Annotated in this window: 42 protein-coding genes, 1 tRNA gene and 3 pseudogenes (1 of these 46 only partly in view); 36 read left to right on the plus strand and 10 right to left on the minus strand. The window is 68.7% G+C overall.

The features are described from left to right. The 3 genes in view from AC06FP_RS15615 to AC06FP_RS15625 are tightly spaced (at most 48 nt apart) and all read left to right on the plus strand, a layout consistent with a single transcriptional unit that may run on beyond the window. Window positions 1-525 carry the 3' end of a putative porin gene (locus AC06FP_RS15615; protein WP_478076158.1) on the plus strand. The gene continues 807 nt to the left of window position 1, outside the view, so 525 of the gene's 1,332 nt are visible here — the last part of the coding sequence; its start codon lies off the left edge, out of view; it ends in the stop codon at window positions 523-525. A gap of 48 nt (window positions 526-573) precedes the next feature. Then, window positions 574-1,698 (plus strand): efflux RND transporter periplasmic adaptor subunit, encoded by a 1,125-nt coding sequence (locus AC06FP_RS15620; protein ID WP_478076159.1) that lies wholly within the window; start codon window positions 574-576, stop codon window positions 1,696-1,698. Continuing rightward, the gene (locus tag AC06FP_RS15625) at window positions 1,695-4,769 is read left to right on the plus strand and encodes an efflux RND transporter permease subunit (protein WP_478076160.1); all 3,075 of its coding nucleotides are present in this window, start codon (window positions 1,695-1,697) and stop codon (window positions 4,767-4,769) included. Before AC06FP_RS15620 ends, AC06FP_RS15625 begins: the two co-directional genes overlap by 4 nt. Before the next feature lie 233 nt (window positions 4,770-5,002). Here the strand turns inward: AC06FP_RS15625 and AC06FP_RS15630 are convergent, their stop codons facing one another. Continuing rightward, window positions 5,003-5,422, minus strand: coding sequence for a PepSY domain-containing protein (locus AC06FP_RS15630; protein ID WP_478076161.1), 420 nt, complete (start codon window positions 5,420-5,422; stop codon window positions 5,003-5,005). Between AC06FP_RS15630 and AC06FP_RS15635 the strand changes: the two genes are divergently transcribed. The 10 genes from AC06FP_RS15635 to AC06FP_RS15680 all read left to right on the plus strand — a co-directional run bounded on the left by AC06FP_RS15635 (window position 5,397) and on the right by AC06FP_RS15680 (window position 13,545). Next, window positions 5,397-5,738 carry a PepSY domain-containing protein gene (locus AC06FP_RS15635; protein WP_478076162.1) on the plus strand — a complete coding sequence of 114 codons (342 nt, stop codon included), beginning with the start codon at window positions 5,397-5,399 and terminating at the stop codon, window positions 5,736-5,738. The two genes, AC06FP_RS15630 and AC06FP_RS15635, sit on opposite strands and share 26 nt — an antisense overlap. Further along, complete coding sequence (locus AC06FP_RS15640) at window positions 5,738-6,400, plus strand: response regulator transcription factor (protein WP_478076163.1); 663 nt, start codon at window positions 5,738-5,740, stop codon at window positions 6,398-6,400. Before AC06FP_RS15635 ends, AC06FP_RS15640 begins: the two co-directional genes overlap by 1 nt. A gap of 13 nt (window positions 6,401-6,413) precedes the next feature. Continuing rightward, window positions 6,414-7,763 (plus strand): ATP-binding protein, encoded by a 1,350-nt coding sequence (locus AC06FP_RS15645; RefSeq protein ID WP_478076164.1) that lies wholly within the window; start codon window positions 6,414-6,416, stop codon window positions 7,761-7,763. 83 nt (window positions 7,764-7,846) lie between these two features. Beyond that, the gene (locus AC06FP_RS15650; RefSeq protein WP_478076165.1) at window positions 7,847-8,617 is read left to right on the plus strand and encodes a hypothetical protein; all 771 of its coding nucleotides are present in this window, start codon (window positions 7,847-7,849) and stop codon (window positions 8,615-8,617) included. Between the two features lie 70 nt (window positions 8,618-8,687). Continuing rightward, window positions 8,688-9,257 carry a cytochrome b gene (locus tag AC06FP_RS15655; RefSeq protein WP_478076166.1) on the plus strand — a complete coding sequence of 190 codons (570 nt, stop codon included), beginning with the start codon at window positions 8,688-8,690 and terminating at the stop codon, window positions 9,255-9,257. Beyond that, the gene (locus tag AC06FP_RS15660) at window positions 9,250-9,954 is read left to right on the plus strand and encodes a hypothetical protein (RefSeq protein WP_478076167.1); all 705 of its coding nucleotides are present in this window, start codon (window positions 9,250-9,252) and stop codon (window positions 9,952-9,954) included. Before AC06FP_RS15655 ends, AC06FP_RS15660 begins: the two co-directional genes overlap by 8 nt. Further along, window positions 9,942-10,325, plus strand: a complete 384-nt coding sequence (locus tag AC06FP_RS15665) for a PstS family phosphate ABC transporter substrate-binding protein (protein WP_478076168.1) — start codon at window positions 9,942-9,944, stop codon at window positions 10,323-10,325. Before AC06FP_RS15660 ends, AC06FP_RS15665 begins: the two co-directional genes overlap by 13 nt. Window positions 10,326-10,748: 423 nt before the next feature. Beyond that, window positions 10,749-11,249 (plus strand): DUF1611 domain-containing protein, encoded by a 501-nt coding sequence (locus AC06FP_RS15670; protein WP_478076169.1) that lies wholly within the window; start codon window positions 10,749-10,751, stop codon window positions 11,247-11,249. A 231-nt stretch (window positions 11,250-11,480) separates the two neighbouring features. Beyond that, window positions 11,481-12,863 carry a serine hydrolase domain-containing protein gene (locus tag AC06FP_RS15675; protein WP_478076170.1) on the plus strand — a complete coding sequence of 461 codons (1,383 nt, stop codon included), beginning with the start codon at window positions 11,481-11,483 and terminating at the stop codon, window positions 12,861-12,863. Between the two features lie 367 nt (window positions 12,864-13,230). After that, on the plus strand, window positions 13,231-13,545 hold the full coding sequence (locus AC06FP_RS15680) for a hypothetical protein (RefSeq protein WP_478076171.1): 315 nt from the start codon (window positions 13,231-13,233) through the stop codon (window positions 13,543-13,545). 208 nt (window positions 13,546-13,753) lie between these two features. Here the strand turns inward: AC06FP_RS15680 and AC06FP_RS15685 are convergent. Next, window positions 13,754-13,830 (minus strand) — tRNA-Arg (locus tag AC06FP_RS15685). Between the two features lie 150 nt (window positions 13,831-13,980). On the opposite strand from AC06FP_RS15685, the gene ubiA reads away from it, so the two are divergent. Further along, entirely contained in the window at window positions 13,981-14,874 is an 894-nt protein-coding gene (gene ubiA, locus AC06FP_RS15690) for a 4-hydroxybenzoate octaprenyltransferase (protein ID WP_478076172.1), read from the plus strand. Between the two features lie 52 nt (window positions 14,875-14,926). Here the strand turns inward: ubiA and AC06FP_RS15695 are convergent, their stop codons facing one another. Continuing rightward, entirely contained in the window at window positions 14,927-15,502 is a 576-nt protein-coding gene (locus AC06FP_RS15695; RefSeq protein ID WP_456117807.1) for an HdeD family acid-resistance protein, read from the minus strand. A 77-nt stretch (window positions 15,503-15,579) separates the two neighbouring features. After that, window positions 15,580-16,308, minus strand: a complete 729-nt coding sequence (locus AC06FP_RS15700; RefSeq protein WP_478076173.1) for a double zinc ribbon domain-containing protein — start codon at window positions 16,306-16,308, stop codon at window positions 15,580-15,582. Window positions 16,309-16,357: 49 nt separating this feature from the next. On the opposite strand from AC06FP_RS15700, the gene bioB reads away from it, so the two are divergent. From bioB to bioC, 5 genes are all read left to right on the plus strand, one after another. Beyond that, window positions 16,358-17,386, plus strand: coding sequence for a biotin synthase BioB (bioB, locus tag AC06FP_RS15705; RefSeq protein WP_478076174.1), 1,029 nt, complete (start codon window positions 16,358-16,360; stop codon window positions 17,384-17,386). A gap of 79 nt (window positions 17,387-17,465) precedes the next feature. After that, a complete protein-coding gene (bioF, locus tag AC06FP_RS15710; protein ID WP_478076175.1) occupies window positions 17,466-18,677 on the plus strand; it encodes an 8-amino-7-oxononanoate synthase in 1,212 nt (403 codons plus the stop codon). 16 nt (window positions 18,678-18,693) lie between these two features. Continuing rightward, a complete protein-coding gene (gene bioH, locus AC06FP_RS15715; protein WP_478076176.1) occupies window positions 18,694-19,461 on the plus strand; it encodes a pimeloyl-ACP methyl ester esterase BioH in 768 nt (255 codons plus the stop codon). Window positions 19,462-19,521: 60 nt separating this feature from the next. Further along, window positions 19,522-20,304: an SDR family oxidoreductase gene (locus tag AC06FP_RS15720; protein ID WP_478076177.1), complete on the plus strand. Its 783-nt coding sequence runs from the start codon at window positions 19,522-19,524 to the stop codon at window positions 20,302-20,304. 23 nt (window positions 20,305-20,327) lie between these two features. Next, window positions 20,328-21,215, plus strand: coding sequence for a malonyl-ACP O-methyltransferase BioC (gene bioC, locus AC06FP_RS15725; protein ID WP_478076178.1), 888 nt, complete (start codon window positions 20,328-20,330; stop codon window positions 21,213-21,215). Window positions 21,216-21,286: 71 nt separating this feature from the next. Here the strand turns inward: bioC and AC06FP_RS15730 are convergent, their stop codons facing one another. Genes AC06FP_RS15730 through AC06FP_RS15740 form a run of 3 tightly spaced genes read right to left on the minus strand, consistent with a single transcriptional unit; the run spans window position 21,287 to window position 23,308 of the window. After that, window positions 21,287-21,715: a ketosteroid isomerase-related protein gene (locus AC06FP_RS15730; RefSeq protein WP_478076179.1), complete on the minus strand. Its 429-nt coding sequence runs from the start codon at window positions 21,713-21,715 to the stop codon at window positions 21,287-21,289. 31 nt (window positions 21,716-21,746) lie between these two features. Then, a complete protein-coding gene (locus AC06FP_RS15735) occupies window positions 21,747-22,349 on the minus strand; it encodes a YdcF family protein (protein ID WP_456117799.1) in 603 nt (200 codons plus the stop codon). Continuing rightward, window positions 22,346-23,308, minus strand: coding sequence for a pyridoxal-phosphate dependent enzyme (locus AC06FP_RS15740; protein WP_478076180.1), 963 nt, complete (start codon window positions 23,306-23,308; stop codon window positions 22,346-22,348). Before AC06FP_RS15740 ends, AC06FP_RS15735 begins: the two co-directional genes overlap by 4 nt. Before the next feature lie 139 nt (window positions 23,309-23,447). On the opposite strand from AC06FP_RS15740, the gene AC06FP_RS15745 reads away from it, so the two are divergent. Next, window positions 23,448-24,017 (plus strand): hypothetical protein, encoded by a 570-nt coding sequence (locus AC06FP_RS15745; protein ID WP_456117797.1) that lies wholly within the window; start codon window positions 23,448-23,450, stop codon window positions 24,015-24,017. Window positions 24,018-24,578: 561 nt separating this feature from the next. Beyond that, complete coding sequence (gene mnmG, locus AC06FP_RS15750) at window positions 24,579-26,468, plus strand: tRNA uridine-5-carboxymethylaminomethyl(34) synthesis enzyme MnmG (RefSeq protein WP_478076181.1); 1,890 nt, start codon at window positions 24,579-24,581, stop codon at window positions 26,466-26,468. Window positions 26,469-26,638: 170 nt separating this feature from the next. On the opposite strand, the pseudogene AC06FP_RS15755 reads toward mnmG, so the two are convergent. Further along, window positions 26,639-26,860, minus strand: a pseudogene (locus AC06FP_RS15755) (site-specific integrase); the annotation flags it as partial. Between the two features lie 55 nt (window positions 26,861-26,915). Between AC06FP_RS15755 and AC06FP_RS15760 the strand changes: the two are divergent. The 3 genes and pseudogenes from AC06FP_RS15760 to AC06FP_RS15770 all read left to right on the plus strand — a co-directional run. Next, window positions 26,916-27,568: pseudogene (locus AC06FP_RS15760) on the plus strand (phage portal protein); the annotation flags it as partial. A 24-nt stretch (window positions 27,569-27,592) separates the two neighbouring features. Beyond that, complete coding sequence (locus AC06FP_RS15765) at window positions 27,593-27,844, plus strand: Com family DNA-binding transcriptional regulator (protein ID WP_478076182.1); 252 nt, start codon at window positions 27,593-27,595, stop codon at window positions 27,842-27,844. Beyond that, window positions 27,762-28,465: pseudogene (locus tag AC06FP_RS15770) on the plus strand (DNA-methyltransferase). Before AC06FP_RS15765 ends, AC06FP_RS15770 begins: the two are co-directional and overlap by 83 nt. Window positions 28,466-28,517: 52 nt before the next feature. Here the strand turns inward: AC06FP_RS15770 and AC06FP_RS15775 are convergent. Beyond that, the gene (locus tag AC06FP_RS15775; protein WP_478076183.1) at window positions 28,518-30,830 is read right to left on the minus strand and encodes a hypothetical protein; all 2,313 of its coding nucleotides are present in this window, start codon (window positions 30,828-30,830) and stop codon (window positions 28,518-28,520) included. Window positions 30,831-31,688: 858 nt separating this feature from the next. Here AC06FP_RS15775 and AC06FP_RS15780 point away from each other — a divergent pair. Together AC06FP_RS15780 and AC06FP_RS15785 are read left to right on the plus strand one after the other, a co-directional pair. Beyond that, window positions 31,689-31,940, plus strand: a complete 252-nt coding sequence (locus AC06FP_RS15780) for a hypothetical protein (protein WP_478076184.1) — start codon at window positions 31,689-31,691, stop codon at window positions 31,938-31,940. A 5-nt stretch (window positions 31,941-31,945) separates the two neighbouring features. Then, window positions 31,946-32,176, plus strand: coding sequence for a hypothetical protein (locus AC06FP_RS15785; protein WP_478076185.1), 231 nt, complete (start codon window positions 31,946-31,948; stop codon window positions 32,174-32,176). A gap of 180 nt (window positions 32,177-32,356) precedes the next feature. Here AC06FP_RS15785 and AC06FP_RS15790 read toward each other — a convergent pair whose 3' ends face one another. Beyond that, on the minus strand, window positions 32,357-32,713 hold the full coding sequence (locus tag AC06FP_RS15790; protein WP_478076186.1) for a SymE family type I addiction module toxin: 357 nt from the start codon (window positions 32,711-32,713) through the stop codon (window positions 32,357-32,359). 587 nt (window positions 32,714-33,300) lie between these two features. On the opposite strand from AC06FP_RS15790, the gene AC06FP_RS15795 reads away from it, so the two are divergent. The 10 genes from AC06FP_RS15795 (at window position 33,301) to AC06FP_RS15840 (ending at window position 42,881) form a co-directional block, all read left to right on the plus strand. Beyond that, a complete protein-coding gene (locus tag AC06FP_RS15795) occupies window positions 33,301-34,113 on the plus strand; it encodes a TIR domain-containing protein (protein ID WP_478076187.1) in 813 nt (270 codons plus the stop codon). 196 nt (window positions 34,114-34,309) lie between these two features. Next, the gene (locus AC06FP_RS15800; protein WP_478076188.1) at window positions 34,310-35,125 is read left to right on the plus strand and encodes a hypothetical protein; all 816 of its coding nucleotides are present in this window, start codon (window positions 34,310-34,312) and stop codon (window positions 35,123-35,125) included. Window positions 35,126-35,215: 90 nt separating this feature from the next. After that, a complete protein-coding gene (locus AC06FP_RS15805) occupies window positions 35,216-35,767 on the plus strand; it encodes a gamma carbonic anhydrase family protein (RefSeq protein WP_478076189.1) in 552 nt (183 codons plus the stop codon). Continuing rightward, window positions 35,764-36,264, plus strand: coding sequence for a hypothetical protein (locus AC06FP_RS15810; protein ID WP_478076190.1), 501 nt, complete (start codon window positions 35,764-35,766; stop codon window positions 36,262-36,264). The genes AC06FP_RS15805 and AC06FP_RS15810 overlap by 4 nt, the downstream gene beginning before the upstream one ends. A 140-nt stretch (window positions 36,265-36,404) precedes the next feature. Next, a complete protein-coding gene (locus AC06FP_RS15815; RefSeq protein WP_478076191.1) occupies window positions 36,405-37,301 on the plus strand; it encodes a DUF2167 domain-containing protein in 897 nt (298 codons plus the stop codon). A 191-nt stretch (window positions 37,302-37,492) separates the two neighbouring features. Further along, window positions 37,493-38,170, plus strand: coding sequence for an RDD family protein (locus tag AC06FP_RS15820; protein WP_456117787.1), 678 nt, complete (start codon window positions 37,493-37,495; stop codon window positions 38,168-38,170). Then, window positions 38,167-39,159 carry a stage II sporulation protein M gene (locus AC06FP_RS15825; RefSeq protein WP_478076192.1) on the plus strand — a complete coding sequence of 331 codons (993 nt, stop codon included), beginning with the start codon at window positions 38,167-38,169 and terminating at the stop codon, window positions 39,157-39,159. Before AC06FP_RS15820 ends, AC06FP_RS15825 begins: the two co-directional genes overlap by 4 nt. Beyond that, window positions 39,149-40,723: a DUF4129 domain-containing protein gene (locus AC06FP_RS15830; RefSeq protein WP_478076193.1), complete on the plus strand. Its 1,575-nt coding sequence runs from the start codon at window positions 39,149-39,151 to the stop codon at window positions 40,721-40,723. Before AC06FP_RS15825 ends, AC06FP_RS15830 begins: the two co-directional genes overlap by 11 nt. Beyond that, on the plus strand, window positions 40,720-41,865 hold the full coding sequence (locus AC06FP_RS15835; protein WP_478076194.1) for a DUF4350 domain-containing protein: 1,146 nt from the start codon (window positions 40,720-40,722) through the stop codon (window positions 41,863-41,865). The genes AC06FP_RS15830 and AC06FP_RS15835 overlap by 4 nt, the downstream gene beginning before the upstream one ends. Further along, on the plus strand, window positions 41,862-42,881 hold the full coding sequence (locus AC06FP_RS15840) for an AAA family ATPase (protein WP_433853262.1): 1,020 nt from the start codon (window positions 41,862-41,864) through the stop codon (window positions 42,879-42,881). Before AC06FP_RS15835 ends, AC06FP_RS15840 begins: the two co-directional genes overlap by 4 nt. Window positions 42,882-43,304 lie beyond the last annotated feature (423 nt).

A 43,304-nucleotide genomic window follows, 5' to 3' on the forward strand; every position in this document is an offset into this window, starting at 1 on the left:
TACGACGCGTCCGCCGCGTACTACCGCTACAGCCTGGGCAACATGGTCAACGCCGACAGCGGCGACTGGCGCACCAACCGGCTGCGGCCCGACGGCAGTTACCTGTCCGATTACGAGCTGGTGGACGTGCTGGTCGGCGGCACCTGGCAGGGGGCCAACGAGCGCTGGCCGCTGCGCGTGACCGGCGACTACGTGAAGAACCTCGGCGCGGTCGACAACCAGGACACCGGCTTCGGCGTGGATGTCAGCCTCGGTCGCGCCAGCAGGCCGGGCGACTGGCGCTTCACCTACGGCTACGCGCAGACCGACGTGGATGCGGTGATGGCGGCGTTCTCGCAGGACAACATCGGCATCGCCACCAACTACAAACTGCATTCGCTGACGGTGGACTACACGCCGATGCCCAAGACCATGGTCAGCGCCATCTGGTACCACTACAAGCCCAACGACCCGGCCTATGCCGGCGCCAATCAGCCGGGCGACTGGCTGGACCGCCTGCGCCTGTTCTTCCTCGTCAACTTCTGAGCCGGCGGTGGCGGCCCCGCGCCGCCACCGCGCATACGGAACCCGCGCATGGCAATCAAAGCAAAAGCACTGGCCGCCGGGCTCGTGGTGCTGGCCGCGGTCGTGGCCGTCGGTTTCTACAAGGGCGGCAGCAAGGGCGCCGCCAAGCCCAAGGCGGCGCCACTGGTCAGCGTCACCCGCGCGCAGGCGGTCGATCTGCCGGTGCGCATCGACAGCCAGGGCCACCTGGTGCCGCTGAAGCAGGTCGATGTACGCGCGCAGATCAGCGCGCGCCTGCGCACGGTCCACTTCCGAGAGGGCGACGACGTGCGCGCCGGGCAACTGCTGTTCACCCTGGACGACGCCGAACTGGCGGCGCAGCTCGAGCGCACCCGCGCGCAGGCGACCCAGGTCAAGGCGCAGCTGGAGGACGCGCAGCGCGCACTCGCGCGCGGACGCGAACTGGTCGGTACCGGCTACATCTCCTCCAGCGCGCTGGACACGCTGGCGGCCAACGTCAAGACGCTCGAGGCGCAACGCCGCGCGGCGCAGGCCGAGATCGAGGCGGCGCGGGTGCAGCTGGCGCATGCGCGCATCACCTCGCCGATGGACGGCAAGGCCGGCGCGCTGGTGCTGCACGAAGGCAGCCTGGTACAGGCCGGCGACAGCACGCCGCTCGTGAGCGTGCTGCAGTTCGATCCGATCGCCGCCGAGTTCACCCTGCCGGAACACTACCTGGACGCGCTGCTCGCCGCGCGCGCGCGCGGCCAGGTCCGCGTGCGGGTGCAGGCGCCGGAGGGCGGCATGCGCGACGGCGAGCTTTTCTTCATCGACAACCGGGTCAATCCGGCCACCGGCACGCTGCAGCTGAAGGCGCGCTTCCCCAACCCCGGGCATGCGCTGTGGCCCGGCGCCTACGCGCGGGTGGAACTGCTGGCCGGCAACGACGCTGGCGTCATCGTGCTGCCGCCGCAGGCGATCCTGGAAGGGCCGGAAGGCCACTTCGTCTACCGCATCGGCGACGACCGCAGGGTGCAGGCGCAGCCGGTGACGCTGCTGCGCATCCAGGAACAGCACGCGGTGGTGACCGGCGTGGCCAGCGGCGACCAGGTGGTGGTGGAAGGCAACCAGAACCTGCGCGACGGCGCCGCCGTGCAGGTCGTGGAGGCCTCCGACCCCGGCGGCGCGCCATGAATATCTCCGGGCTGTGCCTGCAGCGCCCGGTCGCCACGCTGCTGATGTGGATCAGCGTGATCGTCGCCGGCATCGTCGCCTGGTTCCACCTGCCGATCGCCGCGCTGCCGCGCTACGAGACGCCGGTGATCGAGGTCAAGGCCAAGTTGCCCGGCGCCAGCCCGGAAAACATGGCCGCTTCGGTAGCGACACCGCTGGAGAAGGAGTTCTCCGCCATCCCCGGCCTGGTCGGCAGCAGCTCGGAGAACATCCAGGGCGAGAGCGTGATCCTGCTGGAGTTCTCCGCGCGCCGCGACATCGACGCCGCCGCGGCCGACGTGCAGGCGGCACTGTTCCGGGTCAGCCGTTCGCTGCCCACGGAAATGAGCACGCCGCCGTCCTACAGCAAGGTCAACCCGGGCGATGCGCCAATCCTCAAGCTCGGCATCAGTTCGCCGACCATGCCGCTGTCCGAGCTCAACGCCTACATCGACGAGCTGGTGATCCCGGCGCTGTCCACGGTCGATGGCGTGGCCCAGGTCGTCGCCAAGGGGCGCAAGCGCTACGCGGTGCGCGTGCAGGCCGACCCGGCGCGGCTGGCGGCGCTGGACCTGACCCTGCTGGACGTAGCCAGCGCGCTGAAGACCGCCAACGCCAACACCGCGCTCGGCCAGCTGGACAGCAGCCGGCAGATGATGATGGTGCAGATGCCGGGCGAACTGATGCTGGCGCGCGACTTCGCCCAGGTGATCGTCGCCACCCGCAACGGCCAGGGCATCCGCCTGGCGGACATCGCCCAGGTCCGCGACAGCACCGAGGAAGTGCAGAACGTCAGCGAGGTCAACGGCGTCAACTCGGTGCTGCTGGACATCAAGCGCCAGCCAGGCGCCAACACCGTGCGCACGGTGGACCGCATCATGGCGCTGTTGCCGCGGCTGCAGGCGCAGATGCCCGGTTCGGTGCGCATCGTCACCCTCGGCGACCGCTCGACCTCCATCCGCGAGGCGATCCACGACGTCAACCTGACCCTGCTGCTGACCATCGCCCTGGTCATCCTGGTGATCCTGCTGTTCCTGCGCAGGCTCACTTCCGCGGCGATCCCGTCGATCAGCCTGCCGATCTCGCTGCTGGGCACCTTCGCGCTGATGTACGCCATGGGCCTGTCGCTGAACAACATTTCGCTGATGGGCATCACCATCGCCGTCGGCCTGGTGGTGGACGACGCCATCGTGGTGCTGGAGAACGTGATGCGCCATATCGAGCAGGGCATGGCGCCGCGCGACGCCGCGCTGCGTGGCGCGCGCGAGGTCGGCTTCACCGTCGTCTCGATCTCGGTGTCGCTGGTGGCCGTGTTCATCCCGATCTTCTTCATGCCAGGCACCGCCGGCCTGCTGTTCCACGAGTTCGCCATCGTCGTCACCCTGGCCATCCTGGTGTCGGCCGCGGTGGCGCTGACCCTGATCCCGGTGCTGGTGCCGATGCTGGTGCGCAGCGCGCCAACGCACGGTCACGACGCGGCGCCGGGCTGGAACCGCGGCTTCGAGCACGTGTTCGAACGCACGCTGGCGCTGTACCGGCACGGACTGGACTGGTCGCTCGCGCACCCGCGCACGGTGCTGGCGGTCGGCGCCGGGACGCTGGCGCTGACCGCGCTGCTGTACGTCGCCTCGCCACGTTCGTTCTTCCCCGAGGAGGACATCGGCCAGGTCTCGGTGAAGGTCAGGACGCCGCCGGAGATGTCCTTCGAGGGCCGGTTGGCGGTGCTGCGGCGCATCCAGGACGTGCTGCTGGAGGACGACGCCATCCTGGCCTCGGCCTCGAAGGTGGACCACGACAGTACCAAGTTCGACCTGGACCTGAAGCCACGCGGGCAACGCCCGCCGATGGACGAGGTGCTGGCGCGGATGCGCGCCAACACCAGCTTCATGCCGGGGGTGAAGGTGAATTTCAGCCCGGTGCAGAACCTGAAGATCGGTGCCAGTTCGTCCAGCAGCACTTACCAGTACACTCTGCAGTCGGTGGGCAGCGAGCAGCTCGACGCCTGGTCGGAGAAGCTGCTGGCCGCGCTGCGCGGCTCGGACGTGTTCGTCGGCCTGGATACCGACTTCGAGAAGAGCGGCCTGCAGGCGGAAATCCACCTGGACCGCGACAAGATGGCCCTGCTCGGGGCGGACATGGCCGACCTGCGCACCAGCCTGCACGCCGCGTTCGGCGGCCGCGAGGTGTCCTCGATCCACGCGCCGCAGGCCACCTACAAGGTCATCATGGAGCTGGAGGACCGCTACCGCCGCGACGAGACCGACCTGTCGCGCATGCACGTGCGCAGCCAGCAGGGCGGCATGGTGCCGCTGAGCGCGTTCGCCACGCTCTCGCGCGGCACCGGCACGATGACGGTGCTGCACAAGTCGCAGCTGCCGGCGATCACCTTCTCCTTCGAACTGGCGCCGGGCAGGTCATTGTCCGACGCGACCGCGGCCATCGACCGCGCCAAGCGCGAGATCGGCCTGCCGGCCACGGTGTTCGGCAGCTTCGATGGGCAGGCGGCGGTGTTCGAGCAGTCGCAGACCTCGCAGCTGTGGCTGATCGTGGTCGCCATCGCCGTGATCTACGTGATCCTGGGCGTGCTCTACGAGAGCTGGATCCACCCGGTCACGATCCTGATGGGCATCCCGTCGGCGGCGGTGGGCGCGTTCCTGGCGCTGCGCCTGACCGGGCTGGACATCAGCTTCATCGCCATGATCGGCGTGCTGCTGCTGATCGGCATCGTCAAGAAGAACGCGATCATGATGATCGACTTCGCGCTGGACGCGCAGCGGCGGCACGGCGCCGCCGCGCGCGAGGCCATCCACCAGGCCTGCCTGCTGCGCTTCCGCCCGATCATGATGACCACGCTGTGCGCGATGATGGGCGCCATGCCGATCGCGCTGGGCCTGGGCGCCGGCGCCGAGCTGCGCCAGCCGATGGGCGTGGTGATCGTCGGCGGGCTGCTATTCTCGCAGGTCATCACGCTGTTCATCACGCCGGTGGTCTACCTGTGGTTCGACCGCCTCTCGCGGCGTTTCGATGACCGCGCAGCGCTCGCCAGCGGCTGATCCGCCATCTGCACCACGATCCCCCGTAGGAGCGGCTTCAGCCGCGATGAAGCCTTCCCATCGAATTTCCGCGAACGGCTGATGCGCGGTCCGGTACGGAACGATCTGCATGAAGTTCCCGTCGCGGCCTCCCGGAAACGACCCTGCCCGGTCGCAGTGCCTGGGAAGGCAGCCACGGCCGGGCAGGAGGGAGACGGAAGACGGCGCCGCCGCGCGAGGCGGCGGCATGGCCATCAGAGGCGGCGCGGCTTGACCTTGCGCTCGAGCACTTCGCCGGTCTTGCGGTCGATCACCAGCTCCACCTTGCGCGACTGCGCGTCGTAGCCTTCGACCTCGGCCAGGCGCTCCTTGGCCTCGATCTCGGTGACGGTCAGGCCTTCGCCGGTGGCGCGCCGCTCCAGCTCGGCGATGCCCAGCAAGCCGGTGTTGGCGGCCGGCGCTGCGCCGGCCGTGCAGGCGGCGAGCGAGAGCAGCGCGGAGGCCAGGAGGCTGGTCGTGATGTTCTTCATCTGCAATCCTTCATCGAAGCGGCCATTATTGGCAGCCCCGTTGTAAGTGCCGCGCGCTGACAGGCGCCCCGCCGCGACCGTCAGGTGGATATCAGCAACCGGCAGGAGAATCCGGCCCATGACCAGATCCCGTTTCTTCTTCATGATGTTGTCCTGCCTGGTGCTGGCCACGCCCGTGTCGCTGATGGCCGGCGACGCGCCGCCCGGCTCCAAGGAAGCCCGCAAGGCCGCCAAGCGCCAGGCCCAGCAGGAAGCCTTGGACGCCATGCGCCGTGGCGAGATCCTGCCGCTGGTACGGATCCTCGCCATCGCCCAACAGCACGCGCCGGGCGACGTGATCGAAGTCGAGTACAAGGCCGGCCCGCAGTACGAGGTCAAGACCCTGGCCAGCGACGGGCGCATCCGCGAGGTCAAGCTCGACGCGCGCACCGGCGCCCTGCTGAAGATCGAGGACGACTGATGCGCGCGCTGCTGGTCGAGGACGATCCGGATGTCTGCGCCGACGTCGGCATCGCCCTGCGCGCGGGCGGCTTCATCGTCGAAACCGCCGGCGACGGCGAGGACGCGTGGTTCAAGGGCGACACCGAGGACTACGACGTCTGCGTGCTCGACCTGGGCCTGCCCCGGCTCGATGGCCTGTCGGTGCTGCGCCGCTGGCGGGCTGCCGGACGCGCCTTCCCGGTACTGATCCTGTCGGCCCGCGACAACTGGACCGAGAAGGTGGAGGGCATCGAGAGCGGCGCCGACGACTATCTGGCCAAGCCGTTCGAGGTGGGCGAACTGGTGGCGCGCGTGCGCGCCCTGGTGCGCCGCGCCGCCGGCCACGTTTCGCCGCTGCTGGATTGCGGGCGGCTGGTGCTGGACACGCGCCGGCTGTCGGTGGCGCTGGACGGGCGGCCGGTGCGGCTGTCGCCGCTGGAGTACCGGCTGATCGACTACCTGGCCCACCACGACGACCGCGCCATCTCGGCCGGCGAACTGGCCGATCATCTCTACGGCGCGGCCGAATCGGGCGACACCAACGCGGTCGAGGCGCTGGTGCTGCGGCTGCGGCGCAAGCTGGGCGCCGAACTGATCGAGACCCGGCGCGGCTTCGGTTACCTGCTGGGCGGGCGCGGGTGACCGCGTTGCGGCGATGAAGCCCAATTCGCTGCGGCTGCGGCTGCTGGCCGTGGCGGCCACCGCCATCCTGCTGGCCATGGTCGTGGCCGGGCTGGTGATGGGCCTGATCTTCTCGCGCCACCTGGAGCAGGGACTGTCGCGCGAACTGACCCGCGAAGCGCTGCAGCTGGTGGCCGGCCTGCACGTGGACGCCGGCAACCGGCTGGTGCTCGACGCCACGCTGGCCGATCCGCGCTTCGACCTGCCCGGCAGCGGGCGCTACTGGCAGTTTTCCGGCGACGGCCAGCAGGAGCGTTCGCGCTCGTTGTGGGACGAATCGCTGCCGCAGGATCGCCAGGCCGCCGCCACGCAGTGGACCACGCGCAAGATCGCCGGCCCGTTCGGGCAGCGGCTGCTGGTGGTCGAGCGTGTCGTGCGGGCCGAGGACGGCCAGCGCCTGGTGCATGTGCAGGTGGCGCAGGACCTGGCCGAACTGGATGGCGCGCGCCGCGAGTTCCGTACCGAGATGGCGCTGTTCCTCGGCCTGCTGTGGCTGGCGCTGGTCGCCGCCACCTGGGTCCAGGTGGACCTGGGCCTGCGCCCGCTGCGGCGCGTGCGCGAGGAGCTGGAAGGCATGCGGCGCAGCCCCGCCGCCCGTCTTGGCGAGGGACATCCACGCGAGGTCATGCCGCTGGTGGCGGCGATCAACCAGCTGGCCGAAACCCGCGAGAGCGACCTGGCGCGCGCGCGCAGGCGCGCCGCCGACCTGGCGCATTCGCTGAAGACGCCGCTGGCCGCGTTGGGCGCGCAGAACCGGCGCGCGCGCGAGACCGGCGCCGCCGACGCGGCCGATGGCATGGACCGCGCCATCGCCGCCGTCGCCGCGGCGGTGGAGGCCGAACTGGCGCGTTCGCGCGCCGCCGCCATCCGCGGTCGCCACCAGTCCACCCGCTCCCGCCCGTGCGAACTGGCCGAGCGCGTGTTCGGCGTCATCGAGCGCACCGAACGCGGCGCGCGCATGGTGTTCGAGAACGAGGTCGATCCCGCGCTCGAACTGCCGGTGGCCGAGGAAGACCTGATGGAAATGCTCGGCGCGCTGCTGGAGAACGCGGTGCGCTTCGCCCGGCGTCGCGTGCGCATCCGCAGCGTCCAGGCCGGGGACGACACCGCGCTGCTCATCGAGGACGACGGCGAAGGCCTGGACATCTGCGCCGAGCAGGCGCTGATGCGCGGCGGACGGCTGGACGAAGCCAGCCATGCGCACCACGGCCTGGGGCTGGCCATCGTGCGCGACCTGGTCGAGGCCACGCAGGGCGTCATCGCGCTGGAACGTTCGGCGCTGGGCGGCCTGGAAGTGCGGTTGGGGTGGCGTCAGGTTTCCTGATCCGGCCGCCCGCCGCCATGTCAGCGGCATGTCAGCACGGCCTGCCTATAACGCCAGTCAACCTTGGGGTTGAAGGCGGCACGATGACGAAGACGGTGTCCCACGCGTCCTGTATCCCGGCATCGCCGGCGCGCCGTGGCGGGTGCTGGGCGCTGGCCCTGATGGCCGGCACGCTGGCCGGACAGGCCACCGCCAGCGCTTACGACATTGGCGACACCGGCGTGGGCAGCGGCTTCAAGGTCAAGGCGCAGTCCATCCGCTCCAGCATCGGCCACCAGGTGCACTGGACCCGCCCCGCGCTCGAGGTCGGCTGGGGATTCGCGCCCGGCCTGGAAGCGACGCTGGGCAGCGGCTACGGCATGGCCGATGGTTACGGCGGGCACCGCCGGCATGGCAGCCACGACATGAAGCTGGCGCTGAAATGGCAGCTCCCCGGCGTCCTGCCCGCCGCGCTCGTGTGGGCGGTCGAACCGGAAATCCTGCTGCCCACGGGCAGTCGCGCGGCCGGGATGGGCGGCGCGGGAACGGGCGCGTCCCTGCCCCTGCGCGCGAGCCGGGCGCAGGGGCGCATGCTCGCGACCGGGCAGCTGGCGTGGGTGAAACCGCCAGGGGAAGACGCGGGCTGGAGCGCGGGCGCGCTGCTCGAGTACGAGGCGGCGCCGGCGCTGTGGCTGGGCGTGGAGATGCTGCACGACGCACCGGGCACGACGCCGGCGTTCCAGCGCGCAAGCCTCGGCTTCCGCTGGGAACGTTCGACGCGCCTGCTCGTGTTCGGCGCGCTCGGCCGCAGCTGGCGCACGCCGGCGGACGCGGAGCGTTCCGTGCGTATCGGCGTCGAGTACGCCTTCGAATAGACCTTTCAACCGGCAGCGCGGGCCGCTTGGCCCCCTGCCGGATAGTGCAACTCCACCGGAGCCGGAATCCATGAAACACGCGACATACAACCGCTGGTCGATTTCCCTGCATTGGCTGATGCTGCTGCTGTTCGTCCTGGCCTATGCGCTCATCGAACTGCGTGTCCTGTTCGACAAGGGCACTCCTCAGCGCGACCTTATGAAGAGCCTGCATTTCTCGGTCGGCCTGGCGATCTTCGTGCTGGTCTGGCTGCGGTTGATCGCCAGGACCCTGACGCCGGCCCCTGCCATCGTCCCCGCGCCGCCGGCCTGGCAGCGCGCGGCGGCGGCGCTGGTCCACCTGCTGCTGTATGCCTTCATGATCGGCCAGCCGCTGCTGGGCTGGCTGGTGCTCAGCGCCGCCGGAAAACCGGTGCCCTTCTTCGGCCTGACCCTGCCGCCGCTGGTGGCGATGGACAAACCGTTCGCCGGCACGCTGGAAGAACTGCACCAGACCATCGGCACCTTCGGTTACGGCCTGATCGGCGTGCATGCGCTGGCCGCGCTGGTGCACCACTACGTGCAGAAGGACAACACGCTGCGGCGGATGCTGCCCTCCGGCCGGGGACGCGGCGCGCCTTCCGACGCGCACGGTGCGTAGCGCGCGCTCCGGGCGGGCGCGGACGTGGCTGGCGCTGCTGGCCGCGCTCCTGCCCGGCGCGGCCGCGGCCGACTGCGCGCCCGTCACCGCGGCGCCGCCGCAGGTGCGATGCGGAAGCGTGCCGGTCGTGCTCGGCCCGCTGGCCGGGGCCTGGCGCGACGGCTACGCGACGGAACAAGCCGAAGCCCGCGTTGCCTTCCCGCAGCCCTACGGGCCACCGCAGGGGCGGCTGGACCCGCAGCTGGCCCGGTTCCTGGAAGGCGGGCTGGACTTCGCCTTCCTCACCCGCGACCTCGCCGAGGCCGACCTCGCCACGTTCCGCCGCCATCACGGCGATGGCGAGCCCCTGCGGCTTCCGGTGGCCGGGGGCAGCTGGAACCGGTTCGGCCATGTCGATCCGGTGGCGGTGATCGTGCATGCCGCCAATCCGCTGCAGTCGCTGGATCTGGCGCAGTTGGAAGCGATCTTCATGCCTGGCCCGACGACCGCCGCGGCGATCGTCCACTGGGACCAGTTGGGCGTCGCGGCATGGCGCGGACGACCGCTGCGCCTGGCGGGCGGCGGCGCGCGTGGCAGGCGGAGGAATCGGCCCGCGCCCTGTTCCTGCGCCGGCAGGTCTTCGTGCGCCCGGCGACCGCCCGCGGCTGGCGGCCGGCGCCGGACAGCGGCGACGAGTCGGACAACGTGGCGCGCGTAGCCGCCGACCCGCTGGCGATCGGCTTCACCGGCCTGGGACACCTGCTGCCGGGCACGCGCGCGCTGGCGATCGCGCCGCGCGCCGGCGTGGGCGCAGTCGCGCCGGACCTGGACGCCGTGGCATCGGGGCGCTATCCGCTGGCGCGGACCGTGGACCTGCTGCTGCCGCGCGACGCGCAGGGGCGCCTCGATCCCGCCGTCGCACGGTTCGCCGCATTCCTGCTGGGGGACCGTGGACAGGCGATCATCGCCGCCCAAGGGGCGTTCCTGCCGCTGGACGGATGCAGGCGCCGGCAATCGCTGGCGTGGCTGGCGGAGGCTGGTCGAAATCCAAGCCTCCTGCATGGGCCTGGCGACAACGGGGGCCGATGACCGCGCCGCCGTCCCGACGATCTCGATGCGACACGCTGCGCGACGTCGCTGTGCCAATGCCGCGGGTAGGCCGCCACCGTGCCCGGGTACCGGACCGGAGGTTTTCCGGTGGCTGGGCGTGGTGACAGTGCCGGCCTCCGGCCTTCGCGATTTCCTGCCAGGGTGAAGTCGCCTGGACCCAGGTGCGGCTCCACGGGCCGATCCATGCACGCTCCACGCCGGAAGCCGTGGAGCGCGCGTCCATCCCTTCCGGGGCCCGCCGCGCGCCGCGCCCCATGGATGGCGGGCATCGCTGCGTCTGCGCGTACCACCGGCGGCACTCCATATCTCCGGCGGCATCGAATGGCTTTCGCCTGACCGCCATGACGGCAGATGGGACCTGATCGAAGGCCAGGGCTCGCTGTCCACCCGTCCTTCGCCGGGGTGTCGACCGGCCTGCTGCACGGCGCGCAGCCGGATGCGCTGGTGCTGTGCCACGAACCCGGCCGCGCGCGCATGCTCGGCCTGAAACACTACCCGGTGCCGGACCTCAGGACCACGCTGGAAGCCAACCTGGCCACCGCACGCCTGACCAACCCGGACGTCGTCGCAGTCGGCGTGGCCCTCAACACCGCCAGGCTGTCGGCAGAAGACGCCACCGGGCTGGTGGTGTCGCGGCTTCATCGATCCGCACACCCATTCCGAGTTCTACGTTCGCCGGATCCGGCGAAGCCATCCCTGAGCCCCGGCAGTTTTGTCTTCGATACAGGACCGGCATCTCGAACAGCGTCCATGGCGGCCAGACCAGACCAGCAAGATCAGATCATCGACAGCATGTCGTACCCGGCGCATCGCGGATGCATGTCCAGAAGACCGGCCGGGTCCAGCTACCTCCGCGGCCAAGACCAGCGCAACTTCGATGCGCGCCCCGGAAACCATACGTAGCCGGCAGTGGCCGCGCGGCATAGCCGCGAGCTATGGCCGGCACGCCGGTATTCGGTGGCACGTCCGGCACGCGGGTGCTTATCTTCGGCCTGCACACGCAGGCTGCCGAAAGAGCCACATCACGCAGCGTGCGGCGCGCGTCATTGCCGCCAGCCATCCGGCATGCGCCAGCGAGACTGATCCCACCGGCCCTGTATCGCGGCGGTACGGGCCACCACCAACGGAAGCTCCATGATCAAACGCAGCCTTTCCGCCCTGGCCATCGCGTGCATCGCGATGGGTACCTGCCATGCCTCGCCGACCATCGATGCGCCCGTCGAACTGCGTGCCCTGCTGCCGGGCGATCCCACCAAGCCGGGACCGGGTTGCGCGATGGCGGTCTTCCGCGATGGACGCCTGCAGTCGCTGGTCAGCGATGGCTACGCCAACCTGGGCACCATGGCGCCGCTCGATGGCAATACCCGGTTCTATGCCGCCTCCCTCTCCAAGCAGTTCAGCGCGCTGGCCCTGGTGCAGCTGTCGCTGCAGGGCAAGGTGGACCTCGACGGCGACGTGAGGCAATGGCTGCCGGAACTGCCCAGGTACGATGCCACCATCACCCCGCGCATGCTGCTGCAGCACCGCTCGGGCATCCTCGATTCGCTGTCCCTGGTGCGCCTGGGCGCGCCCTCGGGCAGCGCGGGCAGCACCAGCCGCGCCGACACCCTGGCGCTGGTGCTGGCGCAGCCGCATACCAACTTCACGCCCGGCACCGAAACCTACTATTCCAACGGCGCTTTCCTGCTGGTGGCCGAGCTGATCCAGCGCGTCTCCGGGATCGGCTACGCCGACTACATCAACCGCCACGTCCTCGCGCCGATGGGCATGCGCGACAGCTACATGCTCGACGGCGACCCGAGGCCGTCCGCCCACCTGGCGCACGGCTACCGGCCGGTGGCGGGCGGCTACGAGATCCGCGACACGTTCCCGCGCTATGGCGGCTCGGGCGGGCTCATGCTCACCCTCAATGACCTCGCCCGCTACGAGTACGACATCGAGCACGGCCATCGCGTGTGGACACCCGAGGTCCGCCGCGTGATGGAAGAACCGGGAACGTTGAGCAACGGCAAGCCGGCCCATACCCAGGACCGCGCCGGCGGCCTGGTCTACGCGGCCGGGCTGATGGTCGGCCAGCGCGACGGCCGCCACATCGTCGAGCACAGCGGCGGTGCCGATGCCTTCCAGCACATGTACAGCCGTGTGCCCGCGGAGAAGTTCGCCGTGGCCGCGCTGTGCAATCTCGGAAAGAGCGGCGCGGCCGAGAAGGTCCACGCCGCGATCAATCTCCTGCTCGCCCCCACCGCGGAACAGCTTGCGCAGCTGCCGGCCACCGGCCTGTACCGGGGCGACAGCCTGCCCGCGCGCTACCTGCTGTGGCGCAGCGGCGACGACCGCGCATCACTGGCCATCCTGCCCGATGGCAACACGCGTCCAAGCAGCGTGGTCGAGCTGCAGCGCGGGAAGGACGGCAGTTACAGCGGTGAAGGGCTGCGGCTGGAGGCACCGGACGCCCGGACGCTGGTCTTCGGCACCGACCGCGCGCGCGGCCTGCGCGCCACGCGCATCGATCACTGAGCGCGCATTCCGCCTCATGCCGCTCGCCGTGCACGTGGGCGGCTGGACGGGAACGAGGACCACACGGACGAAGCATGCCCGCGCCCTGCAACGGCCGGCATCACGGCCAGGCGGCATCGAACGACAGCCATCGGCAGGGGCGGATGCATCCCTGAACTCCGCTCGCCTGCGGCGGATGCCGGCATCCATGACTTGCCGCGCCGATCCTTCCTCGTTCCCGCTGCCGCTTCGGCGCAGCGGGCCAGCCGTGTCCGCGTGCAGGAACCTGCAGGCACCAGCATGGCGCGAAGTAGAATGGCGCTCATCGCCGGAACATCCGGGCTGTACCACCGCCCGTCTTGCTCGACATGAAGGAACAGACCCGCATATGACCAGCAAACGCTGGCAAAGCGTGATTGCACGCAGCAAGGTCGTGTGTCGCTGGGTGGCGGCGCTCTGGCTTGCGTTCTGGTTGCCGTGGTCGGCCTATGCCGTACACACCGGAGCATTGGAGCACGCGCGCAACAAAGGCGCGGAAGCCGAGGCCTATCTGGTTTTCGCGCTGATTCTGCTCGTTGCGCCGGCGATGATCGTGCTGCTTGGCTGGACCGCGTACAGGGTCGTCATGCCGCGCGGATCGGCGGCACCCGTCGAAGAGGGGATCGCCGTGGCCAGGAAGCGCGCAGGCACGGCGGTCGACTGAAGGGCCCGCACCGAACAATCGTCGAGGTTGCCGACGACGCGGTTCGCATCATGGGATCGAAGCCGGCATTGCTGCGCTGGTCGCCGCCCGAGGCGCGGAAGCAGCGGCGCTCATGTTCCGTTCTGGAGTGGCGCGCCCGGAGGGGTGAGAGGCCGCGCCTTCGCGCCCTGCGCGAAGGCCGGCAATCACGACGAAGCGGCATCGAAGATGGCGCGCCCGGAGGGATTCGAACCCCCGACCAATGGCTTCGGAAGCCACTACTCTATCCGGCTGAGCTACGGGCGCGTTGTGTGTCGCAGCGGGAGCCGTGGGCTCCCGGCCGACCGGCGCTGCCGGGCGGAGGCGCATTCTAACGGCAAATGCAGGCGCAGGTCTGCCCCCCGCCGCATCCGCCCGCGGCAACGGCAGGCCGGGCCCGGCTGGTAACCTGTGCGCATGGGTTACGAACGATACGAACGACAGCCGGCGCCGGCGCCCTCGCGGCTGGCCAGCTACTGGAAACTGATGCGCGCCGACCGTCCGATCGGCACCCTGCTGCTGCTGTGGCCGACGTGGTGGGCGCTGTGGCTGGCCTCCGGTGGCCTGCCGGCGCCGTGGACGCTGTTCGTGTTCACCGCCGGCGTGTGGCTGACCCGCTCGGCCGGCTGCGTGATCAACGATTACGCCGACCGCTGGCTGGACCCGCACGTCAAGCGCACCAAGGATCGCCCGCTGGCCACCGGCGCGGTGTCCGGGCGCCAGGCGCTGGCGCTGTTCGCCGGGCTGATGCTGGTCGCGTTCGCGCTGGTGCTGACCCTGAACGCGCTGACCATCGGCCTGAGCTTCGTCGGCGTGTTCCTGGCCGCCACCTATCCCTACCTCAAGCGCTACACCCACCTGCCGCAGGTCTACCTGGGCATGGCCTTCGGCTGGGGCATCCCGATGGCCTTCGCCGCGGTGCAGGGCGAGGTGCCGCCGCTGGGCTGGGTGCTGTACGCGGCCAACATCCTGTGGTCCACCGCCTACGACACCTGGTATGCGATGGTGGACCGCGACGACGACCTCAAGGTCGGCTCGCATTCCACCGCCATCCTGTTCGGCGACCTGGACCTGGTGATCCAGGGCATCCTCTACGCGCTGTTCTTCGCCGCGATGGCGCTGGCCGGGCAGCGCGCCGGGCTGGGGACGCTGTACTGGGCCGGGCTGGGCGTGGCGGTGGCGCTGGTGGCCTGGGAGTTCTGGCTGTGCCGCCGGCGCGAGCGCGAGGCCTGCTTCCGCGCCTTCCTGCACAACAACTGGGTCGGCGCCGCGCTGTTCGCCGGCATCGTCGCCAGCCAGTACCTGGATTGACCCGCAACGACCCGCCCTTCGGCGGGTCGTCCGCTTTCACGCCCGCGATGGCTCAGACGGCGGTCCTGCCCAGGCCGCGCAGGCGGAACGCGACCACCACCTGCAGTACGCCGTAGACCAGCGCCATCGCGCCGATCCACAGCGAGGTGACCATCAGCCCGCCCAGCGGGTTGAGCGCGAACATCACCCCCAGCACCACCGCCAGCAGGCCGCTGAGGATCAGCAGCCATTCGCCGCGGATGTGCCTGCGCACGCGGATGGCGAAGACGATGCGGTAGATGCCGCCGACCACCAGCCACGCCGCCAGGAACAGCAGCAGCACGCTCGCCGTCGCCAACGGGTTGAGCAGGGCGAGCACGCCGAAGGCGATGGACACCAGCGCATAGAACACCGCCCAGCCGCGCGACACCGGCGCCGAACCGCCGATCGCCGCGGCCAGCGCCACCACGCCTTCGACGATGGCCATCACGCCCAGCCACATCGCCAGCACCGCCGCGGTGCGCACCGGCGCCATCAGCGCCAGCACGCCGAAGGCCACGGCGAACAGGCCGAACAGCAGCACCACCCACCAGTGGCGGGACAGCTCGCCAAACAGCGTGCCGGACGGGAAACCCGGGTTGCTACTCATGTCATCGCTCCTTGCAGTGATCGGGCGGGATGCCGTTGCCGGCCGAGCATAGGCGCCGCGGCGTCACCTCCCCGTGTTCATGGCACCCGCGCGCAGACCCAGGCATCGACCCGCACCACGCCGGCCCGGTGCAGCGCACGGGCAGCGGCCTGCAGGGTGGCGCCGGTGGTCATCACGTCGTCGACCAGGGCCACGTGCGCCGGCAGCGTTCCCCGGGCGGCGAAGGCCGCGCGCAGGTTGCGGCGCCGCGCGGCCGCGTCCAGCTCCGACTGCGCCGCGGTGGCGCGGGTGCGGCGCAGCCCGGCCAGCAGCGGCAGCCGCAGCGCGCGTGCCAGCGGCCGCGCCAGTTCCAGCGCCTGGTCGTAGCCACGCCGGCGCAGGCGCGACAGGTGCAGCGGCAGCGGCACCAGCGCCTGCGGCCGCTCCACGGCCGCCAGCCGCACGTGCATCAGCTGCGCCAGCAGGCGCCCGGCGGCCAGGTCGCCATGGAACTTGAAGCGGCGCAGCAGCCCGTCCACCGGCGCGGCGTACAGGAACGCGGCCTGCACCCCGGCCAGGGGCGAACGCCCCTGGCGGCAGGTGCCGCACAAGGCACCGCCCGGCTCGGTGGCCGGCAGCGGCAGGGCGCAGCCGCGGCAGGCGCTTTCCAGCCATGGCAGCGCGGCGGCGCAGGCCGGGCACAGGTCGCGGCCGGGCGGGCCCGGCTCCGCGCACACCAGGCAGGTGGGCGGGAACAAAAGGTCCGACAGCCGCCTGCCCACCCTGTAAACCCCATCCAATGGCGATTTGTTGACAGTGGCGTGCATGCTCACCAGACTGCGCCGCTTCCGTTGCCCGATCTATCAGGAAACCCCCATGTCCGCCGTCATCCGCCACGACTGGAGCCGCGAGGAACTGCTGGCGCTGTTCGACCTGCCCTTCCCCGAACTGCTGTTCCGCGCCGCCAGCGTGCACCGCGAGCATTTCGACCCGGCACAGGTACAGGTCTCCACCCTGCTGTCGGTCAAGACCGGCGGCTGCCCGGAAGACTGCGCCTACTGCCCGCAGGCGCAGCGCTACGACACCGGCGTGGACGCGCAGAAGCTGATGGACACCGACAGCGTGGTGGCCCGCGCCCGCGCCGCGCGCGAGGCCGGCGCCTCGCGCTTCTGCATGGGCGCGGCCTGGCGCTCGCCCAAGGACCGCGACATCCCCAAGGTGGCGGCGATGATCCGCGAGGTGAAGGCGCTGGGCCTGGAAACCTGCGCCACCCTGGGCATGCTCGAAGGCCACCAGGCGCAGGCGCTCAAGGATGCGGGACTGGACTACTACAACCACAACCTCGACACCGCGCCGGACTACTACGACTCCATCATCCACACCCGCCAGTACCAGGACCGGCTGGACACGCTCGAACACGTGCGCAACGCCGGCCTGAAGACCTGCTGCGGCGGCATCGTCGGCATGGGCGAGACCCGCGAACACCGCGCCGGCCTGCTGCTGGCGCTGGCCAACCTGCCGGCGCACCCGGATTCGGTGCCGATCAACCGCCTGGTGCAGGTGGCCGGCACGCCGCTGCACGGCAGCGCCGAGCTGGACCCGTTCGAGTTCGTGCGCATGATCGCGGTGGCGCGCATCGTGATGCCGCGCTCGATGGTGCGGCTGTCGGCCGGGCGCGAGAGCATGAGCGACGAACTGCAGGCGCTGTGCTTCGCCGCCGGCGCCAACTCCATCTTCTACGGCGAGAAGCTGCTGACCACCGGCAACCCGGATACCGCGCGCGACCAGGCGCTGTTCGCGCGGCTGGGCATCCGGCCGATGGAAGTGAACGTGGATGCCGACGACCACGACCACCCCGGCACGGTGCACCTGGACATCGCGCCGCGCTGCGCGGTTTCCGCCTGAGGTGCGGCCGGAACCGCCCGCAAGCGGTTCCACCGGCAACCGGTTACCCTAGCCGCCCACCCGTCCATGAACTGACGCCATGGCCCGCCCCGACCTCCTCGCCCGCCTGCAGGACCAGCGCAAGCTGCGCCAAGCGCAGGGGCGCATCCGCGTGCGCCGCAGCGTCGGCCGCCGCGACGGCGTGCGCCTGGAAGTCGGCGGCAGGTGGCTCACCGGCTTCTGCAGCAACGACTACCTGGGCCTGTCGCAGCAGTTCGAAGTAGTGGCCGCGCTGCAGGACGCCGCCGGCCGCGAAGGCGCCGGCAGCACCGCCTCGCACCTGGTCTGCGGCCACCATGCGCTGCACGAACAGCTGGAACGCGAAATGGCCGACTGGCTCGGCTACCCGCGCGCGCTGCTGTTCGACAGCGGCTTCATGGCCAACCTCGCCGTGCAGCAGGCGCTGCTGTCCGAGGACAGCGACGTCTGCGTGCAGGACCGCCTCAACCACGCCAGCCTGCTCGATGCCACGCGCCTGGCCGGCTGCCGCCTGCGCCGCTACCCGCACCTGGACAGCGAAGGCGCCATGCGCCAGCTGAAGAACGCCGCCGACGGCGCGGCCATGCTCGCCACCGACGGTGTGTTCAGCATGGACGGCGACATCGCCCCGCTGCGCTCGCTGTCGCTGGTGGCGCGCATGCAGGAGGCGCTGTTCTACGTGGACGACGCGCACGGCGTGGGCGTGGTCGGCGAACACGGCCGCGGCTGCGTGGCCGACGCCGGGCTGGGCGTGGCCGAAGTGCCGCTGCAGCTGGCCACCCTGGGCAAGGCGCTGGGCGGCCACGGCGCGGTGGTGCTGGGCGAGGAGAACCTGGTCCAGCACCTGGCCGAAACCGCGCGCCCCTACATCTACACCACCGCGCTGCCGCCGGCGCAGGCCGCCGCCTCGCTGGCCGCGGTGAAGCTGGCGCGCCGCGACCACTGGCGCCGCGAGAAGCTGGCCGAACTGATCGCCGCCTTCCGCGACGGCGCGCGCCGCAACGGCCTGGAACTGATGCCCTCGGAAACGCCGATCCAGCCGCTGCTGTGCGGCGACGAGGCCACGGTGATGGCGCTGGGCGCGGCGCTGGAACAGTCCGGCTTCCTGGTCGGCGCGATCCGCCCGCCCACCGTGCCCGAAGGCAAGGCGCGGCTGCGCATCACCCTGTCGGCGCTGCACACCCTGGAGCAGGTCAAGGCGCTGGTCGAGGCCACCGCCCGCGCCCGCGACCTGCTGTCCTACGAGCAGTCGCTGAACACCGCCAGCGCCTGAAGCACGCCGTATACCCATGCATATCCACGTCACCGGCAGCGGCCCGGCACTGGTCCTGATCCACGGCTGGGCACTGCACGGCGGCATCTTCGCGCCGCTGGTCGAACGCCTGTCGCCGCGCTTCCAGCTGCACGTGGTGGACCTGCCCGGCCACGGCTTCAGCCGCGACGACGACACCCCGCTGCGCCTGCCCTACCTGGTCAACGCCATCGCCGCCGCCACGCCGCCGGCGGTGTGGTGCGGCTGGTCGCTGGGCGGGCTGGTGGCGCTGCACGCCGCGGCCACGCTGCCGCAGGTACGCGGGCTGGCGATGCTCGCCGCCACGCCGCGCTTCGTGCGCGATACCGACTGGCCCGACGCGGTGGACCGCAGCGTGTTCGAGCAGTTCGGCCAGGACCTGGAACAGGACTACCGCGGCACGCTGGAGCGCTTCCTGGCGCTGGACGTGATGGGCTCGCAGCATGCGCGCAGCGAACTGCGCACCCTGCGCGACGCCCTGGTCGAGCGCGGCGAACCGGCGCCGCGCGCCCTGCACGAAGGCCTGGCCCTGCTGGACCGCAGCGACCTGCGCGGCGCCCTGCCCAACCTGCGCACGCCCGGCCTGTGGATCGGCGGCCAGCGCGACCGGCTGGTGCCGGCCAAAGCCATGCACAGCGCCGCGGCGCTGGTGCCGGCCGGCCTGCATGCCGCGCACACCATCGACGGCGGCGGCCACGCGCCGTTCCTCGGCCATGCCGACGACGTCGCCGGGCTGCTGCAACGCTTCGTTGCGGACTGCACGTGAGCCGGCGCCTGCGCGCATCGCCGATCATGTGCAGCCACCGAACACACCGGGAGTAGGCCGATGGATCTGGGAATCGCCGGGCGCTGGGCGCTGGTCTGCGGCGCCAGCAAGGGGCTGGGGCTGGGCTGCGCGCGCGCACTGGCCGGCGAAGGCGCCCACGTGGCCATCGTCGCCCGCGGCGCCGATGCGCTGGAAGCGGCCGCGGCGGAACTGCGCGCGCTGCCCGGCGCCGGCCAGGTCGTCGCCGTCGCCGCCGACATCACCACCGCCGCCGGCCGCGCCGCCGCGCTCGCCGCCTGCCCGCAGGTGGACATCCTGGTCACCAACGCCGGCGGCCCGCCGCCGGGCGACTTCCGCGACTGGGAACGCGAACACTGGCTGGCCGCGCTGGACGCCAACATGCTCACCCCGATCGAACTGATCCGCGCCACCGTCGACGCGATGGCCGCGCGCGGCTTCGGCCGCGTGGTCAACATCACCTCCAGTTCGGTGAAGGCGCCCATCGACATCCTCGGCCTGTCCAACGGCGCGCGCTCGGGGCTCACCGGCTTCGTCGCCGGCCTCGCCCGCACCCACCTGGCGCGCAACGTCACCCTCAACAACCTGCTGCCCGGCGCGTTCGACACCGACCGCCTGCGCGGCACGCTGGACGCCAGCGCGCGCCGCCAGCAGCTGCCGCTGGACGAGGTGGCCGCGCGCCGCCGCGCCGGCATCCCCGCCGGCCGCTTCGGCATGCCCGACGAATTCGGCGCCGCCTGCGCCTTCCTGTGCAGCGCGCACGCCGGCTACATCACCGGGCAGAACCTGCTGATCGACGGCGGCGCCTACCCCGGTACCTTCTGACCCCGTTGCAACTGCGTATTCCCATGCCTTCCCTGTTCGATGCCAAGCACGTCCGCCGCGCCTTCTCGCGCGCCGCCTCCAGCTACCACGCCGCCGCGGTGCTGCAGCAGGAGGTGGCAAAACGCCTGCTGGAATCGCTGGACTACCTGGAGGAACGGCAGCCGCAGGTGGTGCTGGACGTGGGCAGCGGCCCGGCGCACGCGACCGCGGCGATGAAGAAGCGCTGGCCCAGGGCGCAGGTGATCGCGCTGGACCTGGCCCTGCCGATGCTGGCCGAAGCGAAGAAGCAGGCCGGCTGGTGGCGCCCGTTCTCGCGCGTGTGCGCCGACGCGCGGGCGCTGCCGCTGGCCGACAACAGCGTGGACGTGATCTTCAGCAACCTGTGCCTGCAGTGGGTGGAAGACCTGCCGTCGGTGTTCGCCGGCTTCCGCCGCGTGCTCAAGCCCGGCGGCCTGCTGGTGTGCTCCACCTTCGGCCCGGACACGCTGGTCGAACTGCGCGATGCGTTCGCGCAGGCCGACGCCACCCCGCACGTGAGCCGCTTCGTGCAGATCGCGCAGTTCGGCGACGCGCTGATGATGGCCGGCTTCCGCGACCCGGTGCTGGACCGCGACCTGTTCACCCTCACCTACGACGACCTGCCCGCGCTGATGCGCGAGCTCAAGGCCATCGGCGCGACCAACGCGCTGAGCGAACGCCGCCATACCCTCACCGGGCGCAGCCGCTTCAACGCCGCGCAGGCGGCCTACGAACCGCTGCGCCGCCCCGACGGCAAGCTGCCCAGCAGCTGGGAAGTCATCTACGCCCATGCCTGGGCGCCGGAACCGGGCGCGCCGATCCGCGAGCATGGCCACGATGTCGCCGCGGTGCCGGTGTCGGCGATTCCGATCCGGCGAAAGCAGAACCCGTAGGGACGGGCCAGCCCGCAAGCCGCCGTGGCTCCGGCCGCGAAAGCGCCAGCGCAGCGCGCTCCGCGCTGCCTTCAGCCGCCGACCTGCGCGATCCAGTCCTGCAGGTTGTAGTAGTTGCTGACACGCGCGATGCGGCCATCGCGGATATCGAAGAACGCGCCGCCCGGCAGCACGTAGCGCTGGCCGTTGGCCGGCGGCAGGCCTTCGTCGGTGTGGTGGTACTGGCCATGCACCACGTATTCGGCCGCGGCGCGGGTGCCGTCGGTGCTGGCCATCACCACCACCTCGCGCAGCTGCTCGCGGTAGCTGGCGTCCATGCGCCGCAGGAACGCGGCGAACGCCTCGCGGCCGCTTTCGCGCGCGCCCTGGTTGAGGTCGTGCGCCACGTCGTCGGTCAGCCGCTCCAGCATGCCGGCCCAGTCGCCGCGGTTGAAGGCATCGTAGTAGGCGCGGACCAGGTCGATGGCCTGCTGCTGCGCGGGAAAAGCGTCGTGGCTCATGGGGTTCTCACGGAAGGAACGAGGACGGCGCTCAGGCGCCGCCGGCGAACAGGTCGCGGTGGAAGAAATAGATTTCCTGCGCCAGGAAGCGCCAGCTGGTGTGGAAGCTGCGGAAGCGCGTGCTCGGCGTGGACGAGGCCAGCGCATCGATGCCCAGTTCCTTGGACAGGCGCAGCGCGCGCGCCATGTGCAGCGGGTCGCTGACCAGGATGGCGCGGTGCATGCCGTGCGCGTCCATCAACCGCTTGGCCTCCACCAGGTTCTGGCGGGTGGTACGCGAGCGGTTTTCGATCAGGATGTCCCTGGCGGGGATTTCCTGCTTCAGCGCATAGCGGCGCGCCACCTGCGATTCGGAGAAACGCGCGCCGGCGCCGCCGAAACCGCCGGTGAAGATCAGCTTGGGCGCGTAGCCCTGGCGGTACAGGTCCAGGCCGTGGCGGATGCGCTCCTCGAACACCGGCGACGGCTTGGCGTCGTAGGCCGCCGCGCCCAGCACGATGATCGCGTCGGCCGGCGCGGCCTGGTCGCGGTCGCCCACCCAGATGATCCACGCCGCCACGCCCAGCAGCCACAGCAGCACCAGCACGCACAGGCGCCACAGCCAGTCGAACAGGCCCGCGCGCCGGCCGCTCATGCGCCCATCCAGGGCAGCGCGTCCAGGTCGACGTTGCCGCCGGACAGCACCAGGCCCACGTCGCGCCCGGCGAAGCGCTGCGGCTGCGCCAGCACCGCCGCCAGCACCGTGGCCGACGACGGCTCCACCACCTGCTTGAGCACCTGCCACAGCAGGCGCATCGCCGCCACGGTGGCATCGTCGTCCACGGTGACGACCGTGGCGTTGCCGTGCAGCAGCGCGAAATTGGGTTCGCCCAGCGCGCCGCGCAGGCCGTCGCAGACGGTGTCGGGCACGAAATCGACCAGCCGCCGCCCGGCCTCCAGCGAACGCGCGGTGTCGGCCGCGCCGGCCGGCTCGGCCAGCACCAGTTCGCAGCCCGGCGCCGCGTGGCGCAATGCCAGCAGCGTGCCGGAGGCCAGCCCGCCGCCGCCGGCCGGTACCACCACCGCATCCAGCGCGGTGCCGGCCTGGCGCAGCAGCTCCAGCGTCGCCGTGCCCTGGCCGGCGATCACCTGCGCGTCGGCATAGGGGTGGACCAGCGTCGCCCCGGTGTCCTGCTGCACGCGTGCGCACTCGGCCTCGCGCGCGGCCTGGGTCGGCGCGCAGCGCCACAGCGTGGCGCCGTGGCGGGCGATGTTGGCCAGCTTGGCCGCCACCGCGCCCTCGGGCACCACCACATGGCAGGGAATGCCGCGCGAGCGCGCCGCCAGCGCCAGCGCCGCGCCGTGGTTGCCGGAGGAATGCGTCACCACGCCGTGGCGCGCCTGCGCCTCGTCCAGCGCCCACACCGCATTGCAGGCGCCGCGGAACTTGAAGGCGCCGCCGCGCTGCAGGTGTTCGGCCTTGAAATGCAGGCGGGCGCCGGCCAGCGCATCCAGCTCGCGCGAACGCAGGACCGGGGTGACCGTGGCATGGGGCGCGATGCGGGCCGCGGCGGCCAGCACGTCGGCCGGCCCTGGCAGGGTGAGTTCAACCATGGGGAAAGGTTAACGTAGGCCCCGGTGCCCGGCCATCTCGGGCGGGCACTGCACCTGCGTTCAGCCCCTGCCGGCAGGGTTAAGGACCGATTCAATGCAGGCGCACGAAGCTGGCCGCGTACCCAACAGGGGGAAACTCATGAAAATGCGCCTGATCCTATCGGCCGGCCTGCTGCTCGGCCTGTCCGGCTGCGCCACCTACGACTATGTCGACGGCGGCGCCGGCGGCTATTACCGCGGCGCCACGTCGGTGCAGCGCACCTACCCGTACGGCTACCCCTATGGTGGCGGCTATGGCCCTTACGGCTATGGCAGCTACGGCTATTACGACTACTACCGCTACCCGTACCCGGTCTACCGCCCGCCGCACTACCCGCGCCCGCCGCAGGGCGGCCACTGGGGTGGCGGCCACCGTCCGCCGGGCCATGGCAACGGCGATGGCGGCCACCGCCCGCCGCCGCGCCCCGGCGATGGCGACGGGCGCCCGACCCGTCCGCCGCGCCCGCCGGTGGAAGGCGGCGGCAAGTCGCCGTGGCGCGACATGGACCGCCTGCAGCGCCCGCAGCCGCGCCCGGCCCAGCCGGTGCAACGGGCCATGCCGGCACCGCGCGCCACCGCCGCCCCGCGCCCGATGATGCAGCGGCCCGCACCGCCCCGACCGCCGTCACAGTCCCACGGCCCGCGGCCGAGGGATCAACAGGAACTTTGAAGCGCTTGCATTTGCCGAAAAACCAGGCAATCTTGTCGAACCGGGTGACCGGCAGCGTCGTTAACTGACACGAACTGCCCTTCACACCACACCGCTTCAATGTCGATGTCCGTCAGGAAATCTGGATCCCCCCTGTTCCGGCCCTGTCGGGCATCGGCGCCTACAACAACAAAGCCCCGGCCATGCCGGGGCTTTGTTTTTCCGGGCCTGGGCCGGGGCCTTCCCCGGGCGCGGCAGGCGGCGGGGCGCAAGGCGCCGCAATGGCCTGGCCCGCATGGCCTGCCCTGGCGAAACCCGCGATAAAAGAAGGGCCGGCAGTCCCCCGACTGCCGGCCCCATGCTTCCCCGGTGTGCGCTTCGGCTGGCCCCTGTTCCAATTCCAGCCATTGCGCCCTCGGCGCATGCCACACCGGGTGCAATGACGTTAGCTGCAGTTTGTGTGCCAACTTTAGGCCTTCCTCCATGCCCGGCAGGCATTGGCGGTAAAATCACCAGGCTCTCGCCACGGGCCCGCACCCCCGGCCGGCGACGGACTTCACACTTTCAGTCCCCATTCCCCTCATGACCGACTCCTTCCATCGTTACGACGTCATCGTCATCGGCGGCGGCCACGCCGGCACCGAGGCCGCGCTGGCCGCGGCGCGCGGTGGCGCCCGCACCCTGCTGCTGACACACAACGTGGAAACCGTGGGCGCCATGAGCTGCAACCCGGCCATCGGCGGCATCGGCAAGGGCCACCTGGTCAAGGAGATCGACGCGCTGGGCGGGGCCATGGCGCACGCCTCCGACCTGGCCGGCATCCAGTGGCGCACGCTCAATGCCTCCAAGGGCCCGGCGGTGCGCGCCACCCGCTGCCAGGCCGACCGCAACCTGTACCGCATGGCGATCCGCCGCATCGTCGAATCGCAGCCCAACCTGACCGTGTTCCAGGCCGCGGTGGACGACCTGGTCATCGAGGGCGACACCGTGCGCGGCGCCATCACCCAGACCGGGCTGACCTTCCATGCACCGGCCGTGGTGCTCACCGCCGGCACCTTCCTGGCCGGCAAGATCCACATCGGCGAAACCCAGTACACCGCCGGGCGCATGGGCGACCCGCCGGCCACCACGCTGGCCGCGCGCCTGCGCGAGCGCCCGTTCGCCATCGACCGGCTCAAGACCGGCACCCCGCCGCGCATCGACGGCCGCTCGCTCGACTACAGCGTCATGGAAGAACAGCCCGGCGACGACCCGCTGCCGGTGATGTCCTACCTGGGCCACGTGGCCGAGCACCCGCGCCAGGTGAGCTGCTGGATCACCCACACCAGCGAACGCACCCACGAGGTGATCCGCAACGCGCTGCACCGCTCGCCGCTGTACAGCGGCCAGATCGAGGGCATCGGCCCGCGCTACTGCCCGTCCATCGAGGACAAGGTGGTGCGCTTCGCCGAAAAGGACAGCCACCAGATCTTCGTCGAACCCGAAGGCCTGGACGTGGTGGAGATCTACCCCAACGGCATTTCCACCTCGCTGCCGTTCGACGTGCAGCTGGAACTGGTGCGCAGCATCCGCGGCTTCGAGCATGCGCACATCACCCGCCCCGGCTACGCCATCGAATACGACTTCTTCGACCCGCGCGGGCTCAAGAACACGCTGGAAACCCGCCAGGTGGCCGGCCTGTTCTTCGCCGGCCAGATCAACGGCACCACCGGCTACGAGGAAGCCGGCGCGCAGGGCCTGCTGGCCGGCATCAACGCCGCGCTGTTCGTGCAGGGGCGCCAGGGCTGGTGCCCGCGCCGCGACGAGGCCTACATCGGCGTGCTGGTGGACGACCTGATCACCCACGGCACCAGCGAGCCCTACCGCATGTTCACCAGCCGCGCCGAATACCGGCTGCAGCTGCGCGAGGACAACGCCGACGCGCGCCTGACCCCCACCGGCCGCGAGCTGGGCCTGGTCGACGACCGCCGCTGGCGCGCCTTCGAAACCAAGCAGGCCGCCGTGGCCAGCGAAAGCGCGCGCCTGCGCGGCCTGTGGGCCACCCCCGCCAACGCCCTGGGCCGCGAAGTGCAGGAAACCACCGGCGTGGCGGTGAGCCGCGAAACCAACGTGCTCGACCTGATCAAGCGCCCGGAACTGGACTACGCCAAGCTCATGCGCGTGCCCTCGCTCGGCCCCGGCGTGGACGATGCGCGCGTGGCCGAACAGGTGGAAATCAGCGTCAAGTACGCCGGCTACCTGGACCGCCAGCGCGAGGAAATCGAACGCCAGCAGCGCCACGAGAACACCGCCATTGCCGAAGGCTTCGACTTCGCCGCCGTGCGCGGCCTCTCCGCCGAAGTGCTGCAGAAACTCGAACGCGTGCGCCCGCAGACCATCGGCCAGGCCCAGCGCATCCCCGGCATGACCCCGGCCGCGATCTCGCTGCTGCTGGTGCACCTGGAGCGGGCGCGGCGCGGGAAGGTGGCGTGATTCCAGCCGTCAGCATTGGTCGAGCAGAAGACTTTTAATCTTTTGGAAGGTTCGAATCCTTCACGGCCCACCATTCTTTTCAATCACTTGCGCGTGTCCAGCTGGCCAATATTTCGCCAGCTGGGAAAATTCGTGGGAAAAATAACCTCATCGCGTCGTGAGATTGTCGGTCAGCCGCGTCGCTTCGGCGGCTGTACAACTGGCACCGCGTGGTCGTAGTGGTTGGTCATCTGCGGCGTGGCGTGTCCTGCCGCCTCCTGCTTGTCGGCGCGGTTGCCCTCGGTGTCGGTGATGCCGCGATGCTTCAGCCCGTGCAGGCTGAAACGCTCTTCCGGCGTGATGACCTTCTCCGCTATGGCCAGGTGGATCATCCGTTGCCACGCGCTGTCCAGCATCACGGCGTGGAGGTACGGCGGAACGCTTCCACGCGTGGGCACTACCCTGGCGTTGCGCACGCCCTTGGCCAAGTACATGCGGCGCGGCGTGGCCCAGGGTCAGTTCTACCAGGTGCAGGCCTGGGGCGAGGAACACGCCTTCGAGGCCGGCAGCATCTTCCAGCTGCGCGAGGCCGACATTGGCCAGGAGATCTACGGCTTGCCGGAATGGTTGAGCGCCATGCAGTCGGCGCTGCTCAACGAATCGGCGACGCTGTTCGGCCGGAAGTACTACAACAACGGCTCGCACGCCGGTTTCATCCTGTACCTGACCGACGAGAAGCAGAGGACATCGACGCCCTGCGCGCGGCACTCAAGAGCGCCAAAGGCCCTGGCAACTTTCGCAACCTGTTCCTCCATTCTCCGGGCGGCAGCAAGGATGGCATCAAGCTGATCCCGGTCAGCGAGGTGGCCGCGAAGGACGAGTTCACCGGGGTCAAGGGCATCACCCGTGACGATATGATGGCCGCCTTGCGCGTACCGCCTCAGCTGATGGGCATCGTGCCGCAGAACGCCGGCGGCTTCGGCAGCATCCGCGACGCCGCCGCGGTCTGGGCGGCCAACGAGCTGGAACCCCTACAGGCGCGCATGCTCAAGGTCAACGACTGGCTCGGCGAGGAGGTCATCACGTTCAACCCCTACCAGCCGCCCGCAGCGGCGGCGTAACGCTTTCCCCACCACGGCAACACCATGAACCTGAAGAACCTGCGCTGTGGCGAGTGCGCTCGCCTGCTAGGCAAGGCCGGCGCATTCGACCAGCTCCAGATCAAGTGCCCGCGCTGCGGCACGCTCAATCACCTGAAGGCCGAGAGCCTCATCTCAGATCGCCGCGAGCGATTCGACCACGAAGGCTCTCACCATGACCAATGTGCTGTTGCAGGGCGACGCCCTGAAGTTGCTTCCCACGCTCGAAGCGGAATCGTTCGACGCGCTGATCACTGACCCGCCGTATGCCAGCGGCGGGGTCACCGCCGCGGCCCCGGCCCAGGCGCCCTCGAAGAAGTACTGCCGCGACGGCGGCCACGCCGACTTCGTGGGCGACGAGCGCGACCAGCGCGCCCACCTGCGCTGGATGCACCTGTGGCTGTCGGACTGCGCGCGGGGCTACTGAAGGACGGCGCGCCGGTGCTGCTGTTCACCGACTGGCGGCAACTGCCGCTCATTACCGACGCGCTGCAGCTGGCGGGATTCACCTGGCGCGGCATCACCGTGTGGGACAAGACCGAAGGCGTGCGGCCGCAGCTCGGGCGCTTTCGCAACCAGGCCGAGTACATCGTGTGGGGCAGCAAGGGCCACATGCCGTTGCAGCGCCGCGCGACCGTGCTGCCTGGCGTGATCCGTGAGCCCGTGCTCAAGGCTGACAAGCACCACCTCACCGGGAAGCCCACCGCGCTGATGCGCCAGCTGGTGCGGATCTGCGAGACCGGCGGACGGATCCTCGATCCCTTCGCCGGCAGCGGCACCACGCTAGTGGCGGCCGCACTTGAGGAGTTCGATAGCACGGGTATCGAAATGACAGGCCACTATGCGAGCGTTGCGGCCCAACGACTTCGCACGGCATAGGCAAGAGACACCCGCGCGGCAGTGCCGCGCGGGTGTCTAACGCCATGCGCACTCAGCTGCGCTTCCTCATGAGCTGGGCCTGTAGCTTGGCAATCTGAGAGCGTAGGTCCCTATTCTCCCGCTCAAGGCGTGGATCCACCGCCATAGCGTCTAGCGAGTCCCGGAGGATCTCGATAGTATTTTCACGGTTACCAGGCTTCATGGCATTCGCTTCGAGTTCTGTGAGCTTCCGGTCTGCCTTGGCGATTCCCTCGCTCTTCGCATTAGCTATCAGGCGCTCTCTGACTTCTCGCATAAGAGTTGAGCGCTGAGCCCAAGGCAGAGAAACTTCTGCGCTTGAGCGAACCATCCTGATGAGCGTTCGTTCAAGATCGGATGAGAAGCGCGATCGTCGTTCGTCAAACAGAAATGACTTCATTGCCGTTAGGCCCAAGGCCACGTCAGGAAGCATTGATACCAGAAGCAAAGCGCCAGCTATCGAAACCACCATTTGCCTTTCGCCCGTCTGCCTAAAATGTTCCTCAATTTTGCTGAGGCGATGTCCTGAACTAATGAGGAGACAGGAGGCGGAAGGGTCGTTGTCCTGGGTGGTCGCAACGAGGTGGACGAAAGCTGCGTACAGCTCCGCGTCGCGGGTTGCCTTATCGCGATCAATCTTGCTAAGAGTGTTTGGGTGATTCTCCTCCGCCAGGCTCAAAGCATACTGCGCTACCTGCCTGGCTAGATCTGCGAGCTGGGACGACCTAGGGGGCATAACCTGAACGTTGAAATCGCTACGAAGGTTTGCTGCGATGCGTGAGTAATCGTATTTGGTTTCGCCGCGGAACTGCTGTATGTATTGCCTCCAAGCAGAGTGTCGTATGCGCTTTCGAGCCAGCATTTCGGCGAACGAACGGACGAACGCGTTCTCGATCATGCGAAGGCGATCGTGTTCATTTCCGGGCAAAAGATGGTTGATTTGGGAGAAATCTGCCTGTGCAATCCAGGCGTGGTATGCGGCTTCTTGTAGGACCGGTTCTCCGACCAGAACGCGCCCGCGATTTCTGTGCCATGATTCCACGATCGTTTTAACGGCGTCGTGATCCGGCTCCCCAATGCCAAGTAACGATAGGATCACGTCAGTGTCTAGGACGACCGTCGTTCTGGCCAGTAGCCGACCAATGGCCTTGGCGCTTTCATTCTCGAGGCCCATCGTGCATGCCGCTACAAAACCTGCGCACACCTGTACGAGCCATTCCGCCGCTGGGCCTGCTCTGTCGGAGAAAAGGTCTTTGACCGCTTGCGCTAGATCCTGCTGGCGCCTAATGCTTGTTGATGTCTTTCCCACGGCGTCGGCGATCTCATCGACAAAGCTGAGGGGGCTCGCACCCGGCTCGACGGGGTTGTCCGGGTCGAGCATCGCGCTCACCTCGTCGACTATCGCATGGCCGCGTTGGTAGAGGAAGTTGGCGAGTCGCTCTTCGAACGTTGCCCAGATCCGAGAAAATTCATCAGGAATGATCGGCGAGCCGATTGCTGTCTCCAAAGCTAGCTGGATCTGCCGCCGGCCATCCATCAGCTGTTCCGCAGCCGATGTCTCGTTGGCCGCACGCCGCTCATGCCCCGCTGTGGTGATGTGGTAGACCTCGCCGTCCCTTGTGACAAAGCCATGTGCCACTAAGTCGTTCAAGTAGGGCATCAATGCCTGCGGACGCAAGGGCCGGCTGAGCCCCAGCCCATTGCCGATCTGAATTCCAATCGAGGTTGAGGTTCGCCCGGTATCGACCAATGCATCTAGGATTGCTGCATCATAGATCGCGTGGCGGATAGCGTTCGATTCTTCGGCCGTGGATGTCATTAGAGCGAGGCGAAGACCTCTCGCGTCGCTTTCGCTGAACGCATTGGTATCGATAGCCGTCAGAACGTTGCTTATTTCTGCTTTGTAGTGGCGCTGCAACCGCTCGTTCTCCCCCATCGCCTGCGCGAGTTGATGGGCGCCCAAGCAGCGAATTTCGAAGGCGGACTCAACCTCTGCCTGTAGCGCGGCTTGAATGTCGTCAAGCTTATGTTCGCTAAGGCGCTGGCTTGAGCAAAAGTAGACCATCTTCACGCCAGTGGTGGTCGCCTGAAGGCGCGCTAGATCCTCCAGAGTCTTTGCGTCGGCGTCGTCGCGAAGGCTGCAGCACACATAAAGGCCTGCCGCTTGCCCATAGCCGACCGCGTCGCGGCCGAGATCCCAAGACGTCGTGGTCGTGAGTACTGGCTGTCCTCCCTCAAGCTCGCTCACCACCTCCGCACAGAAGACCTCAAAGCGGCTGGGATTGGTTTCTGCCCTCAAGACAATTTCGTAGATGTTCGTGCGGAACTCGCTGTCGGCTGCAGCCATGGGTCTGTCTCGGTGTCCAGCTGAATCTGCGAATCATACGACGCCCAGGCGCGGGGACTGATCGCTGTCGTGCAACGCGGATCGCGGCGCGCAGTCGTCGCCCTGCCACGCCTGAGGTCTTCATGCACCCCTTTTTCTGCACCGCTGCGCCGCCGGCCCGGGCCGCGCCACTGCTGGCGCTTGCGGCCCTCCGGCAGGTTTTGCCGCCGCCCTGCGGAACCCTGCGCCGAGAGGCCCCGTAGAGCGGCCCACAGGCGGCCACGCTAGGTGGTGGCCTGGTCGTCAGAATTTCCAGATGGCCATCGGAAACAGGTAGCCAGGTAATTCACTCCGGTTTGGCGTGTCTAAGTCGTTGAATATAAACGTGAAAACGGGATTACCTTGGGAGGTAATTTGAGGTAATCCGCCGATCCTCAAAAGGTAATGTCATTGATTTGTAAGAACTTTTTCAGTGGGCTAGACTACTCCCCGAAAGGTAATCAGGTTACCTCAACATTACCCCGGAATTACCTTTGAGATATGTTGATATGTAATTGATATTGTTCAATAAAGTGCTTCGATCCTGAACAGGTTGCCTAAATTACCTGTTCCCGGTGGTCATCTGAAAAATTGAGATAGGGGGCGGTAGAGTGGTTCGCCACAGCCAGCCGCTAACACCGGAGCCCCGCCATGGCCTTGACCCGCGACGCCCTGCAGCAGCTTCGAGCAGGTCCGCCGCGGAACGACGATATGGGCCACTCGCCACGAAGCGACCATCCGTGACCAGGTGCGGGCGCGGATCGCGGCCCGCCCCGTCACATGGGGATTCGGCGATAGCCCCCGAGACCGCTCACTGCTAACGTGCCCGAGGAAGCTGCCATGGAGCCAGATCCGCAAATCGTCACCGCACTGGTTTCCCTCGCTGCACGGGTGGATGCGCTGACCTGGATTTCTGGCGCCCTCCTGCGCTCGCATCCGAATTCTGCCGCAGTACTGCAGGCTTGGCGCGACCGCCAGGCAGACGCGGCGGACAGCGGCTTTGAGATCGAGGCGTCGGCGTACCGCGAGAGGTTCCTGCAGGAGCTGGAGCTGTGGACGGGAACGCTGGAAGCGGAAGCCCGGCGGCGATAACGGGAATGGACCGGGCGACCGCCACCGCCCTGATTGACCAGCTATGCCGCGAGCTGCCGCGCGGCGATAGCGCCGCGGCTGACGACTTCGACTACGGATGGTTCCGAGAGAGAGTGACGACCATTGCCCAGCGATGCCGGCCCGTCGACGGGATCTACATCTGGCAATACGCGTTGTGGCACCTGGACAGGGCGGCGCTGTTACCTGGCGCGATCGCGCCGCGGCACGACGCATAAACCCATCATCGGGCCGCGCATTCGCTGGGAAAATGCTTCGCCGCAGATCGGCGCTTCAAGGACTTAGCGGGGTCTCCTGCGCAACGTCTTCGCGTCATGCACCTGACTGCGGAGAGCGCGCGGCAGCGGCCAACGCTACCGGCAAGCATCGATCGTCGAGCAGCCGCAGCGCGGTACCGCTCACTCGTCGTTCCGGCTGCGGCTGATCAACAACAACCCATTGCCCACCGTCACCTGCAACGCATCACCCACGGCAAAGCCGCAGCGTTCCAACCAACGGCCGGACAGGCGCAGCCTGGGTACGGCCCGGCCCACAACCTGCTGGCCCCGGCGCTCGTCGTAATACAGATAGCCCATCGTGCAGCGCTTGGGCATGCGCGCCCAGCCGCTGGAAGCGGATGGCATGGGCAACGGGGGCGAAAACAACTCCGGGACCGGAGCGGAATCGATCACCCGCGGCGTGCATGCCTCGTGCCTGGATGGGCTGCGATTGGGCGCAGGGGTGGAAACGCGTGCGACTTCCTTGGAACGGCTCATGTCGGACTCCTTGTGCGATGAGGAATCCGCCGCTTCGCTGCTAACCGAAGGTGGCGGACGGCGCGCGGTTAGCAGACCGGTCACAAGGTACCGGCAGGCCTTTCGACCTCCGCGCACCGCCCGCCATGGAACGGGCATGTCCGACCACGCCAACGGCCGGGCATGAAAAAGCGCCGGCATCGACGATGGGCGCTGGTGCGCCTTGTGCTTCGAGCTGCTAAACCCGGCTGCGGACTTTGCCGCAGCGGTTTGATGGTGCTACTCGGTCAGCAAAGAAGTCAATCAGACTTCTCCGCTATCAACCCTAAGCAAACAGTCCCTCGGGTTCGCGGTTGTGACAGCTATGTCGGTGGGCGAAGTCCGGAAACTCTGCAATGGGGTCGCACTCTGCCTTTAGCTGTGGCCGGCGCTGTAAGCTAGTTGACCTCGTCTAGGCCGCCTAAGATCAAGGTGAGTCAATGGTTGTGGCCCGCTGCGGCGCAGTATGAATGAGTCGTATAAACGGACCTGGCGTCCGTCCGTCGATTCGCGGTACGACCCACTTCAGGCGTTAGCCGCTATTTGACCATCGAGGAATCGAACAAGAAATGGCCCGAAGCAAACAAGAGCCCAAGCAGACTGAACGAACGAAGTTGATCGTTCCGCTGGAGCAAGCCCAGAAACGTGTTCGCACTCAGATCGAACGAGGCGAAGCAGTCCCCAACCAGTCGATAAACGAGAACGAAGAGGCGAGGAGGTGGTACGAGTTCACGTCGGAGCTCCTGCGTCAAATCTCGAGTACCGATGAACTGCGAGATGATTTTACGGGAAAGGGGAGATTTAGCTTTGACTCCGACATTTCCACCGGGAGCTATCTCAAAAAGCTGCGCTCCATTCATGACCGGTTGGAGCTGCTTCCTGCGGCTGAACCCGCAGGTGCACCAACTCACGAGCTCAAACGGACCAGGAAGCCAAGCTCACGCCGAGTTTTTATTGTGCACGGTCACGACGATGGCCTTAAAGAGACTGTAGCTCGGTTTCTGGCCAAGCTCGATATCGAACCCGTCATCTTGCATGAGCAGCCGAACCGAGGACAGACCATCATAGAGAAATTCGAAGGGCATTCTGATGTGGCATTCGCGGTTGTGTTATTCACCCCTGACGACATGGGCTATCCCGCGGGGAAAGGCGAAGAAGCCAAGCCTCGAGCGCGCCAGAATGTGGTCCTAGAACTCGGCTTCTTCATGGCTGCCCTCGGACGAGACCGAGTGTGCGTTCTCTACAAAGGTGGAGTAGACATTCCGAGTGACTATTCGGGCGTGTTGTATGAAGAAGTAGACTCAAAGGGCGCTTGGCGCTTTCAGCTGGCGTTGGAGATCAAGAGTGCCGGCATCGAGGTCGACCTAAATAGGGCAGCATAGACATGCGCCTCTGGCTTCCTGTGGGTCGTCTATCAATCATCATGGCACTGGCTGCCTTGCGGCTAACAATTCATTCAAGCCGAGGCCACTTCGCGGGACGGCTTAGTTCAAGCGTTGACCAGCGCCTGCTTCTGGCTGCATTGCGCCGGATGCCTCTGGTCCTAACGGACGCTTTTTAGCGCCAAAGGATCACGACGTGCACTTCAACCAGATCTTGATTGTCGACTCCATACCCGCCGGAGAGCGCAACACAGCTCGCGACCTATATCAGGACGTGGGGCTTCGTGCCCAAGTATTCGCGCCCGCACCGGAAGTCCGGTATCGGCGCGTTGAAGGCCGGGCCGAATTCTTGACGTTGCTCCCTGAACTGGCTGCGGCGGCATCGACTACTGGAGACATTCCCGTGCTCCACATCGAGTGCCATGGGAACGATGACGGCCTAGCATTTTCAGATGGCTCATTCGTCACTTGGGCCGATCTGAAAGGACCGCTGACTTCCCTAAACATTGCGACGGCAATGAATTTGCTCGTGGTTGTTGCTGCGTGCGATGGAAGCGCACTCACGTCGACGCTCGGACTGGTTGATCGCGCACCTGTTCACGGTCTCATCGGGCCGACGCGCGCGGTCACGCCGGAGGAATTGATGCGTGCGTATCTTGAGCTCTATGGGACGCTCATACGTACTCGATCAGCGCGGGAGGCAGTAGAAGCGATGTCTCGTGCCACGCCTGATACTTTCGTCTATCGCGCAGCGCAATGGCTTTTTCAGTATGTGTGGGATCACTATCAGGCAACACATGAAACGCCAGAGGCTCGTCTGGAGCGTGGCATAAAAATGGCGACCAATCCTCCCGTCAACTACGTCGGCCCACCTCTCCAGCCCGAATTATTGGCCCAGATGTTGGCGGAGCGTAATCGGGAATTCTTCGATGCCTTTCGCCGAAAATTCTTTCTATGCGATCTATTCCCTGATCATGAGACGCGCTTCCCCATTCGATACGACGCCCTTTGATGGACGCTTTTGGCCGAAAGCGGACATTTCCGGCAGAAATCTATTTCCTCACCACATATCATCTTTCTCCTTCCATACCTGTACTTCCGCATGCCCTCCCTCCGCCCCTTCCTAGACAAATCCCCCACCCTCGGCCAACGCGTCTACATCGACCCCGCCTGCACCATCATCGGTGACGTGGTGCTGGGCGATGACGTGTCGGTGTGGCCGGGCACGGTGATCCGGGGCGACGTAAACCATGTGCGCATCGGGGCGCGCACCAACGTGCAGGACGGCACCATCATCCATGTCAGCCACGAGAGCCCGTACAACAAGGGCGGCTACCCCACGCTGATCAGCGAGGGCGTCACGGTGGGGCATGGCTGCATCATCCATGCGTGCCGCATTGGCGATTACTGCCTGATCGGCATGGGCGCGTGCGTGCTGGATGGCGCGGTGATCGAGGACGAGGCGTTCATCGGCGCCGGGGCGGTGGTGGGGCCGGGCAAGCGGGTGGCGCGCGGCGAGTTGTGGGTGGGCAACCCGGCGCGGCCGGTGCGCACCTTGAGTGCGAAGGACATCGAGGGACTGCGGTATTCGGCGGACCACTACGTGCGGTTGAAGGACCAGTACCTGGGGATGGCGGACTTCCCGGGCGCATGAGAATCGTCATCGCCTTTGTCGCAGCCATCCTGGCACCAGTGATCGCAATCGTCGCCTGGTACCTCTATGGCCAGTTCTCCATGTTCGACTTGAGCGACCCCTACATTTGGGTTCGCACTCGCGGGGTCTTCTTCATTTGCCTCGCCATCTCGGCGGCTCACGTCATGGCACTCGGCATCCCTGCTTACCTCCTGCTCCGTTGGCGTGGCCTGTTCCGCTGGTGGAGTGCTCTCCTGGCGGGTTTTGCGTTGGGTTCCATCCCGGTGGGGGTGTTCTCGTGGCCCCTGCACTACGCCGGCTCAAGATCGTCCGCTTCGGTCAATGGAGTCGAAACCATGATTGATGGCGTACCCACAATGGCCGGCTGGCTGCAGTATGTCGAAGGCGTCTCGTTCTTTGGCGCATGCGGACTCGGTGCTGCTGCAGTGTTTTGCGCGGTACATGGCATGAGCCTTGGGAACCCGCCCAGGCGGACACCACTTCGCCGCACGTCCTGACCGGAGCGATCACCGGCCAGCGGGGCGCTACCCTGCTCTACAGGGCATCGCCGGCGTTTTTCCGTTGCCGCCGAAGCCGCGCTTGCCTCAAACTGCCCGCCTCGGGCGCGGGGGCGCCCTTCCAGGGAAAGGAACCCTTCATGTCGATCAGAACCATGGCGCTGGGCCTGCTGGCCAGCGCGACGCTGTTGTGCGCCGCTTCGCCGGCCGCGCTGGCGCAGGACGAGCAGGACGCCGCGGCGTTCGTGCAGTCGCTGCATTTCCGCACCGGCACCATCGAGGTGCCCGCCGCCAAGGCGCGCTTCAACCTGGACCCGGAGTTCCGCTACCTGGACCAGGCCGATGCGCGGCGCGTGCTGGAGGACATGTGGGGCAACCCGCCCGACGAGGACGTGCTGGGGCTGATCGTGCCGCGCTCGCCCAGCCTGGCCGACGACGACAGCTGGGCGGTGGTGGTGACCTATGCCGACGACGGTTATGTGTCCGACGAGGACGCGTCCAGCATCGACTACGACGAGCTGCTGCGCGACATGCAGGAGCAGATCAACGCCGCCAACCCGGAGCGCGAGAAGGCCGGCTACGGCACGCTGCAGCTGGTGGGCTGGGCGGTGCCGCCGCGCTATGACGCCGGCAACAACAAGCTGTACTGGGCCAAGGAGCTGGAGTTCAACGGCCAGCCAGGCCATGTGCTGAACTACGGCATCCGCGTGCTCGGCCGCCACGGTTACCTGAGCCTCAACGCGGTGTCGGGCATGAACGAGCTGCCGCTGGTGCGCACCGGCATGGAGAAGCTGCTGCCGATGGCCGAGTTCGAGCCCGGCGCGCGTTATGCCGACCACAACCCCAAAACCGACAAGATCGCCGCCTACGGCGTGGCCACGCTGATCGGCGGCGGGCTGGCGGCCAAGGCCGGGCTGTTCGCCAAGCTCGGGCTGGTCTTCGCCAAGTTCTGGAAGCTGCTGCTGATCGGCGTGCTGGCGCTGGGCGGGGTGGTGAAGAAGTTCTTCGGCGACCGCAGGAACGGCACGGTGCGGTAAGCCTTGCCGGCCCGCGGGGGCCCTTCCGCGGGCTGGGCATCCGTTGCGGCGGCCGGTAAAGTCAGCCGCTGACAGGACGCTACCGAGACACGCATGCCAGTGGCTGCCGCCCGGTCCGGATACCGGGCTTGCGACAACTCCGCACCCCGCACGCGACGGGCGGCGCCCGGCCGTTGAGCGCAGCGCCGCCCATGCTCGATACCTGCCGCGAAGTCATCACGCCCGAAGGCGTGCCGCTGCAGTTGCCGGCGGCCGGCCCGGTGCCGCGCGCGCTGGCGTGGCTGATCGACCTGATGGCGCGCTTCGGTGTGCTGGCGCTGATGAGCCCGCTGCTGATGGCGCTGGGTGGGCTGGGCCAGGGCCTGTACCTGGGGCTGATGTTCCTGATGTTCTGGGGGTACCCCATCGTGCTGGAGGTCTGGTTCGGCCAGACCCTGGGCAAGCGCGCGCTCGGCCTGCGCGTGGTGGCGCGCGACGGCGCGCCGCTGGGCTGGATGCCGGCGATCGTGCGCAACCTGCTGCGCACCGTGGACATGCTGCCGTTCGGCTATGCGCTGGGCCTGATCGCCTGCCTGTGCGATGCGCACGGGCGCCGGCTGGGCGACCTGGTGGCCGGCAGCCTGGTGGTGCACGTGCCGGCGCCCGCGCCGGTGCCGCCGGCGCGCATCGACACCGTGCTGGCGCCGCCGCTGCCGCTGCAGCCGGCCGAGCAGCAGGCGGTGATCGCCTTCGCCGACCGCGCCCCGGCGCTGTCCGGCCCGCGCCAGAGCGAGCTGGCCGACATCGCCAGCGGCCTGAGCCGGGCGCAGGGCCCAACCGGCGTGCTGCGCCTGTACGCGATGGCCAACTGGCTGCTGGGGCGGCGATGAGGCAGGAACAGTTCGTCACCCGCCACCAGCACGAATGGCGCCAGTTCGAGGACTGGCTGCAGCAGCGCGGCGGCAGCGCGCGCAAGGCGCGCGGCACGCCCGCGCCCGACCTGCCGGGCGACGAGACCATACCCGAGCGCTACCGGCGCCTGTGCCAGCAGCTGGCGCTGGCGCGCCGCCGCGGCTACAGCCCGCAGCTGGTCGAGCGCCTGCAGCAGCTGATGCAGCGCGGCCACAACCTGCTGTACCGGGCGCCGCCGCCGCGCTGGCAGCGCGCGGTGGAATTCCTGTTCGCCGGCTTCCCGCAGCTGGTGCGCGGCCAGGCCGCGGCCATGTGGGTGGCGTGCGCGCTGTTCGTGGTGCCGCTGGTGGGCGTGTTCGTGCTGCTGCAGTACAGGCCGGAGCTGGTGCACCTGCTGCTGGACCCACAGCAGATCGCGCAGATGGAAAAATCGTACGACCCGGCCGCCGACCGATTGGGCCGCGACAGCGGCACCGACTGGGCGATGTTCGGCCACTACATCATGAACAACATCAGCATCGGCCTGCGTACCTTCGCCAGCGGCCTGCTGGCCGGCGTCGGCACGGTGCTGGTGCTGCTGTTCAACGGCCTGACCATCGGCGCGGTGGCCGGCCACCTGCAGCACGTGGGCTATGGCGATGCGTTCTGGCGCTTCGTGGTCGGGCATGCGCCGTTCGAGCTCACCGCCATCGTCATTGCCGGCGGCGCCGGCCTGCAGCTGGGGCTGCGCTTGATCGCGCCGGGCCGCAGACGGCGCATCGACGCGCTGGTGGAAGGCGGGGTGATCGGCGCGCGGCTGTGCCTGGGCGTGGCCTTCATGCTGCTGGTGGCGGCGTTCATCGAGGCGTTCTGGTCGTCCATCGCCTGGGTGCCGGCGTGGGGCAAGTTCACCGTGTCCGGCGTGCTGTGGACGCTGGTGTTCGCCTGGCTGTGGCGCGGCGGGCACGGGGGCGGCGATGCGCATTGACCAGCTCGACGTGGTGCTGCGCGCGCGTTCGCAGTGGGAGGCGATGGAGCTGGGCAGCGCGCTGGTGCGGCGCCATGCCGCGGCCATCTGGAAGCCGTGGCTGCTGCTGACCGCGCCGCTGTTCGTGCTGCTCAACCTGGCCGGCTGGTGGCTGGACGCGTTCTGGCTGCCGGCGCTGCTGATGTGGTGGCTGAAGCCGGCGTTCGAGCGCATCCCGCTGTACGTGATCTCGCGCGGTGCGTTCGGCGCGGTGCCTGGCACCGCGGATACGCTGCGCGCGCAGTGGCGCTGGGGCTGGCGCGGGCTGCTGGCCTACCTGGGGTGGCGCCGGCTGAGCCCGGCACGCTCGCTGCTGATGCCGGTGGACCTGCTCGAAGGCGGCGACGCCGGGCAGCGGCGCCTGCGCCGGCGCGTGCTGGGCGGCGCGGCCTACGGCCATGCGGCGCTGCTGACCCTGGTGTACTGGCATTTCGAAGTCATGCTGCAGGTGGCCGGCGTCGCCCTGGTGTTCATGTTCGTGCCGCTGGATGCGCTGCCCGAATCGCTGCGCGTGGCGGTATCGCTGATCGGCAGCGACACCCCGGCGTGGGTATGGCTGGGCTTCAACCTGCTGGCCTGGGCGGCGATGACGGTCATCGGCCCGTTCTACAGCGGTGCCGGCTTCGGTCTGTACCTCAACCGCCGTACCCAGCTGGAAGCCTGGGACGTGGAGATCGCCTTCCGCCGCCTGCGCGAGCGGCTGTCGCGCGCGGCGCCGCTGCTGCTCGTGGCGCTGCTGGCCTGCGCGCCGTTGTCGCTGCCGGTCCATGCGCAGGACGCTGGCGATGCGGCCCCGGTAGCGCACGACAACCACAAGGGCAGCGCCACCGCGCCCGCGGCCGTGGCCACGCCGGCGACGGTCTTCGGTTCCGCGCCGACCGATACCGCCGGCTTCCGCCAGGCGGCCGCGCGTGCCTACGAAGACCCGCAGCTGGGCGCCAGACACACGGTCTGCCGCTGGGAACGCCGGACCACGGAGGAAAAGCAGCCAGCGCGGGACTGGAACTTCCCCGGCGGCGATCTGATCGCGGCGTTCGTCAAGCTGTTGGCCCTGCTCAGCGAAGGCTTCCTGTGGATCGTGGTCGGCGCGGTGTTGCTGGCGCTGGCGCTGACCGCGCGCTGGTGGCTGCCGTGGCTGCGCGGCAGCGGGAAACGGCGCCCACGCGAGGTGGAATCGGACGTCACCCGGCATGCGCTGCAGCTGCCCGATACCCTGCCGCCGGACATCCTCGCCAGCGCCCGCCGCCTGTGGCAGGACGGACGGCCACGGCATGCGCTGGCACTGCTGTACCGCGCCAGCCTGGACGAACTGGCCCGGCGCGCCGACATCGTGCTGCCGCCGGGCAGCACCGAGGCGCAGTGCCTGCGCGCATCCAAGCGCATGCCGCAGGAAGCGGACCGGCGCCTGTTCGCGCGCATGGTGCGCACCTGGCAGTACGCCGCCTATGCCGGCCGCCTGCCGTCGGACGATGAGTTCAATACCCTGCTCGACGACCTGCGCCAGCAGTACGGGTGGCCGGCATGAACCCGCGCTGGCGCAATGCGCTGATCGCCCTGGCCGTGCTGCTGCTGGCGGGCGTGGCGGTGATGTGGTTCCTGCGCAACTACCAGCGCGTCTGCGAACCGGCCACGCTGCCGGCCTATGGCGAACCCAGCTTCAACCCGCTGTTCGCGCTGCGCGAAACCCTGCGCCGCGACGGCGTGGAGGCGGAGACGCGGCGCACGCTCGACCTGCCGGCCATGCGCCTGCAGGCCCGCGACACCGTGCTGCTGCTGGACGATCCGCGCCAGCTCGCGCCGGAGCAGGTCGAACAGCTGGCGGACTGGGTGGAATACGGCGGCCACCTGCTGCTGCGCATGCCCAGGGCCGACGAGGCGCTGGATGGCGAACGCACGCTGTTGGGCCGCTTCGGCATCACGCCCAGCGAAGCCGCACCGCGCTGCCAGCCGTGGCAGGTGCAGGGGCAGGAGGAGCACCAGGAGTTCTGCGCCGGCCCCCGCTTCACCCTGGGCGAGAACGCACGCGCCGAACGGCGCTGGGGCGATGCCGCCGACGACACGCTGGCCTACGCGCGGCTGCGCTACGGCAGCGGCCGGGTGGACGTGCTGGCCGACATGGATTTCCTGCGCAACGGCCAGGACGAAAGGGACACCGGCCTGCGCGACCTGCCGCACCGCGACCTGGCGCGGCTGGTGCTGGCGCCCAACTACGGCAAGGGCCGCATGCACCTGGTCTACGCGGCCGAAGCGCCGTCGCTGTGGCGCACCGTGCTGCAGCGCGGCTGGCCGATCTGGCTGCCGCTGCTGCTGGCGCTGCTGGCGTGGCTGTGGATGCGCGCGCAGCGCTTCGGCCCGCTGCTGCCCTCGCCGCGGCAGGAGCGCCGCTCGCTGCTCGAACACGTGCGCGCCAGCGGCGAGCACCTGCACCGCTACGGCAAATCGCCGCTGCTGTACGACGCGGTGCGCCAGTCCTTCCTGGCCCGCCTGCGCCGCCGCGCGCCGCTGGCCGCGGCCCTCACCGGCGATGCCCAGCTGCAGGCCATCGCCGACCACCTGCGCTGGCCGCTCGAACGCGTGCGGCTGGCGATGCAGCTTCCTCCGTCACGCGACGACGCCGCGCTGCGCGAACGCATCGCCCTGCTCATCCAGATGAGAAACCAGCTATGACCGACCTGCCCGCTCCGCCCGCCCTTCCCGGCGATGCGCCCGCACCGGCGCCCGCGCCCGGCAACACCGAACTGATCGAACGCGTCGAACGCCTGCGCGAAGCGGTGGGCCAGGCCTTCATCGGCCAGGCCGACGTGCTGGACCAGATCCTGGTGGCGCTGCTGGCCGGCGGCCACGTACTGATCGAAGGCGTGCCCGGCCTGGGCAAGACCCTGCTGGTGCGCGCGCTGGCGCAGGCGCTGGAGCTGGATTACGCGCGCGTGCAGTTCACGCCCGACCTGATGCCCAGCGACGTCAGCGGCCACGCGGTGTACGACCCCAAGACCGAGAGCTTCAAGATCCGCCGCGGCCCGGTGTTCACCCACCTGCTGCTGGCCGACGAGATCAACCGCGCCCCGGCCAAGACCCAGTCGGCGCTGCTGGAGGTGATGCAGGAAGGCCAAGTCACCATCGAAGGCCGCGCCTTCCCGCTCACCCCGCCGTTCCTCACCCTGGCCACGCAGAACCCGGTGGAGCAGGAAGGCACCTACCCACTGCCGGAAGCGCAGCTGGACCGCTTCCTGCTCAAGGTGCTGATCGACTACCCGCAGCTGGAGGACGAGAAGCGCATGGTGGAGGCGATCACCGCCGGCCGCAGCGCCAGCGACTTCGACCTGTCCCAGGTGCCGCGGGTGATGAGCGGCGCCGACGTGGTGGCCATGCAGCAGGCGGTGGCGGCGATCACGGTGGACCCGCAGGTGATCGACTACGCGGTGCGCATCGTGGCGGCCACGCGCAAATGGCCGGGCATCGCGCTGGGCGCCGGCCCGCGCGGCAGCCTGGCGCTGGTGCGCGCGGCGCGCGCGCAGGCGGTGCTGGCCGGGCGCGATTTCGTCACGCCGGATGACGTGCGCGAGATCGCCAGGCCGGCGCTGCGGCACCGCATCGCGCTGGCGCCGGAGCTGCAGATCGAAGGGCAGTCGGCGGACGATGCGCTGACCGCGCTGCTGGCCAAGGTGGAGGCGCCGCGCAAATGAGCCGTACGGGCAGCCACGCTGCTTCCACTCACTCCCTTTCGCACGTAGTGCGAAGGGGAGGGTCGGGGAGGGGGGCCGTTGCCGTTGCCGTTGCCGTTGCCGTTGCCGTTGCCGTTGCCGTTGCCGTGATTTTGCTTTCCGCTTCTGCTTTCCGGGTCCCCTTCCGTAGCGACGGAGCCGACGGGAAAAACCCGAAGGGCGACGCGCAGGACGCGCGTCGTTTTTCGACGAGACAGGGATGTCTCGTCGAAAAATCCCGGCGGCGGAGTGGACCCGGAGTGCCGCAGGCACGGAGGGCGCGGAGGCAGGGGCGTGCTTTCTCTTGGTTACTTCTCTTTGCACGAGCAAAGAGAAGTAACTCGCTCCTGCGAAGCAGGGGCGAAAGCTCTGCTTTCAAGCTTTCGCTTCTCGCTTTGCCTCTGG

The sequence above is a fragment of the Stenotrophomonas sp. Steno-Z2 genome (genome assembly GCF_056393235.1).

Bases quoted from the DNA above. Each gene is read 5' to 3' on its own strand.
- AC06FP_RS15620 (WP_478076159.1), top strand. From the start codon at position 574: ATGGCAATCAAAGCAAAAGCACTGGCCGCCGGGCTCGTGGTGCTGGCC.
- AC06FP_RS15625 (WP_478076160.1), top strand. From the start codon at position 1,695: ATGAATATCTCCGGGCTGTGCCTGCAGCGCCCGGTCGCCACGCTGCTG.
- AC06FP_RS15635 (WP_478076162.1), top strand. From the start codon at position 5,397: ATGACCAGATCCCGTTTCTTCTTCATGATGTTGTCCTGCCTGGTGCTG.
- AC06FP_RS15630 (WP_478076161.1), bottom strand. From the start codon at position 5,422: ATGAAGAAGAAACGGGATCTGGTCATGGGCCGGATTCTCCTGCCGGTT.
- AC06FP_RS15640 (WP_478076163.1), top strand. From the start codon at position 5,738: ATGCGCGCGCTGCTGGTCGAGGACGATCCGGATGTCTGCGCCGACGTC.
- AC06FP_RS15645 (WP_478076164.1), top strand. From the start codon at position 6,414: ATGAAGCCCAATTCGCTGCGGCTGCGGCTGCTGGCCGTGGCGGCCACC.
- AC06FP_RS15650 (WP_478076165.1), top strand. From the start codon at position 7,847: ATGACGAAGACGGTGTCCCACGCGTCCTGTATCCCGGCATCGCCGGCG.
- AC06FP_RS15655 (WP_478076166.1), top strand. From the start codon at position 8,688: ATGAAACACGCGACATACAACCGCTGGTCGATTTCCCTGCATTGGCTG.
- AC06FP_RS15675 (WP_478076170.1), top strand. From the start codon at position 11,481: ATGATCAAACGCAGCCTTTCCGCCCTGGCCATCGCGTGCATCGCGATG.
- AC06FP_RS15680 (WP_478076171.1), top strand. From the start codon at position 13,231: ATGACCAGCAAACGCTGGCAAAGCGTGATTGCACGCAGCAAGGTCGTG.
- ubiA (WP_478076172.1), top strand. From the start codon at position 13,981: ATGGGTTACGAACGATACGAACGACAGCCGGCGCCGGCGCCCTCGCGG.
- AC06FP_RS15695 (WP_456117807.1), bottom strand. From the start codon at position 15,502: ATGAGTAGCAACCCGGGTTTCCCGTCCGGCACGCTGTTTGGCGAGCTG.
- AC06FP_RS15700 (WP_478076173.1), bottom strand. From the start codon at position 16,308: ATGCACGCCACTGTCAACAAATCGCCATTGGATGGGGTTTACAGGGTG.
- bioB (WP_478076174.1), top strand. From the start codon at position 16,358: ATGTCCGCCGTCATCCGCCACGACTGGAGCCGCGAGGAACTGCTGGCG.
- bioF (WP_478076175.1), top strand. From the start codon at position 17,466: ATGGCCCGCCCCGACCTCCTCGCCCGCCTGCAGGACCAGCGCAAGCTG.
- bioH (WP_478076176.1), top strand. From the start codon at position 18,694: ATGCATATCCACGTCACCGGCAGCGGCCCGGCACTGGTCCTGATCCAC.
- AC06FP_RS15720 (WP_478076177.1), top strand. From the start codon at position 19,522: ATGGATCTGGGAATCGCCGGGCGCTGGGCGCTGGTCTGCGGCGCCAGC.
- bioC (WP_478076178.1), top strand. From the start codon at position 20,328: ATGCCTTCCCTGTTCGATGCCAAGCACGTCCGCCGCGCCTTCTCGCGC.
- AC06FP_RS15730 (WP_478076179.1), bottom strand. From the start codon at position 21,715: ATGAGCCACGACGCTTTTCCCGCGCAGCAGCAGGCCATCGACCTGGTC.
- AC06FP_RS15735 (WP_456117799.1), bottom strand. From the start codon at position 22,349: ATGAGCGGCCGGCGCGCGGGCCTGTTCGACTGGCTGTGGCGCCTGTGC.
- AC06FP_RS15740 (WP_478076180.1), bottom strand. From the start codon at position 23,308: ATGGTTGAACTCACCCTGCCAGGGCCGGCCGACGTGCTGGCCGCCGCG.
- AC06FP_RS15745 (WP_456117797.1), top strand. From the start codon at position 23,448: ATGAAAATGCGCCTGATCCTATCGGCCGGCCTGCTGCTCGGCCTGTCC.
- mnmG (WP_478076181.1), top strand. From the start codon at position 24,579: ATGACCGACTCCTTCCATCGTTACGACGTCATCGTCATCGGCGGCGGC.
- AC06FP_RS15765 (WP_478076182.1), top strand. From the start codon at position 27,593: ATGAACCTGAAGAACCTGCGCTGTGGCGAGTGCGCTCGCCTGCTAGGC.
- AC06FP_RS15775 (WP_478076183.1), bottom strand. From the start codon at position 30,830: ATGGCTGCAGCCGACAGCGAGTTCCGCACGAACATCTACGAAATTGTC.
- AC06FP_RS15780 (WP_478076184.1), top strand. From the start codon at position 31,689: ATGGAGCCAGATCCGCAAATCGTCACCGCACTGGTTTCCCTCGCTGCA.
- AC06FP_RS15785 (WP_478076185.1), top strand. From the start codon at position 31,946: ATGGACCGGGCGACCGCCACCGCCCTGATTGACCAGCTATGCCGCGAG.
- AC06FP_RS15790 (WP_478076186.1), bottom strand. From the start codon at position 32,713: ATGAGCCGTTCCAAGGAAGTCGCACGCGTTTCCACCCCTGCGCCCAAT.
- AC06FP_RS15795 (WP_478076187.1), top strand. From the start codon at position 33,301: ATGGCCCGAAGCAAACAAGAGCCCAAGCAGACTGAACGAACGAAGTTG.
- AC06FP_RS15805 (WP_478076189.1), top strand. From the start codon at position 35,216: ATGCCCTCCCTCCGCCCCTTCCTAGACAAATCCCCCACCCTCGGCCAA.
- AC06FP_RS15810 (WP_478076190.1), top strand. From the start codon at position 35,764: ATGAGAATCGTCATCGCCTTTGTCGCAGCCATCCTGGCACCAGTGATC.
- AC06FP_RS15815 (WP_478076191.1), top strand. From the start codon at position 36,405: ATGTCGATCAGAACCATGGCGCTGGGCCTGCTGGCCAGCGCGACGCTG.
- AC06FP_RS15820 (WP_456117787.1), top strand. From the start codon at position 37,493: ATGCTCGATACCTGCCGCGAAGTCATCACGCCCGAAGGCGTGCCGCTG.
- AC06FP_RS15825 (WP_478076192.1), top strand. From the start codon at position 38,167: ATGAGGCAGGAACAGTTCGTCACCCGCCACCAGCACGAATGGCGCCAG.
- AC06FP_RS15830 (WP_478076193.1), top strand. From the start codon at position 39,149: ATGCGCATTGACCAGCTCGACGTGGTGCTGCGCGCGCGTTCGCAGTGG.
- AC06FP_RS15835 (WP_478076194.1), top strand. From the start codon at position 40,720: ATGAACCCGCGCTGGCGCAATGCGCTGATCGCCCTGGCCGTGCTGCTG.
- AC06FP_RS15840 (WP_433853262.1), top strand. From the start codon at position 41,862: ATGACCGACCTGCCCGCTCCGCCCGCCCTTCCCGGCGATGCGCCCGCA.